The sequence below is a fragment of the Aeromonas sp. R2-2 genome (genome assembly GCF_040908355.1).
Classification (GTDB): Bacteria; Pseudomonadota; Gammaproteobacteria; order Enterobacterales; family Aeromonadaceae; genus Aeromonas; species Aeromonas veronii.
Window position 1 is genome coordinate 1 of sequence record NZ_JBFODQ010000023.1, and the last position, 57,399, is coordinate 57,399.

A 57,399-nucleotide genomic window follows, 5' to 3' on the forward strand; every position below is an offset into this window, starting at 1 on the left:
GATACACAGAGGGCCAGCCGGAGCAAACCGGCTGGCCCTTTTTTACGTGAGAGGCTGTCAGGCCGCCAGACGGGTCAGTACCTTCACCAGCAGCTCGATGCGCGGGGCAATGCTGGTCAGATCCAGATACTCCTCGTCACTGTGGAAACCGGCACCGATGGGGCCCAGACCATCCAGAGTAGGGATGCCGAGGGCAGCGGTCAGGTTGGCATCAGAGCCGCCCCCCACCTCTTGCCAGCTGATCGGCAGTCCCAGTTCGGCGCCACACTCTTCCACCAGCAGCATCAGTGCCTGAGTACCCTCGGACGGCACCATGGCCGGTTTGTGGGCCTCGCGGGTCAGCTGGATGGTGACACCGTCCAGATGGGGCCGCTCGGCCAGGGTCAGCAGATGATCGTCGATCTGGTGGTACTCCTGATTGTCCCAGAAGCGGACGTCTACCACGGCGCTGGCATGGGCCGGCACTATGTTGGCGCCGTTGCCCCCCTCGACAATGCCGATGTTGAGGGTGGTGCCGCTCTCGAAGTTGGTCAGGGCGTTGATGGCCAGGATCCAGTGGCCCAGCTCGGTGATGGCGCTGCGCCCCTTCTGCGGTTCGTTGCCCGCGTGAGCCGCCTTGCCAGTGAAATCGATGCGATAACGGGCCATCCCCTTGCGCGCCTTGACCAGCGAGCCATCGGCGCGGGCCGCTTCGGCCACCAGCACCTGTTTTGCCTGTTTGGCCACCGCTGCCAGCCAGTCACTGGAGTGGAGGGAGCCGATCTCCTCGTCCGGGTTCATGCAGACGCAGATGCTCAGGCGATCGCGCACCTCGCGGGGCAGTTCACGCAGGGCATAGACGATGTTGAGCAGGCCGGATTTCATGTCGGAGACACCGGGACCGTAAGCGCGCTCACCATCGATGCTCATCGGGCGGGCGGCGGCGGTGCCGAGGGGGAAGACGGTATCCATATGGCCGATCAGCATTACATCGATCTGTGCCGCATCAGGCTGGTTGCGGATCTCCAGTCCGACCCCGGCGATGCCGCAGTCGACCCGTTTGATCTGCCAGCCGCCCATCACCTCATATTTGGCGGCCATCAGGTCGGCCACTGCCGCAATGCCCGGCTGGTACAGGGATCCGCAATCCAGATTGATCAGCGGGGCCAGTTCGGTCAGGTATTGATCCAGAGAAAAAGTCATTGCTTACTCCACTATCAGGTTCGGGTCAGAGAAGGATGTTCATCACCAGCATGGCGCCGAAGGCGTTGAGTACCGAGATGGCGACCATGATGGGGATGTAACGCCCTTCGGTGCCGATGCAGCCGAGGATGCGGCCCATGTACTGCACCTGGGAGCCCATCAGGTAGATGGCTGGCGCCAGAATGGCGATGTGAGTGCCGTTGAGGATCCCCTGATCGAACAGGGTGATGACCACACCGACCGCACCGCCCATCGACATCCAGGCGCCGATCAGCACGGCTGCCGCCTCACCGGGCAACCCGAAGATGGCCATGACAGGGGAGAAGATGGCGCCCATGGCATCCAGCGCGCCGGTGATCTGCAGCGCCTTGATGATGACGAAGGCCATCAGTACGTTGGGTACGGTGGAGGTGGTGGCGATGACCCAGCCCTTCTTGGCCCCTTCGACGAAGATATCGGTGACGATGGGTTTCTTGATGTTGGCCTGGCTCATTTGGTTTGCTCCTGAGTGTTGAGGGTCTGCTGGGTGTTGTTATCGGTCTGCTTGCCTTCGCTCATATTGAGGTAGACCCGGAACAGGTTGGCCCCGACAAATTTGAAGGCGAACATCACGATGACAGCAAGACCGATGGAGGAGCTGACCGCCGGGCTGCCATCTGCCAGTGTCAGGGTGAACAGCACGGCGCCGGAGGAGAAGAAGTTGACGATGGTGGCACCAGCGGAGAACTGGAACATGGTGAACACGTCGGTTTCACGCTTGGTGATGAGCCCTTCATCCTTGAGCTGACGAGTCATGGCGGCACCGGCATCGGTACTCTGCAGGGAGGCGATCAGTGCCAGACCTGTATTGCCCGGGATCCCCATCAGCGGACGCAGCAGCGGGGTCAGCAACTTGCGGGCCGCTTCCAGCGCGCCGTAGTGCTCCAGCACATTGATCATGCCGAGGGCAAACATCACGGTGGGGATCAGGGTCAGGGCGAACAGAAAGCCGTCTCTCGCCCCGTTGCCCCCCTTGCCGCGCATGTCGGTCATGGCGGTCTTGATGCCGTCACCATTCTCGCTGACGCTCTGGACCATGGTTCCGAACGAACCGTTCAGCGTGGTGAAATCGAATACCCCGTACCACTCGCCGGATTGCAACAGTCCGGAGAAGAAGACCACGGCGAAGGCCAGTGCCAGGTAACTGCCTATGCTCACCGAGCGTGTTTTGTCTGTCATTAGCTAGCTCCATATGAATAATTATTTAATCTGAATAATTATAATTGATATGGATGTCACTAAATTGATGGTGGTCAAAATGGTTTGCTGCAAATGGAGAATGTATTGGGGTTATGTGACTGTGATCGCCATATGCTTGGACGATAATCTGGTTTTTATCGAATTGTTTGAGTGAATAAAAAGCAGAGGCGGGATAGCGGGGCAATAAAAAACCGGGCACGAGGCCCGGTTTGCTCAATCAATCAGTCAGTCAGATGTGATTACTGGAGTACCAGCACCATCAGCAAGCCGACGCTAATGGCAGATACCAGGAAGGCAAAGCCATAGAACACATAGTGGTGCAGCTTGGTGGTGTGGATCCCCAGATCGTGCAGACCGTGGTAGATACGGTGCATACCGTGCCAGACTGGCAGGGCGATGATCACCAGCAGGATGCAGGCACCCCACCAGGAGCTGGCGAACGCGTGCACGCGGTCATAGCTCATGGTTTCCACGTCCATGATGCCCATGGGCACCAGCAGACCGGTGATGAGGACAATGACCGGCAGCAGCATGGCAACGACCATGCCACCCGCACCAAACAGACCCCAGTAAATTGGTTCGTCAGAACGTCTCATTGTTTTCTCCTCAGGCCACGATGATCAGGACAAGCAGGGACACCACCGCCAGCGCCACATACTGGGCGAGAACGATCGGCTTCTCCGGTACCAGGTCTTCACCACGGAAGATACGCATGGCTTTCGGCGCCAGGGCGAACCAGGTTTTGGCATGGAACAGGCACGCCGCCAGAGCGACGACATGGAACAGGATGGCGATCGGGCTTTGCAGGGATTCCAGCCAGCCGTTGAACGCTTCCTGACCCTGAACCAGGCGCATCAGGCCCCACATCAGCACAACGGCGTAGATGGAGACGAAGATACTGGTGCCTTCACGGATCATGTAACCGGTGTAGAAGGCGTTCTTCAGCCACCAGTCTTTCTTCATTTCGCGGACGTAAGGTTTACGTTTGCTATCAGTGTTGTTCATGGTCTCAATCCTGCTCTCAATCTGGCTTGAACATGGCGATCATGTAGTCCTTGGCGCTTTCGACCTTGCCAAGCTGGATGGCCGCCGCCGGATCGACGCCTTTCGGGCACACTTCGGAGCAGTAGCCCACGAAGGTACAGCCCCAGACGCCTTCGTCCTGGCTGATGATGCGCATACGCTCTTTGGCACCAGCATCACGGTTGTCGACGTTGTAGCGATAGGCCAGAGCCAGTGCCGCCGGACCGGTGAACTTCTTGTTGATGCCGTACTGCGGGCAGGCCGCGTAGCAGAGACCACAGTTGATGCACTGGGAGAACTGCTTGTACTGCGCCATCTGGGCCGGAGTCTGGATGTACTCGCCATCACACAGGCTGCGCGGCTCGCTCGGGATGATGTACGGCTTGATGCTCTCCAGCTTCTCGATGAAGTCGGACATGTCGACCACCAGATCGCGCTCGATCGGGAAGTTGTTGAGCGGCTCGACGGTCATCTTGCCCGGCAGATAGTCGCGCAGGAACGCCTTGCAACCCAGCTTGGGCACACCGTTGACCATCATGCCGCAGGAGCCGCAGATCGCCATCCGGCAGGACCAGCGGAAGCTCAGGGTAGAGTCCAGGTGATCCTTGATGTACTGCAGGGCGTCCAGCAGAGACATCTCTCTCTGGTATGGCACCTGGAAGGTTTGCATCCAGGGCTCGTTATCCTGTTCCGGACGGTAGCGCAGGATCTCAATTTCAATCATCTCAGCCATTCTTCTTAGCCTCGTCTTGTTTCTCACCCTCGGAGCCGTACACGCGTTTTGCCGGCTGGGACTTAGTGATCTTCACATCGGAGTAATCGATGGAGGGCGTTTCGCCATTTTGGTAGAACGAGAGCGTGTGCTTGAGGAAGTTCACGTCATCGCGCTCTTCGTAACCATCCAGACGCTGGTGGGAACCGCGGGACTCTTTACGATTGATGGCGGAGTGCGCCATGGCTTCAGCCACGTCCAGCATGTAACCCAGTTCGATGGCGTACAGCAGATCGGTGTTGAAGACAGAGGACTTGTCGTTGATCTTGACCTTCTTGTAACGGGCTTTCAGCTCGTTGATCTTGTCGATGGTGCCCTGCATCAGCTCTTCGGTACGGTAGATACCGACACCGGCTTCCATGGACATGCCCAGTTCGTTGCGGATGTCTGCCGGGTTTTCAGTACCGTCTACGTCCATAAGGGAGAGGTGCTGCTTGATGAGCGCCTCGGCCTTGGCGGCCAGCGCTTCGGTGTTGCCATGCTTCTGAGTCTTGGCAAATTCACCTGCCTGCTCACCGGCCAGCTTGCCGAATACCACGATCTCGGACAGGGAGTTGGAACCCAGACGGTTGGCACCGTGCAGACCGACGGAGGCACATTCGCCCGCGGCGTAGAGGCCGGGCAGACGGGTGGCACACTTGTTGTCAGTCTCGATACCACCCATGGTGTAGTGGGCAGTCGGACGTACCGGGATAGGCTCTTTGGCCGGATCCACGTTGACGTAGGCTTTGGCCAGTTCGCAGATGAACGGCAGACGCTCTTTCAGGTACTTCTCGCCAAGGTGACGCAGGTCGAGGTGAACCACATCGCCCATCGGGCCCTGAATGACGCGGCCTTTCTGCTGCTCTTGCCAGAATGCCTGGGAAACGCGGTCGCGCGGACCCAGTTCCATGTATTTGCTCTTCGGCTGGCCGATCGGCGTTTCCGGGCCCAAGCCGTAGTCTTGCAGGTAGCGGTAGCCATCCTTGTTCAGCAGAACGCCACCCTCACCACGACAACCTTCGGTCATCAGGATGCCGGTACCCGGCAGACCAGTCGGGTGATACTGAACGAATTCCATGTCACGCAGCGGTACGCCGTGACGGTAGGCCAGTGCCATGCCGTCGCCGGTGACGATGCCACCGTTGGTGTTGTAGCGATAGACACGGCCAGCGCCGCCGGTTGCCACGATCACGGATTTGGCCTGGATGAAGCGGGTGATACCGTTCTGGATGTCGAAGGTCAGTACGCCCTGAACGCGGCCGTCGTCCACGATCAGATCAAGACAGAAATGCTCGTCGAAGCGCTTGATGCTCGGGTATTTGACGGAGGTCTGGAACAGGGTGTGCAGAATATGGAAACCGGACTTGTCTGCGGCGAACCAGGTACGCGGAACCTTCATGCCACCAAACGGACGCACGTTGGCTTTGCCATCCGGCTTGCGGCTCCAGGGGCAACCCCAGTGCTCCAGCTGGATCATCTCTTTGGTCGCGTTGTTGACGAAGTATTCCACAACGTCCTGCTCGCACAGCCAGTCACCACCGGAGACGGTGTCGTTGAAGTGGTTTTCGAGGGAGTCGTCATCACGGACGACACCGGCGGCGCCGCCTTCGGCAGCAACCGTGTGGCTGCGCATCGGGTAAACCTTGGAAATCAGGGCGATGTCCAGGTCTGGCTGTGATTCGGCTATAGCGATAGCGGCGCGTAAGCCGGTACCGCCAGCACCGATGATGGCCACATCGGTCTTGATAATATCCACATCTGCCTCCTTAGGGATAGATTTGCTGGGCACGATTTTGCTCTATGAAAAAAATTCAGGCTTGATGCAAGTCAAACTGCTAGGTTTTATTCCCTTTTTATTGGTTATTTTTCTATAAAACACCCAAATCCCTGGATGAAAATGTCGTTATTATCGTCATTTTTTGGTGTTACTGAGCAGTTGAACACCTAGCTACGAGCACTTTAACTTCTGGATTGTACGTAGTTTTCTTTCAATAAAATGCGAATCACCTCTCTTTTTAGGTACTCGCGAAAAAAATTTTAAGTTTTTTATTGTAATTTTTTAATGAGAATTATTGGCATTTATCTATTCGGATAGAAATATGTAATCCGAAATGCGGCGGTAACCACGGCGGTGATCTGATAATTCCAGACGAATTACAAGGATTTCAAGGCGGGGTATTTGGCGGGTAATGTGAGATTACTCACTGAAAATTAAGCGCTATTTAGAAAAATAAAAGGGGCCTGTACGGCCCCTTTTGCTCATGCTCAAATGCGGAACATGCCGACCTGATTGCTCAGTTCACCCGAAATATTTTTAAGTTGTTCAGAGAGATGGCGTGAGCTGTCTGCATCCACTGCCAGTTCGTCCGAGACATCTTTCACTGCCTGAATGTTGCGGCTTACCTCGTCGGTGACGGCCCGCTGCTCTTCAGCCGCGCTGGAGATCTGGGTCGCCATGTCGGAGATCTGGTTGATCGAGGTGGTGATCTGCTCCAGCGCGTGGGTGGCGTTGTTGGCGTCATCCACGCTGTTCTGGGCCAGCAGCTGGCCTTCGTGCATGGTGCTGACCGCCCCTTGGGTATTGCGTTGCAGGGTTTCGATCATATTGCGGATCTCGACGGTGGAGCTGTGGGTACGCTGTGACAGGACGCGCACCTCGTCGGCTACCACCGCAAAGCCGCGGCCCTGTTCACCGGCACGTGCCGCTTCGATGGCGGCGTTGAGTGCCAGCAGGTTGGTCTGCTCGGCGATGCCCTGAATGGTGGATAGGATGGTGTTGATCTCCTGGGCGTTTTTCTCCAGTTCCTGAATGATGTTGGAGGCCTGTTCCACCTGGGTGGCCAGATCGGTGATGGAGCGCTGGTTGCGGGCGATCACCTGCTTGCCATGCTCGCAGCTGCTGGAGGAGCTGCGGGCCGCTTCGGCGGTTTGCTCCGCGTTGCTGGCAACCTCGACCGCAGTGGCCGACATCTCGTGTACCGCAGTGGCGATCTGGGAGATCTCGTTTTGCTGGCGTGCCAGCCCCTGATTGGCCTTCTCCGCCATGCTGTGGGAGGACTTGGCCTGCTGGTTGAGTTGGCCGGAGGAGTTGGAGATATCCTGCACCATCACATGGATCCGCTCGATGAAGGTGTTGACGTGTTTGGCAACCGCGCCTACTTCATCCTCACGTTCAATCTTGATGCGGCGGGTCAGATCGCCGTTGCCACGGGAGAGATCGGCAATCGCTTCGCCCAGGGTTTTCAGAGGGGCCAGCGAGCCGTTGATGGCGACATAGGAGAAGCCTGCCACGATCAGTATGGTGATAAGCCCCTGAATGAGGGAGGAGGTAACCATGCGGCGTACCGACTGGTAGGCGATCTCTTCATCCACCATCATGCCGTAATACCAGTTGGTATTGGGAATGGCATTAAAGTCGTAGACCTCTTTCTTGCCGCTGATCACCAGCTCGTTGATCATGCCGTCATGGGCGACCTGATTGATGTAGGCGGCAGTCAGTTCCGGTGCCAGAGCGGTGGCGGATTTCAGGCTCAGGGAGGCATCGGGGTGCGCGATGATGGTGCCATTGCTGTCCACCAGCATGGCGTAGGTGCCCTCGGTGGTGACCGCCAAAATATCCGAGATCAGTGAGCTGATGGAGACGTCACCGGCGATGACCCCCTGGGTATTGCCACGCTGGAACGGCTCGGCAATGGTGACAATCAGCTGGCCGGTGGAGATATCGGCATAGGGGGCTGTGATGACCAGCTTGCCTGCGGCGGCCGCGTCCTTGTACCAGGGGCGTTGACGGGGGTCATAACCGGCGGGCAAATCAGTTGGTTTGCTCTGTATCATTTTGCCGTCTGCGGTACCGGCATAGACCAGGTCGAAGCCACCGGCATTCATGGACTGGGCCAGATGACTGATGGGCTCATCTTCTTTGGCGAATGCTTCCTTGGTGGTGCTGACCATGCTGATCCGGGCGTCGACCCAGCGGGAGATCCCCTTGACGTTGGCCATGGAGCTTTCGTCGATGATGTTCCAGACCAGTCGCTGGGTCTCGCTGCGCAGTTGCGAGGTGTTGTACCAGACCTGCAGGCCGGTGATCACCAGAATGATGACCCCGATAGCCAGAACAAGCTTGTTTTTAATGGATAAGTTCATAGTTACATCCTTGTGAGCGTCAGTCTGAAGTGTGTGTGGAATCTAGTTATTGTTATGAGCCTCTGTTTATCGGCTGAAGTTGAACTCTTTGTATCCCGGTCAGCTATTTAAAGTTAGTGCCTAAATCAGTGGTTATCCATGCGCGTATCGCCCCCTCACTGCGTCAGAAAACGATCTGGTCGATTGGTGAAGATTCCATCGACCCCCATGCTAGAGAGCGTTTCATAATCTTCTGGATAATCAACGGTATAAACCAGAACTTTGAGCCCCCGGCGATGTGCATCATCGACCAGCGCGGCGTCGATGAAATCAACATCGCAATTGATGGACCAGGCCCCCAGCTTGTCGGCAAACTGCGCCAGGTTGAGCGGCAGGTTGGCGGTCAGGGCACCGAGCCGGATATCGGGCCGCAAGGCGGCAAATCGGGCCAGCTCCGGGTGATGGAAGGAGGAGACCACCCACTGGCCGGGAGTAAAGCCCAGCTCGGCCTCTGCCCGTCGGGTCAGGGCTGCCACCGCATCGGCGCTATGGGCGCCTTTGAGCTCGATATGCAGCTCGCAGCGTCCGGCGATGATCTCCATCACCTGCCACAGGGTCGGGATCACCTCTCCCTCACCGGCATCGAGCTGCTCCAGATAGGAGCGGGATTGCTCGGTCAGCACCCCCTTGCCATTGGTGCAGCGCTCCAGCCGTCGGTCATGGAAGACCCACAACTCGCCATCGGCCGCCTGTACGTCGATCTCGATGGCTGATGCTCCCAGCTCCAGCGCTTTGGCCATCGCCTTGAGGGTGTTTTCGGGGGCCAGACCGCTGGCGCCACGGTGGGCAATAATCTGCATGTTCTGCTCCTTGTACCTCGCGGATCAGCCGCGGCTCAGGTGAATGTCGATCTGTTGATGGGGTAGGGTAAGTCCCTGCTGCTGCATCTTCTCCAGCACCAGCGAGTGAACCTCGTGAGTGATGGGCATCCGGTGATCCATGTTGTTGACGTAGAGGCGGATCTCGTAGATCAGTGCCGAGTCGGTGAATTCGATCAGGAAGACCTCTGGCGTCGGCGTCTCCAATACCAGGGTCGATGCCTGGATGGACTCTTCCAGAATGCGCTGCACCAGTTTCGGATCCCGGGTCAGGCCGATCCGGATCCGCAGTTTGACCCGGGTGATGGCATCGGAGAGCGACCAGTTGATGAACTGCTCGGTGATGAAAGCCTTGTTGGGCACGATGATCTCCTTGCGATCCCAATCCACGATAGTCGTCGCCCGGGTCTTGATCTTGGTGACGGTGCCGGTGAGATCGCGGATGGTGACGGTGTCACCGAGCCGGATCGGCTTCTCGAACAGGATGATGAGGCCGGAGACAAAGTTGGCGAAGATCTCCTGCAGACCGAAACCCAGCCCCACCGAGAGGGCGGCGACCAGCCACTGGGTCTTCGACCAGTCGATGCCCAGCATGGAGAAGCCGGTGAGGGCGCCGATCAGGATCACCAGATACTTGCTGGTGGTCGTGAGGGCAAAGCCGGTACCCGGGGAGAGGCTGAGGTGCTGCAGCAGGGTCAGCTCCATCAGCCCCGGCAGGTTGCGGGCAGTCACCACGGTCAGGATAAAGACGAAGGCGGTCAGCATCAGATCCTGCAAGGTGATGGCCGAGAGCTGCTCGATGCCGCCAATCTTGCTGCTCACCTGCCACACCTCGATATTGCTGAGGAAACTGAAGGCGGAGTTGAGATCCGACCATTGCACTACCACCAGCATGGTAAAGCCCAGCATCAGCAGGGTGCGCACCAGTCCCAGCGACTGGGCGCTGATGGTATCGAGATCCAGCTCAGTCTCTTCCACCACGTCCGGGGTCTCGGAGCTGAGCTCGTCATGCCCCTCTTCCCGGCCGCGCTGGGCCAGCATCTCGGCCCGCTTGCTCTTGGCACGCTCGAAGGCAAGGCGGCGGCGCTGGATCAGCATCCAGCGTCTGGCCAGATAGTAGATGAGCAGGCAGCCCAGCCCCATCAGCAGGCTCAGCTCCAGCTGGCGCAGCAGGGTGCGCGAGGTATAGAAGTAGCCAAACAGGGCGCCGATCACTGCCAGCAGCGGCGCCAGCATCAGGCTGTTCCAGATGAAGTGGTGCAGCAGATGGGGCTTGGTCATGTCGGTCTGGCCCCAGGTGAGCGGCAATCGCTCCCGGTTGAGACGGGCAAAGAAGAGCAGCAGCCAGAGTGCACCGATCATGAAGGCCATCCGGCCGAGGGAGTCGTAGAAGGCGTGCTCCTGATAGCTGTTGGCCATCCCTTGCACAAAGAAACTCGGGATCAGCACCAGCAGCAGGGTGCGAAACTGCCCCCACACCTTTTGCACCTGTTCCCGGGGCCAGCGGAAGTGGTGGATCAAAATCCCCCTCTCCAGTGTCAGATGGCGGGCCATCACCAACGCCAGCAGCAGAAACCAGATCTCGCCAAGGCCGCGCGCCACCGCCACCGCAAACGGGTATTGCCAGGCCCCTTCGAGCAGGCCGCGCACCATCAACACCATGGCGGGCAAGGGGAGGGCGGCAAGCAGGGAGCGCAGCAGCAAGCGGCTGGTGAGGCTGAATTTGTCCTGGGTTACCTTGCCGATCCGCGGCGCAATATGGTCGCAATAGAGGCTCAGATGACGGGCCAGTTTGAACCAGCTCCAGGCCAGCACCAGCAGACCAATACCGGCCAGCGTGAGGCTCAGCGGGCTGTTTTCGGCGATGGCGTAGGGCAGTTGCAACCAGTTGTCCGGGTTGAAGGCCAGGGTTAGCGCGGCAGGAATACCGAGCATCACCGGTGGGGTAAAGGGGCGCACATCCGGCATCCAGAACAGGTGGCTGGCACTGATCTCCCGGATCTCGTCGATCTTGCTGTTCTGGCGGCTGTAGAGCAGCTTGAGACGAGTCTGCTCCTGAATGAGGGTATCGGAGGCATCGTTGAGCCGGGTCAGCAGCTGGCGCCGGGCCTTGAGCAGGTTGTCGAGCACCGCTTGTTGCGGCCGATCGAGCGTCACCTCCTCTTCGGCCATCAGCTTGTCGCGCAGCTGACGGGTATCCTTGAGCCCATCTTGCTCGCTCTCGTACTGGTACTTGGCCATGCGGGCGCTGACGATGGCGGACTCCAGCTTGTCGAGGGGGAACTGGGGAGGCAGATCGGAGAGTTTGCTGCGCAGGTTCTCGCCGTAGGCATTACTGATCTGCAGCCACTCCAGCTGTTCGCGTACCGAGTTGACCAGCTCATTCAGTTCAAACAGATTCTTGTCGACGCTGCGCTGCTCGTCTTGCACCCGCTCAATTTGATCTTCCAGTGTACCGAGCTGGATAGAGAGCGCCTGATTCTGCTGTTGCTGCTCCAGCAGCAGCGGCATGTCGGTGGTGAGCTGCTTGCGCAGCCGCTCGCTCTCCTCCAGCGCCTGCTCGGTCTTCTCCCTACGCAGCTGGTTCTGCTGGGTCAGCAGGCTGGCTTGCCACTCATCCTCGTCGGCGATGGCCAGATTGAGCTCCTGCAGTTTCAGCTTGCCGAGATCGTTGCGCTGCTGGGCCGAGAGCTGCTCCAGCTCCAGCATCTGGATCCGGTCGGAGAGGCTCTGCTCCTTCATTCTGGTCAGCAGCAGCTGTGCCTCCTGTTGGCGATCCGATTCGCTGCTGAAGCTCAGTCGCTCCAGCTGGCTGCGGGTCAGTTGCAGCTGTTTGCGCAGATCGTCCACCCGCAGGTGATACTCCTGCCCGGTGCTCTCCAGCTGGTTGAGGCTGTCCATCACCCCCTGCCGCTCCTTGCGCAGGTTGAGCTGGCGGTTGCTGCTCAGGCCAATGGCCTGGCGCAGCGCCTCCTCCTTGAGGCTCGCCAGCGGCGGGCGAGCGGCGGGCTGATAGTTGTGCAGGCTCTCCTTGAGGCGCGCCGACTCCTTGGGGTAATCGATAAGGATCTGCTGATAGGCTTTACTCTGCTCCCGGTAACGCTCGGCCTCTCTGGCAAATTGCAGCGCCTGCTGGTAGCTCTCCCGCAGTTTCTGGTTTTCCGGGGTATCGCTCTTGGGCACGCTCTGCAACAGGGATTCGGCCTGGGCAATGGCATCGTCGGCGCGCACGGCTGGCGGCAACAAGAGAAGGGAGAGCAGCAAGAAGGTGAGCAGGCGTTGCAACATGAGGCTCGTTTCCGTTCAGAAGAGGTGGCCCTAGCCTAAAACAGGGCAGGGAGGCGGGTAAAGCAGTCTATATTAATGATTCATAACACAAATAACAGGAAGTTGTGCTGCCGTTTCGCTATGATCCCGGCCGCTTTCTCTCCACCGAGTCAAATATGTCAGCTGTTGATCTGGGCACAGCCCCGCTATCTCGCCTTTTCTGGCGTTACGTAACCCCGACCGTGGCGGCCATGCTGATCACCGGCATCTATGTCACCATCGATGGCATCTTCGTTGGCCATGTGCTGGGTCAAGATGGGATGGCCGGTCTGATGCTGGCTTATCCCATCTGCGCCGTGCTCTATGCGGTAGGCGCGCTGATCGGTATGGGGGCCTCGTCGCTGGTCTCCTTCTATCTGGGGCAGGGCAACCCGGCCAAAGCCCGCCATATCGTCGGCAATGCCCTGGTGATGGTGTTGCTGGCCTCGGCCCTGCTCAGTTTTATCGGGATCCGTTATGGCGAGCCCATGCTGGCCTGGATGGGGGCGGAGGGGGAGATCTTCACCGCCGGGCTCTCCTACCTGCAGGCCTACGCCTGGCTCGGCGTCTTTGCGGTGCTGTCGATGGCGTTCAGCTCGCTGCTGCGCAACGATGGCCGCCCCGGATTTGTCACCCTCATCATGGTGGTCGGGGGGCTGCTCAACGTGCTGCTCGACTATCTGCTGATGGTAGTGTTTCCGTTCGGACTGGCCGGGGTGGCGACCGCCACTATGCTCTCCCAGGCGGTGACGGGCCTTGCCTGCCTGTGGCACTTCTTCACGCCGCGTAGCCAACTGCGGATAAGCTGGGACACCTTGCGCCCCGATCTGCGGCTGATGGGCGAGACGGTGCGCCTCGGGATATCCAGTTTTCTGATGTACCTCTATCTCTCGGTAGTGCTGGCGCTGCACAACAAGGCGTTGCTGGCGGTGGGTACTTCGCTGCATGTGGCGGCCTACGGGGTGATCAGTTACACCGAGGCCTTCTTCTATCTGGTGTTCGAGGGGATCGCCATGGGTATCCAGCCCATTGCCAGCTTCAACGCGGGCGCCGGTCACTGGCGGCGGGTGTTGCGGATCCGCAATCTGGCACTCGGAGTGACGTTGGGGATCGCCCTATCCGCGATGATCCCGCTCTATCTGTGGCCGGAGGCGGCGGTCTATCTGTTTGCCGGTGACAACGCCACCCTGCGGCCGGTGGCGAGCCTCGGGATCTGGCTCTACTTCTGGGGGCTGCCGATGGAGGGCTTGCTGCTGGTGGGGGCTACCTATTTCCAGGCCATCAACCGGGCCCGCATCGCCTCCCTGCTCACCGGCGGCAAGCTGGTGCTGATCGGCGGTTTCTTGTGGGGATTCTCGACCCTGTGGGGCGTGCCCGGGGTCTGGCTGGCATTGCCAACGTGCAGCTCATTGCTGGTGTTGGTGATGTGGCGGGCGATGCGTCGGGAGTCCGGCGCCCACGCGCTGGCCGGATAGGTAATCAGGTTCGACGTGCAGATAGCAGACAGGCAGCCATGGGCTGCCTGTTTTGTTAGAGGATGTTTTGTTAACGGGCTCTGCCGATTCAGGGCTTGAAGGCGCCGATAAAGATGGCGGGATCGACCCGGGTGTCGTTGAGGCTGACGTTCCAGTGCATATGGGGGCCGGTAGCGCGGCCAGTCGAACCGACTCGCCCGACGATGCCGCCACGCGGCAGGCTCTGACCGAGCTTCACATCTACCTTCGACATGTGGCAGAACATGCTGATGAGGCCCTGACCGTGGTCGACAAAGACGGTATTGCCATTGAAGAAGTAGTTGCCGATCAGGATCACCTTGCCTGCGGCGGGGGACTTGATCGGGGTGCCGGCACCCACTGCGAAGTCGAGGCCGGAGTGGGGATTGCGCTCCTCGCCATTGAAGAAACGACGCAGGCCAAACGGGCTGGAGAGGGGGCCGTTGACCGGCTTGTCGAACATCAGGTTGCTCGGCTGGTTGGGGCTGAAGGTCTGGTAAGCCCGGGTCTGCTCCGCCAGCTCGCGGTTGATACGTGTCATATCCTCGGCGAGCGGATTGACCTGACGGCTGTTCTTGAGCTTGATGTGCTGCTCGCGGTAGTGCTTGGGGGTCACGGTGAAGCCGAGAGTGCGGCCATCACCTGTGGTCAGTTGCTGGGCGCCGGGCTTGCTTTTCAGAGAGATGCCGACGATGGCGATCCACTGGTTGTCTTCGCGCACTACCAGCACGGGTTTGTCGTGATAGCGGGCCGTGGGGGCAGTGGGTGACGCGCCAAGAGGGATCACCGCAACGCCACCCGGCACCGGATGGTTGAGCAGGCGACTGATAAAACCCTCGGCCAGGGCTGACTGGCTGGTCAGTAACAACAACAGACAACAAACAACTCTCATGACGATACCACTCGATGTTAAAACGCCCGGGATGGCGGGATGACAACCCCTTGTCCGGCATTCGTCGATCACTAAAGGGTGATCACGACACGTCGGCCACGACAGGCGCGGCTGGGGAAGGGGGCAGATTGTGCCTCGTTATGGTCGGGGCAGCCAGTGGCGGGGCGTGGCTGATGCCCCTTTTGTGCATAGTTGCGTCAGGTTTTATGTCGTGCTCGGGTTGCTTCGCCATTGAGTCGCCCCCGCCCTGGCTCTAGAATCGGCTTCCGGCACTTATGCCACCGACACTCCGAGGAGACGATATGAACGGATTACCCCCTTTGCGCACCACACCGGCCCGATACACGACAGGTCGTGGCTGGCTCTGGGTTCGCAGCGGGTTCGATATCTTCAACAAGGGGATGGGGATCAGCGTAGCCATGGTGCTGGTCTGGTTTATGGTGGGCATGCTGCTGGAGCAACTGCCGGCGGGGGGCCTTATCTCCCAGCTGCTCTACATGGTGTGGGGCGCGGGTTGGGTGGCGGTCGCCGCTCGGGGTTATCGGGGGGAGCCGCTGCAGTTTGCCGATCTCTTCGCCGGTTTTCGCCACAAGTTGACCCCGCTGATGCTCGGCGGTCTGCTGGTGTTGCTGCTGTTCAGCCTGGTTGGCCTCGTCTGTCTCGGTCTGCTCTCCATGTGGGGGCTGCTCCCGCTGCTGACGCAGGATCCCGAGAGCATGGTGGTCTCTGCCAGCCAGTTGCAACAACTGCTGCTGGTGTTGCTGGTGGGTATGCTGCTTATCATTCCCGTGCTGATGGGGGTCATCTTTGCTCCTGCGCTGATCTACCACCACGATATCGGCATCATTCAGGCGGTACGGCTGAGCTTCTTCGGCTGCTGGCGCAATATTTTTCCCTTCTTCTGGTGGGGGCTGCTCTCAGCCATTTTGTTGCTGTTTGGCGCTGTGCTGTTGCTGGTAGGTCTGCTGGTGGTGATCCCGGCGCTCAACTACTCCATCTATGTGGCTTATCGGGATATTTTCCTGGACGAGAGTGCGCAGCCGGAAGCGCCGCACTCAGAACCATTCGGATTTGAAGCCTGATCAAGGGATCAGAGTGAGAAGGGGCCCGCAGCGGCCCCTTCGTTATGTTTGGGTGTGCGGAGTGCTTACTCCTGCCAGATGGGATCCGCCGCCATGCGGGCCAGCAGAAAATCGAGGAAGCTGCGCAGCAGTGGCGACATCTGTTTGCGGGTGGCATACACCCCGTATACCCCGAGGCGCTTGGGCTGCCAGTCGGTCAGCAGGGGCACCAGTTCCCCGCGCTCCAGATAGGGTTGTGCCGAGTAGCGTGGCTGCAGGCTGATCCCTGCGCCTTCCAACGTTGCTTCCAGCAGCAGGTTGGAGATATTGGCGCTCAGGTTACCGCTGACCGGCACTGACTCGGGACCCTCCGGTCCATTGAACTCCCACAGGCTCTTGCCGAAGTAGGTGTAGGTGAGGCAGTTGTGCAGCGCCAAATCCTGCACCTTGTGTGGCATCGGATGATGGGCCAGATAGGCCGGGCTGGCACAGACTACCGAGTGGCAGGTGCCGAGACGGCGTGCCACCAGATTGGGGTCGAGGTCGTTGGTGATGCGCACCGCCAGATCGATCCGCTCCTCCACCAGATTGACGGTTCTGTCGAGCAGCAGAATGTCGATGGCCGTCCCCGGGTATTGCGCCAGATAGTCGTTGGCAGCCCCGACCAGCAGTGCTTCTGACAGGGAGTAGCTGCTGGTGATCCGCAGTTGCCCCTTGGGGGCGTCATCCCCCTTCACGGCGATCTGCTCCATCTCCTCGCCGAGTGCCAGCATTGCGCGGGCCCGGTTCAGCGCCTCCTCTCCCGGCCCTGTCAGGCTCAGACGACGGGTGGTGCGGTGCAGCAGGCGGGCGCCCATCCAGCTCTCCAGCTCGGCCAGATAGCGCGACACCATGGCGCGCGACATATCCAGTTTCTCTCCGGCGCCGCTCAGGCTCCCTTGTTCGACTACGCTGACAAAGACCCGCAAGGCGGTCAGTCGATCCATGTACGGCTCTCTATATGTTCGATATGTGCAACAGTGATGCGCTTTTTATGCTGTATTTGCACCTTAAGTGATCCAATACACTGTGTCCATCAAATGAACCCCCGAATACTTAATGAGGAATAGATGATGAACAACACCCTGATCCGCAACCTGACTCTGGCGACCACCCTGCTGAGTGGCGCCGCACTGGCCGCCCCCCTGAGCGTGACCGTCTACAACCCTGGCGAGAAGGCGATCTTCCCGGTCTCCTCCTCACTGGTGACCGGTGACAAAGAGGCCATCCTGATCGATGCCCAATTCGATGTGCAAAATGGTCAGGCGCTGGTCGACATGATCAAGAAGAGCGGCAAGAAGCTGACCACTGTCTATATCAGTGCCGGTGACCCCGACTTCTACTTCGGTCTGGAGCCGGTCATGGCGGCGTTCCCGGATGTCAAAGTGCTGGCCGACCAGCATGTGGTTGACCATATCAACCAGACCAAGGATGCCAAGCTGAGCTACTGGAGCCCGATCCTCGGCAAGGGCGCACCGAAGAGCTTGACCGTGCCGCAAGTGATGACCGCCAGCCACCTGACGCTGGATGGCGAGAAGATTGAAATCAAAGAGATGAATACCCCGAATGCCTACCTCTGGGCCCCTTCCATCAAGACTGCTTTTGGTGGTGTGCCGGTCTACCACGGGGTGCATGTCTGGATGGCGGACAGCCAGACCAAGGCGGCTCGCAGCAACTGGGTCAAGGCGCTGGATAACCTGCTGGCTCTGAAACCCGAGCGCGTGGTGCCGGGCCACTTCCTGGGCACGGCTCCCAAGGGCACTGCTGCTGTGAGCTTTACCCGTGACTATGTAGAGCGTTTCGAACAGGAGCTGGCCAAGGCGAAAAACTCTGGTGAGCTGATTGAGGCTCTGAAGAAGGCCTATCCGGCACTGCCGGTTGACGATGGTCTGGCCATCGGTGCCAAGGTCAATACCGGCGAGATGAAGTGGTAAGCCACTGAGCCTGCTCTCCCTGTGTTTTTTTACCGGGCCTAAGGGCCCGGTTTTTTATCCGAGATTGAAGTGAGAATGAAGATGAGCGAACAACAAACCACCCTCCATTATGTCTATGACCCGCTCTGTGGCTGGTGCTACGGTGCCGCCCCCCTGTTGCAGGCGGCAGCCACCATTGCTGGGCTCAAGATCGAGCTGCATGCGGGCGGCCTCTGGCTGGGTAGTCGCCGTCAGCCGATGGGCGAGGCATTGCGTGATTATGTGCGCCCCCATGATCAGCGGATCGAAGCGCTGACCGGCCAGCATTTTGGCGAACGCTACTTTAACGAACTGCTACTGCGGGAAGGCTGTCTGCTGGACTCCGAGCCGCCGATCCGTGCGGTTTTGGCCGTCACGGCCTTGGGGGGCGATGGGCTGACTATGTTGCACCGGATCCAGCAATCCCACTATCGGGACGGTATCTGGATTGGTGAACCTGCGTTTCTCGCCACGCTGGCGGCAGAGCAGGGGATTGCAGCCGAGGCATTCCAGCAATCATATCTGCAGGCCCCCTTGCTGCAACATCTGGCAGATAGCCAGGGCTGGATGAAACGGCTGGGCGGTCAGGGTTATCCTACTTTGGGTATAGAACGAGGGGGAAAACTCGAAAGGATAGAGGTCAACCAGTATCTGGGGGAGCCGGAGTTGCTGATCCCACGACTGTTGCGTGCAATAGAGTAAACCGTTAATAGTCTGCGGTAGTTAAAGTGGCCCTCTCTGCGTGTCGATAGCGATATATGGTGCTTATGCAAACTACAAAAGCACAGCTCTACGGCTATGCTCAATTACAAAAACATGAACACATAGCTCCTATCAAAACCGACATTAAACGATGACACGCAGTTAAGGATGAATCTATGCTCCAGAATATGTCCATAGGTCAGAAGTTGAGTACTGGCTTTGCGGTGCTGGCACTTTGCGTATGCCTGCTTGCCGGGTATGGCGTCTCACGACTGTCGTATCTCAATCAACAAAACACTGTATTGGCAGAGAACCTTATCCCTTCTGTTCGCTATGCAAGTCAGATGCATATCGCACTGCTTGATGCTCGGCGTTTCCAATTATCTATGGTGATCGCGATGGGCTACAACGACAGTGCGGATATTGAACGAACCCAACAAGGTGTGATGGATTCAAAGGCACGTTTTGAGCAGGCTGCGGCTAATTACGGCGGATTGGCTTTTAATGCTGCTGATGAAGAGCAAACCTTTAACGCGTTGAAGACTGCCGGAAATGCCTTTTTTACTGCGCATGACCCGCTATATCAGGCGGTGAAACAGAGTAGTGACAAGACAAGAGAGATTTTGCAAGGGAATCTCAGAACCACGCTGGAGCAGGCAACAAAATTAACGATGGATTTGCGTGAGATAAATGAGCGTATTGGCAAGGAGATGGATGCCCAAGGTGAAGAGGCATATACCAGCTCCAAATTCCTCAGTATCTTGACTGGCGCAGCGACTCTCATCTTCGTGGTGTTGATTGCATGGTATTTGAGTCAACAAATCAAACGACCCGTTAATCGCTTGCTGGAACTTGTTGGTAGCGTCGCGGCTGGTGATTTGACTCATCGTGTGCAGTTGAATGCGTTTAATCAGGATGAATTAGGACAACTGGCGAAAGGCTTTGCGCAGATGCAAGAAAACTTGCGCAAACTGGTTGGGGAGGTATCCGGTTCTGTTGTACAGATGAGCTCTGCGGTAGAGGAGATCAGTGCTGTAGCAAGGCAGTCAGCCAACAATATGAATGCTCAGCAACATGAGCTGAACCAGCTGGCGACGGCGATGAACGAGATGCAAGCCACGGTGCAGGAGGTCTCTCGCAATACCAGCGATGCGGCCAGTGCCGCCACCTCGGCCAGTGAGACGGCCGAACTTGGTGCGCAAACGGTGAATGACTCCATTCAACGTATTGAACGGGTCGCCGGTGCCATCGAGAGTACCGCGGTGGTGATCCGCCAACTGGGCGATGACAGTCGCAATATCGGCATGGTGCTGGAGGTGATCCGCGGCATTGCCGAGCAGACCAACCTGCTGGCATTGAACGCCGCCATTGAAGCGGCCCGTGCCGGTGAGCAGGGACGGGGGTTTGCGGTGGTGGCCGATGAGGTGCGTACTCTGGCCAAGCGCACTCAGGACTCTACCTCCCAGATCAATACCATCATTGCCGAGTTGCAGCAGCGTGCCGAACAGGCGGGTAGTACCATGCAACAGAGTCAGGAGCTGATGAATACCACGGTTGCTACCGCGCGGGAAGCGGGCGAGTCCATCTCCCAGATCAGTGGCTCGGTCAGCAGCATCTCCCACATGAACATCCAGATTGCGACAGCCACCGAAGAGCAGGGGGCGGTGAGCGAGGAGCTCAACCGTAACGTGGTCAATATCAGCCATGCTTCCGAAGAGGTGGCCGCCGGTGCTACCCAGATGGCTCAGGCGTGCAATGAGCTGAACCATCTGGCAACCCAGTTGCAGGATATGGTGCGCCGTTTCAGGGTGTAATCCCTCGGCGAGTCAAACAGCCCGATTACCGCAAGGTGATCGGGCTTTTCTATTTTGAAGGGGTAACCAGAGAGGTTCACTGCGAGCGGATGACTTGTCCAGCCGGACGATATTGTGCATGCTGATGGCCCATTTTCCAGGCAGGACTCTTGCTGTATGAATCTTCGCGATCTCGAATATCTGGTGGCGCTGGATGAGGAAAAACATTTTCGCAAAGCCGCTGAACGCTGCTTTGTCAGTCAACCCACCCTGAGCGGCCAGCTGCGCAAGCTGGAAGATGAACTCGGGGTCATTCTGATCGAACGTACCTCGCGCAAGGTGCTGTTTACTCCGGCTGGCGATGCCATGGCCCATCAGGCGCGTCGGGTGCTCAAGGAGGTGCGCGAGCTCAAGAGCATCGGTCAGCACTTCTCCGAGCCGATGTCCGGGGAGATCCATATCGGTTTTATTCCGACCGTGGGCCCCTACCTGTTGCCCCGCATTATCCAGACCCTGCGTGAGCGTTTTCCCCAGCTGGAGTTTTACCTCTATGAGGAGCAGACTCAAACCCTGCTCAAACGGCTGGAAGAGGGGGAGCTGGATTGCGTCATTCTGGCCGAGATGCCGGGGATGGAGGGGTTTGGTTCAATCCAGCTCTATCATGAGCCGATGTGGTTGGCTGTGCCTTGCCATCACCCCGAAGCACAGGCCAGGCAGGTGCCGCTTGGTAATCTCAAGGGCAAGAAATTGCTGATGCTGGCCGATGGCCACTGTTTGCGGGATCAGGCGATGGGATTCTGTTTCGCCGGCGGGATAGGTGAGGATCAACGCTTCAAGGGGACCAGTCTCGAGACGCTGCGCAACATGGTGGCCGCCGGTAGTGGTATGACTCTGGTGCCAAAGTTGGCCGTACCTGCCGATCATGATGAGGGCGGGGTGAGCTATCGTCCTGTGGTTGACCCTGTGCCGGGGCGTACCATCTCGCTGCTCTATCGCCACTACTCGGTGCGTCGCCCCTGCTTCAACGAGCTGGCGGCCTCGATCGCCACGCTGATGACCAAGCAGTTGGCCCAATAAAAAAACCGGCAGCCAAGGCTGCCGGTTTTGCTTCTGCCGCGAGAGCAGCTTAGAAGATATCGTCGGTTGAGACAGGCCCTTCCACATCGGGGTTGTCACCGCCGTAGACCTGATTGCCATCCGAGCTCGGTGCTGCGTAGCGGGTCGGCTCGGTCCCTTCCTTGAAGTATTCGTCGGTGCCGCCACTGGTTGCCAGCAGGCCGGTTTCGCTATCAATCTTCACTGTCATGATCCCTTCGGGAACCGGCATTTTGTGCTCCGGCAGCTTTTTGAGGGCGACTTTCATGAAGTCGATCCAGATAGGCTGCGCGGCGCCGCCACCAAACTCGGCACGGCCAAGGCCACGCTGGTGGTTGTCAAAACCGATCCAGGAGGTGGCAACGATGTCCGGGGTGTAGCCGGAGAACCAGGCATCCCGCGATTCGTTGGTGGTACCGGTTTTGCCTGAGATATCGTGACGTTTCAGGTCGCGGGCTGCACGCCAGCCGGTACCACGCCAGCCGTTGCCACCCCAGATGGCTGTGCTCAGGGTGTCGGTGATCAGGAACGCACTCTGGGCACTGATGGTATGCGGGGCGATGGTTGGCGCGAGAGGGGTCTGCGTGCCATCTTGTGCGGCTCCATCAACAGTTGGCTCCGGTAGTGTGCTCTGCTCGGGTGCGGCCTGCTGTTCGCAGGTGGTGCAAGCAATAGCAGGATTGGCCTGATAGAGGGTGTTCTCCAGACTGTCGGTCACTTTGTCAATGAAGTATGGGGTAACCAGGAAGCCACCGTTGGCCAGTACCGAGTAACCACGTACCACTTCGAGGGGGGTGAATTCGGCAGCGCCCAGCGCCAGCGACTCATGGGGAGAGATGAAGTCGCGGGGGAAGCCAAAGCGGGTCAGACCGTCGATATAGGTATCCAGACCGATGGCGCGCATCAGTCGAACCGACATCACGTTCTTGGACTTGGCCAGACCCAGACGCAGCGGGGTGGGGCCATCATAAACGGCCGGGGAGTTCTTGGGCTGCCACATGGGCCCTTTTGACGGATCCCACTGGTTGATCGGCGCATCGTTGATGAGCGACGCCAGGGTATAGCCATGCTCCAGCGCGGTCGCATAGAGGAAGGGCTTGATATTGGAACCGATCTGGCGACGCGCCTGATCGACCCGGTTGAATTTGGAGAGTTCGAAGCTGAAACCACCGACCAGTGCTTCCAGTGCCCCATTTTTCGGGTTCATGGCAACCAGCGCGGCGTTGACGTCCGGGATTTGGGCCAGCAGCAACTCTTCGCCCTCTTCCCGTACCCAGATCTGGGCGCCGACTTTCAGCACATCGCGCGCCGATTTCGGGGCATAGCTCTGACGGTCGTCGGTAATAAAGGAGCGGGCCCATTTAATGCCGTTCCAGCCGAGCTCTGCTTCCTTGCCATTCTTCAGTACCAGCGTGGCGCTGCGATCACCAAGCTGGGTCACGACCGCCGCCATCAGCGGATCATAAGTGGGCTGCTTGCCAAGGTGAGCGACAATCTGCTCGTAATCCCAGGCTGTCTCGCCAGCCTTCCATAACTGAGCCGTTGGGCCGCGATAGCCGTGGCGCATGTCATAGGCAAAAACGCCATCGAGCAGTGCCTGTCTTGCCGCCCGCTGACGTTCGGCAGAGACGGTAGTGTAGACGTGCAGGCCCATGGTATAGGCATCTTCACCGAACTGCTCGACCATCTTCTGGCGCACCATTTCCCCCAGATAGGGGGCGTGCAGGGTCACTTCGGCGCCGTGAAAACGGGCCTTGATCGGCATCTTGGACGCTTCGTCAAACTGGGCTTGGGTGATCTTGCCGGTTTCCAGCATCCGGCCCAGCACCACGTTGCGGCGAGCAAAGGCGCGCTCGGGGGAGCGGATGGGGTTGAGCATGGAGGGGGCTTTCGGCAGACCTGCAATGATGGCGATCTCGTCCAGTCCCAGATCCTTGACCTCTTTACCAAAGTAAACCTGTGCCGCAGCACCGATCCCGAAGGAGCGATAACCGAGGGGGATCTTGTTGAGGTAGAGTTCGAGGATCTCATCTTTTGAGAGATTCTGCTCGATCCGCCAGGCCAGGAAGACCTCCTTGATCTTGCGGATGATGGTCTTCTCATTGCTCAGGAAGAAGTTGCGGGCAACCTGCTGGGTGATGGTACTGGCACCCTGACGGGCATGGCCGGAAACAGCCCAGACAGATGCGGCTCGAATGATACCTATCGGGTCAATGCCCGGGTGCTCATAGAAACGTGCATCTTCGGTCGCCAGTACGGCATCGATCATGGGTTGCGGAATTTCGTCCAGACGCAGCGGAATGCGACGAATTTCGCCATATTGGGCGATCAACTCTCCATCCCGGCTGTAAACCCGCATCGGGGTTGCCAGCTTGACGTCACGCAGTGCGGTGACATCGGGCAGTTGGGGTTTGATATAGAAGTAGATACCGATGAGGCTGGCAACACCCAGCACTGCACCCAGCATCATGACAATAAACAGGCGAACGAGCCATTTCAGCATGGAAGAACTACCAATCGTCTTAAAATTAGCCAACGGGCGCAGAGTATAGCCCTTTTGCCATCGGGAATTCGAGGTTTTCCTGTGGCGAGCCACCCACCTCAAAAGGATGCGAGAGGTTAGCACTACGGGGAGCAATAACCAAGGAGGGCCACTTGCCATGAAGAAAGCGAGATGGGTCACTTTTCGGCATAAACTTTATGACATTGATAGTTAGAGCATTTAGGATGAGTGAAGCACTCCTCTGATCGGGTGTCCTACACTCTGTTCAGGAATAAAACCAAATAACGCATGGATGTGTATATGTTTGGGCTTTTTAACAAGGGATCCCTCCTCCCTCTGGTGGGCATTGATTTTGGCAGCCAGACCATCAAGGCCGTTACCCTCAGTGGCCGACCCGGCAAGCTTCATCTCGAATCTGTCGCCGATATTGCCACCCCGAAAGGGACGCTGGTTGACTATCAATTGCAGGATATCGAGCGCGTCAGCCAATCTCTCAAGACCCTCAAGCGTCTTATTCCAACTCACAGCGACTATGCCGCCACTGCGGTGACCGGTTCCAACGTGATTACCAAGGTGATCCAGATTGATGCCCGCCTCAGCGACAAGGAGCTGGAGAATCAGGTGCAGCTGGAGGCCGAGCAGATCATTCCCTTCCCCCTCGATGAAGTGAGCCTCGACTTTGAGGTGCTGAGCACCAACAACAGTGAAGATCGTCAGGATGTGCTGCTGAGTGCAGCCCGTACCGAGAGTGTCAACGGCCGGGTCAGCGCCCTTGCCGAAGCCGGTATTGCCGTCAAGGTGGTGGATGTGGGCGCCCATGCGCTGGGTCGTGCCGTGGTGGCCTGTCTGCCCGAATTGCAGGAGAGTGAACGGCCGATCGGGGTGATAGATATCGGTGCCAGTGCCATGACCTTTGCGGCGCTGGTCAAGGGAGAGGTGATCTACTCCCGCTTGCAAAACTTCGGCGGCGATCAGTACAGCCAGGCGCTCTCCTCCTTTTATGGCATGACGCTGGATGAGGCTGAGCAGGCTAAAACCAAAGGTACCTTGCCTGTTGACCATGAGCTGGATGTGCTGATGCCCCACATCAACTCGCTGCTGCAGCAAGTGCGGCGCAATATCCAGCTCTTTTGCAGTTCATCCGGTTATCGCGACATCGCAAAACTGGTGCTGACGGGGGGAGGCAGTCTGCTGCCCGGTTTGTTGGTGCAGGTAAAAGAAGAGGTCAATTGCGAGGTATTGCACCCGGATCTGTTCGCTCTGTTTGGCAAACCGAAAGGAGAGGCCGAGCTGGTACATGGTGCTAAATATATGACGGCATTCGGGTTGGCTCTGAGGAGTTTCACACCATGTCAAATATAAACCTTCTACCCTGGCGTGAAGCCCGGGCCCAGCGCCAAAAGAAACAGTTCGGGGCCTTGCTGGGGATTTTTGTGCTGGCCACGGTCGCGCTGGGATTTTTTGCCAACTGGCTGGTTGATCGCCAGATCGTCGCCCAGCAGCAGCGCAACCAGAGGCTGGTTCAGGAGATGACTATTCTGGATGCCCAACTGGGGGAGATCCGTCTGCTCAAAGAGCGTCGCAAGGAATTGATCGATCGGATGCAGCTCATCGAGCAGTTGCAGATGCGACGCAATGTGCCCGTCCGCCTCTTCAATCAGCTGCCTTCATTGGTACCCAATGGGGTTTACCTCAACACCCTCTCGATGCAGAACAATATTATTGATGTAAATGGCAAGACCGAAGCCTATGGTCGGGTGGCCAGCATGATGCGGCGGATTGATGGTTCCGGTTGGTTGGGTCAGGCAAAGATAAGCACTATTTTTGCGGCTGATGTTGCGCCAGTGTCATTGAGCCAGTTTTCCATGATGTTCCTGATCGCCAACAATGCTGCGGCTGCAGGGAATGTGGCCAAGGAGCAACAATGAACCTTCAGCAACTCAACGAGTTGGATATCAATGACATAGCAAGCTGGCCAAAATGGGCAAAAGGGGTCTTCATCTTTTTCTGCTGCGTGTTGACCGGCGGCGCCATCTACTACTACGTGATTGCCAACTCACTGACCAGTTTGACTCAGGAAGCGGGGAAAGAGACCGAACTGAAAGCCCAGTTTGAAAGCAAGGCGATGCTGGCTGCCAACCTGGGGGCATACAAGGCGCAAATGGTCCAGCTTGAGCAACTGGTCGATACCCAGCTCAAGCAGTTGCCCAATACCCATGAGGTCGCCGGTCTGCTGGACGATATCAGCTTTATTGCTACCGACAACGGCTTGAAATTGAACCGGATCAACTGGGAGCCAGAGGTAAAGCACGAGTTTTCAACCGAGCTACCAATGCGTATCGAGGTAGTGGGCACTTACCATGAAATTGGAAAGTTCACCGCTGACATGGCCGCCTTGCCCCGTATCGTCATCCTTGACTCCTTCACTCTGGGTCAGAGCAAGGATGAAGGGGAGCTGATTTCGATGTCGATGTTGGCCAAGACCTACAAGTACAACGGTAAAACAGTGGAGCCGAAACAATGAGACGCATCTGCTGGTTGTTGCCTGCCCTCTTGCTGGCGGCGTGTGGTGGTCAGGAGGACATGGATAGCTATGTCGCCCAGACCAAAGCAAGGCCGCCCATACCTATCGAGCCCTTGCCCGAGCTGAAGCCATTTGCCCCTATGCACTACCAGCAACGCGAGTTGCGCAGCCCCTTCATGGTTCCCCAGCCTGAGGCGACGGTCGGAAGTACAAGTACTGCCAAGGCCCAGCCGGATTGTGCACAGACCCTGATGGATCGTGAGAAAGAGGTGCTGGAAAATTATTCGCTGGCCAGTCTGTCGATGCATGGTTCTTTGGGTAAGGCGGGTCAGTTGTGGGCCTTGATCAGCACCCCGGATGGCAAATCGATGCGGGTCGGGCTCAACCAGTATATGGGGCTTGATCAGGGCCGGGTCATCAAGATCACTGACACTGCCGTGGATTTGCTGGAAACCATTCCGGACGGGAAGGGGTGCTGGGTAACAAGAGAAACCCAGTTGGCAATGGCCAATGTGCAAGAAAAACAATAATCAGGGACGAACAGCAATGAGAACAACAATAGAGAGTGTATCCAAAGTGGCTTTGCTGTTTTGCGCCAGCGCCCTCAGTCAGGCGTGGGCAGTGGCAACCCTGCAGGAGATCAAGGTCAATCCGCTGCTTGCCGATCAATTGCTGGTGGAGCTCAGTTTCAGTGAGCCGGTCACGGGCTTTACCGATCGTCTCTCTTACCAACCCAATCAGTTGTTGTTGCATGTTCCCGGTGCGGTAGGGGCGCTGAAAGTGAACCCGCTGCCGATCCAGCGCCTGGGGGTAGATAATATCAAGGTTGAGGGTAAGGGCGCAGGTCTGGATATCAAGATCGCACTCGATCAGCTGGCCCCCTATCAGGTTCAGCAACAGGGGACCAAATTACTGGTGTCATTGGGCGAGGGGGCCTCTTCCGGGCTCATCAATGGTGAGAGCGCGCTGATTGCACCCGCAACCTCGGCTACTCCTGTGCCAGTGCCCTCTGCGATGGTGGCCACACCCTCTCCTTCGGCGCTGCTCAATCCTCAGGTCGTCGCTCGGTCTATGCCTGTTGCGCCCGTGACAACGCCGGTAGCAACACAGCCTGCCAGCAAGCCGGTGCTCAACAACTATCAAAGCAGTGGGGGCGGCGCCTATTTCAACTCGGTTACCGGTGTGGATTTTCGTCGTGGTAAAGATGGCCAGGGGGAGTTTCTGGTCACGCTGGATAACAGCTCCGCCGCCGTTGATGTGAGCAGCCGCGGTCAGACCGTACTGGCCAAGTTTCATGGTACTCGGGTACCGGATGGTTTGCTAAATCTGATCAACGTGCAGGATTTTGCAACGCCGGTCTCTCAGGTTGAAGTCTCCCGGCAGGGCAGTGATACCCTGTTTGAACTGTCGATCAATGGTCAGTTTGATTACCGTTACGATCAGGCAGACAAGCTCTTCATTATCGAGGTGAAAAAGCGGACGACGGCCACGGCATCGAAGCAGTATCATGGCAAGCCCATCTCATTGAACTTCCAGGATATTCCAGTCCGTACCGTGTTGCAGCTGATCGCTGATTTCAACAATCTCAACCTGGTAACCACAGATTCGGTAGCAGGCAATATTACCCTGCGTCTGGATGGGGTGCCGTGGGAGCAGGCGCTCGACATTATTTTGAAGGTGCGGGGTCTGGATAAGCGGCTGGATAACAACATCTTGCTGGTAGCGCCTGCAGAAGAGATCGCAACACGCGAGAAGCAACAACTTGAGAGCCGCAATCAGGTTGCTGATTTGGCGCAGCTCTATACCGAGTATCTGCAGATAAACTATGCCAAGGCCTCGGAAGTGGCGGCCCTGCTCTCTTCCGAAAGTACCAAGTTGCTGTCACCCCGTGGTGCGGTGAGCGTGGACGAGCGAACCAACGTGCTGGTGGTCAAGGATACCGCCGATGTCATCAGCAGCATCAAACGGATGCTCGATATTCTCGATATTCCGGTCAAGCAGGTGGTTATCGAGGCGCGGATGGTGACTATTGACGATGGCTTTGATGAAGCGCTCGGGGTGCGGTGGGGTGTGACCAAAAACGATGGTCATGGCAACAGTACGTCCGGCTCAATCGAGGGGAATGATGGCTCTGGTAATAACAATGGAGGCTCGACAATTACCAGGCCGACAGCAGACGATCGGTTGAACGTCAACCTGCCGGTGACCAATGCGGCCGGTACTTTGGCCTTCCAGGTTGCCCGTTTGGCTGATGGCACCTTGCTGGATCTCGAGTTGTCGGCGCTGGAAAAAGAGAGCAAGGCCGAGATTATCGCCAGTCCGCGCGTGACCACTGCGAACCAGAAACCGGCGCTGATCGAGCAGGGTACCGAGATCCCCTATGTGGAGTCCTCTTCCAGTGGCGCTACCTCGGTTACCTTCAAGAAGGCGGTATTGAGCCTGAAGGTTACTCCGCAGATCACCCCTGACAATCGGGTGATTCTCGACCTGACCGTGACCCAGGATACCAAGGGTGAAACGGTACCGACCGGTACCGGTGATGCGGTTTCCATCAACGCCCAGTCCATCACCACTCAGGTGCTGGTGAACAATGGCGAGACCCTGGTGTTGGGCGGCATCTATCAGCAGACCATAAAGAGCGATGTGACCAAGGTGCCGTTGCTGGGTGACATTCCCGGATTGGGGGCCTTGTTCCGCAAGACCACCAGCGAGAACAAAAAGCGGGAGTTGCTGATTTTCGTGACGCCCAAGATAGTCACCGACGCCTTCTGAATGCTTTACATGTGAGGGTAAAACACATATAACCTTACGCCCCAATGAGGCTGGGGCGTAAGGGCTGCGGTTGCCAGTCCCGATATCTATTGAGATAATCCCCCTCCTGATCCATCGCAAGATAAGGTTCATAGGTACCCCGATCCAGTATTCATCGGGGTCGTACAGTTTGTAATTACTAACGAAAAGACATGGCTGAGAAACGCAATATTTTCCTGATAGGTCCCATGGGTGCGGGCAAGAGCACCATAGGTAGACATCTGGCAGAACAACTGCATATGGAGTTTTTCGACTCAGATCATGAGATTGAGCGCCGCAGTGGTGCTGATATCGGCTGGGTGTTCGATGTTGAAGGCGAAGAAGGTTTCCGGATTCGCGAAGAGAAGGTGATCGGCGAATTGTCAGAGCAGCAGGGTATCGTGCTGGCGACGGGTGGCGGTGCCATCAAGAGTCGCGAAACCCGCAACAAGTTGTCTGCTCGTGGCATTGTGGTCTACCTCGAAACCACTATCGAAAAGCAGCTGGCGCGCACACAGCGAGACAAACGCCGCCCTCTGCTACAGACCGAAGAACCGGCACGCGAAGTGCTGGAACGTCTGGCACAAGAGCGCAATGCCCTGTATGAAGAGGTTGCCGACTTTGTTGTGCACACCGATGACCAGAGCGCAAAAATCGTTGCCAATCAAATTGTAAAGCTGATCGGTATGTAATCTAGAGGACGTCCATGGAACGGTTGAAGGTCGAACTGGGTGAACGCAGCTATCCCATCGAGATAGCTGCCAGGTTGTTGCAGCGCCCCGAGGCGCTGGTATCGACCATCAAGGGCAAGCGGGTGATGATAGTGACCAACACGGTCGTTGCTCCGCTTTATCTTGAACAGGTAACCGCTCTGCTGTCGGGTTTTCAGGTTGAACACCTGATCCTGCCTGACGGCGAGGCGTGCAAGAACCTGGCGACTTTTGAGCAGATCATGTCTGCTCTGCTTGAAACCAACCATGGGCGCGATACGACACTGATCGCTCTGGGGGGCGGCGTGATCGGGGATGTGGTGGGCTTTGCGGCAGCAAGCTATCAACGTGGCATTCCTTTTATCCAGATCCCGACCACTCTGCTCTCCCAGGTTGACTCCTCTGTCGGCGGTAAAACTGCTGTCAACCACCCCCTCGGCAAGAACATGATTGGGGCTTTTTATCAGCCCAAACAAGTTGTTATCGATACCGAATGTCTGAGTACCTTGCCCGCCCGCGAATTTGCCGCAGGGATGGCCGAGGTGATCAAGTACGGCATCATTTGGGATGCTGATTTCTTCAGCTGGCTGGAGCAGAACATGGTGCGTCTGCAACAGCTGGAACCTGCCGCGCTGGCCTACGCCATCAAACGCTGCTGCGAGATCAAAGCCGATGTGGTCGGTCAGGATGAGACCGAGCACGGCGTCCGTGCGCTGCTCAATCTGGGCCACACCTTTGGTCATGCCATCGAGGCCGAGCAGGGGTATGGCAACTGGCTGCACGGTGAAGCAGTATCAGCCGGCACCATGCTGGCAGCCTGGACTGCGCAGGCCCGTGGCGATATGAGCGAAGCGGACGTTGCGCGTGTGCGCGCTCTGCTGCTGGCCGCCAATCTGCCCATTCATGCGCCTGCCGAGATGGATTTCGCTGCCTTTATTCGCCATATGCGCCGTGACAAGAAGGTGCTGGAAGGCAAGCTGCGTCTGGTGTTGCCGGTTGGCATCGGCCATGCGCAGGTGGTGGGGGATGTGTCCGATGCCGAGTTGCTGGCGGTGATCGAGTCTGGTCGTGACGAATAAACTGCTAAAACTTCCTTCCCAGCGGCAGCTGGTTGACCGGCTGCTGCATCTGATTGAATTCAATCACCCTTTCATTTTTCTCTCCGGTAAACCCGGTTGTGGTCGCGGTACGCTGTGCGAATCCCTGCTCGGCGTGTTGCCGGAAAAAGTGCGGGTGGTAAGCCTGATTGGTACGCCTGCCATGAAGATGGTGGATGTGCGCCAGCTGTTGCTGCCACAGGTGGTGGCGCGCCCGCTGTTCAATCCACAGGATGCGCTGGCGGAGAGCTTCTTTCGCATGCTGGAGGGGAGCAAGCCTGCCACCCTGTTGCTACTGATAGAGCGTGCCGACCAGTTGCCGGCCGACCTGCTGGGAGAGTTGTGGGCGATCATACGTCATAACGATACCCTGGCGGCGCCCCATCAGCTGGCCATTATCGTCTCGGGTAGTGACGTCTGGTGTCGTACCCAACGACCGCAGCTCAAAGGGCGTGCCATGCCAGCCCTTGAGCTGGAGGTGCCGCCCCTGAGCCCGCCCGAGCAGCGCATCTTCTTGTATGAGAAAGCCAAAGAGCTCAAGATCCCGGCGACCCTCTTGCCCAAGCCGCAAGTGGAGGAGATCCTGAAAACGGCGAACGGACATCCGTCCACCATCATGCAGTTACTGGAGGATATCATGACCGACAGAAGGCCCAAGAAGCGTCAGGCGGAGTTGCCCGTCAAGAAGATTGCCACCGCTATCGCGCTGGTCGCTGGCGGGCTACTGGCTTTGAGCTACCTGCTGCCTGCGCTGTTTGACAATGAAAGCAAACCGGCACTGCAGGATCCGGCGCAGAACACGGCATTGCCGATCCCGGTAGCGGGAGGCGATCCCCTCACCGCAGGCGGTTCGAATACCGATGCCGCTGCACAAGGCGCGCAAAACAGCGCTGCAGCCAGCAATCCCAACGGGGTTGTGAAGGATTGGCAGCCGGAGGCGAAAGTGCTGCCCAAGTCGGTAGAGAGCGAAACCGTGACCACCGAATCAACCAATTACGAAGGGCGTCGGGTGGTGATCTCTGACGAGGTCGTGCAAAAGCTGATGACCGAACCCAAGGTGAGCGGCGCACTGCCTACTGACGTGGTGGACGAGCTGACCGGCAAGAACCCGAGTGGCACAGCCCCCAGTGGTGCAATCGCAACCACGGCGCCGGCCAGTACCTCCAAAGCACTGAATCCGGCGACAACCGCAACGCCTGCTGCGACCACCAAAACCGCCAGCAACGAGCCGGTTGCCGCGCCAGCACCCAAAGTGGCCCTGACACCGGTCGCCACCTTGAACAAGAAGCCGCGCAACCACTACAGCGTTCAGCTGATGGGGGCGAGCAACACCAAGGCGGTGGATCAATTTGTCGCCGAGCATGGTCTGGCGGGTAAGGTATGGGTCTATCAAACCAAATTCCGTGGCAGCCCCTGGTACGTGGTGCTGCAAGGGGATTATGCCGGTCTGACCCAGGCCAAGAGTGCCATTCGCAAGCTTCCGCCAGCCTTGCTGAAAGGCCAGCCCTGGCCCAAGTCGTTTGCACAGGTACAAAAAGAGCTGAAGCAATAGCCTTGATACCGGATAAGGGGGTAGAATCGTCCCCCTTTTTGGGTCTTGCCTTCTTACACACCGGATTTCCATGAAAAAAACACGCGCTTTTTTAAAATGGGCCGGGGGAAAATACTCCCTGGTTGAAGAGATTGCCGAGCGCCTGCCGGCCGGGCGTGTGTTGCTGGAGCCCTTCGTCGGGGCCGGGTCAGTGTTTCTCAACACCGACTACGACGCGTATGTGCTCAACGACATCAATCCGGATCTGATCTGCCTGTATAACCACCTCAAGCTGACGCCGGACAGTTTCATTGCCGAGGCGCGCAAGCTGTTTGTGGCAGAGCACAACCACAAGGCGGCCTATTACCGGCTGCGTACCCAGTTCAATCAGACCGAGACCACCTTCGAGCGGGCACTCTTGTTCCTGTTCCTCAACCGTCACGGTTTCAACGGACTGTGCCGCTACAACAAGAAGGGCGGCTTCAATGTGCCGTTCGGCTCCTACAAGAAACCCTATTTCCCGGAAAAAGAGCTGTGGGCCTTTGCCGAAAAGGCGCAGAAGGCGACCTTTATCTGCGAGAGCTACGCCGATGCCATCAAGCGTGCCGAAGAGGATTGGGTTATCTATTGTGATCCACCCTATGCGCCGCTCTCCACTACGGCGAGCTTCACCACCTATGCCTCCGGCGGTTTTACCCTGGATGATCAGGCGATCCTGGCGCGACTGGCCCGCCACACAGCGGCTCACAAAGGGGTGCCGGTGCTGATCAGCAACCACGATATTGAGCTGACTCGTGAGCTTTATCGCGGTGCCCGCCTCGACGAGATTCTGGTCAAGCGCACCATCAGTCGCAACGGCGGCACCCGCAACAAGGTGGCCGAGTTGTTGGCGCTCTATCCCCCAGGAATCGAACCGGAGCAGGGCTACTATCCCAGCGACAGTGAACTGCTGCCACTGACGTAACAGACCATGCGGCGCCCAGGGGCGCCGTTTTTTATGGGCGAGTCCGCGCCCGTGCCGATGTCCTATAACCCGGGTTGCTGGGGGAGGGGAGGTGATTGCCCCATTTACCCCGCATTCGAGTCGTTTTCGCCCGCCTTTTACGTTAAAATTGCGCCGCTTTTTCTCCCTGGCTGCCAATGGATGATGCTGATGAAAGACTTTCTGATTGCCCCCTCGATCCTCTCTGCCGATTTTGCCCGTCTGGGTGACGATGTAGCCAAGGTACTGGCTGCCGGTGCCGACGTGGTTCACTTCGACGTGATGGACAACCACTATGTCCCCAACCTGACCATTGGCCCCATGGTCTGTCAGGCGCTGCGTGACTACGGTATCGAGGCCCCCATCGACGTGCACCTGATGGTCAAGCCGGTGGATCGCATCATTCCTGATTTTGCCAAGGCCGGTGCTTCCCTCATCACCTTCCATCCGGAAGCGTCCGATCACGTTGATCGCTCTTTGGGCCTCATCAAGGAGATGGGCTGCCAGGCCGGTCTGGTGCTGAATCCTGCTACCTCGCTCTCCTGCCTCGAGTATGTGATGGACAAGCTGGATGTGATCCTGCTGATGTCGGTCAACCCGGGCTTCGGTGGCCAGAGCTTTATCCCCGGTACCCTCGACAAGCTGCGTCAGGTGCGTCGTCTGATCGACGAGAGCGGCCGCGATATTCGCCTCGAGATCGATGGCGGGGTGAAGGTCGACAACATTCGCGAGATCGCCGAAGCGGGTGCCGACATGTTTGTCGCCGGCTCGGCCATTTTCAGCCAGCCTGACTACAAGGCGGTGATCGACAAGATGCGTGCGGAGCTGGCTCATGTCACACGCTGAGCGCGCATTTGATTTGGTGCTGTTCGATCTGGACGGCACCCTGATTGATAGCGCCGCCCAGCTGGCGCTGGCGGTCAATCTGACTCTGGCAGACCTCGGTCTGGCGCAGGCTGATGAAGCGGTGATCCGTACCTGGGTAGGCAACGGAGCCGACAAGCTGATCCAGCGGGCGCTCGCCTATCGCGAGGCCGATCCCGAGCTGTTTGCCAAGGCCAGGCCGATCTTTTTCCAGCACTACAACGCTTGCCTGCTGCAAGGGCTGGCGATGTATGACGGGGTGGCCCAGAGTCTGCGTCGCTTGCAAAGCCTGGGCTACAAGCAGGCGATCGTCACCAACAAGCCGAGCGATTTCGTGGCCCCCATCCTCGATGCCCTTGGCATCAGCGATTGCTTCGAACTCTGGCTTGGCGGCAACTGTGTGCCGGTCAAGAAGCCGAGCCCGGAGCCCTTGCTGCACGCCTGCCAGGAGTTGGGGGTGAGCCCCGCTCGCACCCTGATGGTGGGCGACTCCGAAAATGACGTGCTGGCGGCCAAGGCGGCTGGCATGAAGGTGGTGGGCCTTACATACGGCTACAACTATGGTCGTCCCATCGCCGACTCCCATCCAGACTGGGTATTCGAGCAGTTTGCCCAGCTCGATGCACTTTTGGTCTAATAGCGCAGCTGGGCTGGCTGAATAACAAGGATTAACACTCTCATGACTAAACCAATCGTATTGAGCGGAGCGCAACCCTCCGGTCAACTGACCATCGGCAACTACATGGGGGCCCTGCGTCAGTGGGTCAACATGCAGGATGAGTTCGACTGCCTCTACTGCATCGTCGACCTGCACGCCATCACCACTCGTCAGGACCCGGCTGCCCTGCGCAAGGCTTGTCTGGACGCGGCAGCCCTCTATCTGGCGGTCGGTATCGATCCCAAGAAGAGCACCGTCTTCATCCAGTCTCACGTGCCGCAGCACGCCGAGCTGGGCTGGATCCTCAACTGCTATACCCAGATGGGTGAGTTGTCGCGCATGACCCAGTTCAAGGACAAGTCCGCCCGTTTCGAGAACAACGTCAACGTCGGCCTGTTCGGTTATCCGGTGCTGATGGCGGCCGACATCCTGCTCTATCAGGCCAATCAGGTGCCGGTCGGCAACGACCAGAAGCAGCATCTGGAGCTGACCCGCGACATCTGCACCCGTTTCAACAACCTCTATGGTGAGGTGTTCACCATGCCGGAGCCCTTCATTCCGACCGAAGGGGCACGGGTGATGAGCCTGCAGGATCCGACCAAGAAGATGTCCAAGTCGGATGACAACGAAGCCAACTTCATCGGCCTGCTGGAAGATCCCAAGCAGATCGTCAAGAAGATCAAGCGTGCGGTGACCGACTCCGACGAGCCGGCGGTGGTGCGTTTCGACCCGGAAAACAAACCGGGTGTCTCCAACCTGCTGACCCTGATGTCCGGTGTGACCGGCCGCTCCATCCCCGAGCTGGAGCAGCACTTCGAAGGCAAGATGTACGGTCACCTCAAGACCGAAACCGCCGAAGCCGTGGTTGCGCTGCTGGAACCGATCCAGGCCCGTTTCCACGAGTTGCGTCAGGATGAGGCCCATCTGATCGCGATTCTGGCAGAAGGCGCACAAAAGGCGCGCGAAAGAGCTGAAAAAACCCTGACCAGCGTATATGATGTAGTCGGCTTCGTTCCTCGAGCCTGACATACTGGGAAGGTGTAGTAGAAGAGAGCTGGGTATTTGCCTGGCTTTCTTTATTTTCTGCCTAGCTATTTTGTTTAATTTCTTTATTTCAACCTGGGTAATATCCCCAAGAGAAAGCATGCCTGTTCAACCAACTATTTCTGCTGAAGAGCTGAGTGACAAAGGTCACTGGCTACGTAAATTTCGCAAGGCGAAAAACCTCAATACCCTGCAGTTGATGGTCTCCAATGCCATCGACAAGCACCATAAAACCCCTGCCGTTGCTGCCGCCATCTATCTGGCCGAGTGTCAGCGTGAACGGGAAATGGAACAGGGTCGTTATCTCGATCGTTAATTCTCCGCTGTTGGTTATCTCATGCTGTTGTTGATCGATAACTACGACTCTTTTACCTGGAACCTGGTGCAATATTTCGGCGCCCTGGGACAAGAGGTTGTGGTCAAGCGCAATGATGAACTGACGCTTGATGCCATAGCGCAGCTCTCTCCCCGTTTTCTGGTGATCTCTCCCGGTCCCTGTACGCCCAATGAGGCGGGGATCTCTCTCGATGCCATCAGCCACTTTGCTGGCAAGCTGCCCATTCTCGGCGTCTGTCTCGGTCATCAGTCGCTGGCGCAGGCCTTCGGTGCCCGCGTAGTGCGTGCCCGTCAGGTAATGCACGGCAAAACCTCGTTCATCCGCCATCGCCATGAGGGGGTGTTCAAGGGGCTCAACAACCCGCTGCGGGTGACCCGTTACCACTCGCTGGTGGTGGAGCGCGACACGCTGCCCGACTGCTTCGACATCACCGCCTGGAGCGAGCATGCCGATGGCTCGTTTGACGAGATCATGGGGCTGCGCCACAAGACGCTCCCCATCGAGGGTGTTCAGTTCCATCCGGAGAGCATTTTGAGCGAGCAGGGCCATCAGTTGCTGGCCAACTTTCTGGCGCGTTCATAAAAAGTTGTGATCGCCTTCTCAAGTTCGAGAGAAGGCAAAAAAAATTTCCCTGACACTTTATTCACCCCCTCTCCTGCCCAAATTATCTCTTGCCAAGCCCCCCTGAGTCGTTATGCAATGCGGTTGCCTAAAATCTCAAGAGCAATCGAACATTGTTCCTTATAGGCCGTCTTGTTACAGACTTTTTACTTTATTTCTGTGATAATCCCGTCACGTTTACACGGATTTAACTTTTGGGCGGTGGATTATTCTGTCGCCGAATCGAAGGAGAGCTATATGTCAGAGTTGTTGGCAGTGACACGTGAAGTGTTTGATGAAGTGATGGTTCCCAACTATGCGCCCGCCAAGATCATCCCGGTGCGTGGTGAAGGGTCACGTGTCTGGGATCAGGAAGGGCGCGAGTATGTCGACTTCGCCGGTGGCATCGCCGTCAATGGTTTGGGTCACTGTCATCCCAGGCTGGTCGAGGCCCTGAAAACCCAGGGCGAGAAGCTGTGGCACCTCTCCAACGTCATGACCAACGAGCCGGCCCTGCGTCTGGCCAGGAAGCTGGTCGCCGCCACCTTTGCCGACAAGGTCTACTTCTGCAACTCCGGCGCCGAAGCAAACGAGGCTGCTCTCAAGCTGGCTCGCCGCTACGCCATCGAGAAGTTTGGCGAGCAGAAGACCCAGATCATCGCCTTCAATCAGGGCTTCCACGGTCGTACCTTCTTTACCGTCAGCGTCGGTGGCCAGGCAGCCTACTCAGATGGCTTCGGTCCCAAGCCCGGTGACATTACCCATGTTCCCTACAACGATCTGGCGGCGCTGGCCGAGGTGATCTCCGACAACACCTGCGCCGTGGTGATGGAGCCGCTGCAGGGGGAGGGGGGCATCATTCGTCCTACCGACGAGTTTGCCAAAGGGGTGCGCGAGCTGTGCGACAAACACAATGCCCTGCTGGTGTATGACGAAGTGCAGTCAGGGGTCGGCCGGACCGGTGATCTCTATGCCTATATGGGTCTGGGCGTCACGCCGGACATCCTCACCAGCGCCAAGGCGCTGGGGGGCGGTTTCCCCATCGGCGCCATGCTGACCACCAACGAAATCGCCTCTTACTTGAAAGTGGGCACTCACGGCTCTACTTACGGCGGCAACCCGCTGGCCTGTGCGGTCGCCGAGGCGGTGATCGATGTGATCAATACCCCGGAGGTGCTGGCGGGCATCAAGCAGCGCGAGCAGCTGTTCCGTGATGGACTTGAGGCCATCAATGCCAAATACCACTGCTTCAGCGAGATCCGCGGCAAGGGTCTGCTGCTGGGCGCGGCCCTGAGCGATGCCTACAAGGGGCGCTCCCGCGACTTCCTGTTGGCCTCCATCGATCAGGGGCTGATGGCACTGGTGGCTGGTACCAACGTGGTTCGTTTTGCCCCTTCACTGGTGATCCCGGAAGCGGACATCAAGGAAGGGCTGGCCCGCTTTGAGAAGGCGGTTGCCCAGGTGGTTAACGCCTGATTCCAAATTGAGGTGGGGAGCTCTCCCGGCAGGAGCCGGGACCCCACCTGTCGTCAATGAAAGGGAGTTGTCATTTATGTTGGTTATCCGTCCCATCGAGCAAAAAGATTTTGCCGGGCTCAAGACCTGCGCCATCGAGTCCGGCACCGGCATGACCTCGTTGCCCGTCAACGATGAGCTGCTGCAGCGCAAGATTGACGCCTCGACCCAGACTTTTTCCGACAAGCCCGCCGGCAAGGGGGACTGCCTCTACTTCTTCGTGGCCGAGGATCTGGAGACCGGCGAGATGGTGGGCACCTGTGCCATCGATGCCGCGGTTGGCCTCTCCCAGCCGTTTTACAACTACCACATCGGCAAGGTGGTGCACTCTTCTCCCAAGCTCGGCATCTACAACGTCGTTGAAACCCTGACCCTCTCCAACGACTACACCGGCAACTCCGAGCTCTGCACCCTGTTTTTGCGCGAATGTGCCCGCGAGGGGCTCAACGGCCGCTTGCTCTCCAAGCACCGCTTTCTGTTTATGGCCGAGCACCCCGAGCTGTTTGACGAGACCGTCTTCGCCGAGATGCGCGGCGTCTCCGATGCCAACGGCCACAGTCCCTTCTACGAGTGGCTGCAAACCCACTTCTTCTCGATGGATTTTCCCACCGTCGACTATCTGACCGGCATCGGCAAGAAGCGCTTTATCGCCGAGTTGATGCCCAAGTACCCCATCTACGTCAATTTGCTGAGCAAAGAGGCGCGCGCCGTTATCGGCCAGACCCACGAGAAGACCCGTCCCGCCATCAAGATGCTGCAGGACGAGGGCTTCGTGAACCGTGGTTACGTCGATATTTTCGATGCGGGCCCCACCGTCGAGTGCGACGTGAAGAATATCCGCAGCGTGCGCCGCAGCAAGAAACTGCGAGTGCTGGTGGGCGAGCCCATCGGTGGCAAGACCCACCTTATCTGCAACAGCCGTTTCGAACATTACCGCGCCTGCTACGGCAATATCCGGGTCGATCTCGACAAGCACGAAGCCATCATTCCGCCCAAGATGGCGGCGGCACTCAAGGTGCAGGATGGCGACATGGTGCGGGTGGTTGACCTCGACTGAGGCAAACAGGACAAGCAAACCGATTATCAGACAGGCAGCCGAGGCTGCCTGCCAGCGACAGGGAGTGAATGGATGAGCCAGTTAGTGCAATTTATCGACGGTCAGTGGCTTGCCGGTGAAGGCAAGCCGTTCGAGTCAACCGATCCGGCCAAGAACGAGGTGATCTGGCTGGGGGCTGCCGCCAGTGCGGCGCAGGTGGATGCCGCCGTCAAGGCCGCCCGTGCAGCCTTCTACCACTGGGCAGACATTAGCCTTGAGGATCGCCTGGCCATAGTGCGCCGTTATGCCGACCTGCTTGGCGAGCAGAAAGAGGCGCTGGCCCTGACCATCGCCCGCGAAACAGGCAAACCGCTGTGGGAGACCCGCACCGAAGTAGCCGCCATGCAGGGCAAGATTGCCATCTCCATCCGTGCGCACGACGAGCGTACCGGCACCGTTGAAAATGCCATGCCGGGCGCCAAGGCGTTTGTTCGTCACAAGCCCCACGGTGTGGTGGCGGTGTTCGGCCCTTACAACTTCCCGGGTCATCTGCCCAACGGCCATATCGTACCTGCACTGATCGCGGGTAACGCCGTGGTGTTCAAACCCTCCGAGCTGACCCCCATGGTCGCGGAAGCCATGGTCAAGGTGTGGCAGGAGGCCGGATTGCCCAAGGGGGTGCTCAATCTGGTGCAAGGGGAGGTCGAGACTGGCAAGGCGCTGGCTGGCAACCCCGACATCGACGGCCTCTTCTTCACTGGTTCATCCCGCACCGGCCATTTCCTTCATCAGCAGTTTGCCGGTCAGCCGGGCAAAATTCTGGCTCTCGAGATGGGCGGCAACAACCCGCTGATCGTGAAAGATGTGAGCGACATCGACGGCGCCGTCCATGCCATCGTCCAGTCGGCATTTATCACCTCGGGTCAACGTTGCACCTGTTCCCGCCGTCTGTTTGTCGAGCGCGGCGAGCGGGGCGATGCGCTGGTCAAGCGACTGATCGAGGTGGTCAGCCAGATCAAGGTCGGCCTCTATGACGCCGCCGAGCAGCCGTTCATGGGCTCGATGATAAGCGAGAAGGCAGCACAGGGCATGGTCGAAGCACAAGCCAACCTGCAGCGCCTCGGTGGCGAGAGCCTGCTTCCCCTCAAGCACCTGGAAGCGGGTACCGGCTTTGTCTCCCCGGGCATTATCGACGTGACCTCAGTGAGCGCGCTGCCTGACGAAGAGTACTTCGGCCCGCTGCTGCAACTCATTCGTTACGATGATTTCGATGCTGCCATCGATCAGGGCAATGCTACCCGTTATGGTCTTTCGGCTGGTCTGCTGGGGGACAAGGAGGCGGACTGGCACCACTTCTTCAAGCGGATCCGCGCCGGTATCGTCAACTGGAACAAGCCCATCACCGGTGCCTCCAGTGCCGCGCCGTTTGGTGGCGTGGGTGCCTCCGGCAACCACAGAGCGAGCGCCTACTATGCCGCTGATTACTGTGCGTATCCGGTTGCCTCCGTCGAAGACAGCAAAGCCGCCATGCCGGAGCAGCTGTCGCCCGGCCTGCGCTTCTAATAACGACACGGGGCATCCAGCGGTGCCCCCATTTGTACCCGCAATCAAAGGAAAGAGAGATGCAAAAGGATATCGACACCCTGTTCAGCCATCTGTGGGACAACTACATCAAGGTGACCCCGAGCGCCCTCAAGGTGCACACCCTGCTGGGTGGCGGCGAGCCCATCGTCAATGATCACGTGGCGTTTCGTACCTACAACCTGCCCAAGCTGGGGCTGGAGAAGCTGGCCGCCCACTTCCTGGCGCTCGGTTACGAGCAGAAGGGCGAGTATGTCTTCAAGGCCAAGAAGCTCTACGCCAAGCACTTCGAGCATCAGGATCCGGACGCTCCCAAGGTGTTTATCAGCGAGCTGAAGGTGGAAGAACTCTCCCCAGCGGCGCAGGCCATCATCCACAAGCTGGCGGATCAGGTGCCCGATCATCTGACCGATACCCCGGCATTTCTCTACACCGGTGCCCCCTGGCAGGTCTCCTATGCCGATTATCAGACTCTGCTGGCGGAGAGCGAGTACGCGGCCTGGATGGCAGCCTGGGGCTATCGTGCCAACCACTTCACGGTCAATATCAACAAGTTGAAGGACTTCGATACCATCCATCAGGTCAATGCGGCGCTCAAGGCGGCGGGGTTCGTCCTCAACAGTGTGGGTGGCGAGGTGAAAGGGGACCCGCAGGTGATGCTGGAGCAATCCTCCACCATGGCCGACAAAGCAGAGGTGCCGTTCAGCGATGGGGTGCGTACCATCCCGAGCTGCTTCTACGAGTTTGCCCTGCGTTATCCGCAGGCCGATGGTGTGCTCTATCCGGGCTTCGTCGAGGCCTCGGCGGACAAGATCTTCGAATCGACGAATGCCATGTAACGGGAGCCACCCTGTTTCAGTCGCAACGCCTCCTTTGTGGAGGCGTTTTGTTTGGCGCAGAGTGACGGTATCGGGTGTTGTCTGAGGCTGCGTGTGGAGGGGATTTGGACGGCGCCCAATCGGTAAATGTTTGTTGATAAAAATGTGAACGAGATCACTTGAGACGACACAGATTGACGCTGGCGGTGGAGCAAAAAGGAGTAGAATGGCGCTTTATTTTTGCGGGGCCAATCGATGCCTAACTATCACTTTTTCAAGCAGGGTCAGGCGCTTACCTATCTAGATGCCAATGCGCCCAGCTATAGCGATGAGCGTCGTCAACTGGTCGAACAGGGATTTGCCGCCATCGCCGCCCCCACCTTTGCAGATACCCCGGCCGAAGCTCTTGAGCTGCTTCGCACTCATCAGGCACTACAGGATGAGGCGCAGGCCAACGCCCTTTGTCTGACGGTTGCCGCTATTCCGGCTGCGATCGCAACTCTGTCCGGGCACTGACGCTGCCGCTATGCTCACGTGAATAAAAAAATGGTGCCACTGTCATGACACCATTTTATCGGTCTGTCTGCTTGCCCTGAGTACTTTACCGCTGGTGCAGGTCACCTTCGATAACCAGCACGGTATCCATCCCCGCCGCCTTGCCAGCCTCAAGCCCGATCCGGGTATCTTCAAACACCAGACAGTTGGCCGGATTAGCGCCGAGCAGCTCGGCCACCCGTAAAAAGGTGTCGGGGTGCGGTTTGTGGTTGGTGACATCATCGGCGCTCACCACCACAGAGATGTAGGCATCGAGCCCGGTGCTTTTCAGGATGGAGTCCGCCTGATTGCGCGGTGAGCCGGTGCCAATCCCCATCTTCACCTTGCCGTGATAGTGCCTGACCAGCTCCCACATCTTGGGAAAGACGCTGACCTTGTCGATATGTTCCATATAGAGGGCAATCTTGCGACGGGTAAAAGCCTCGACATCCACCGTCAGCCCCTGCTGCTCGGCCAGCATGGCGATGATCTTGCGGGTGGGAATGCCGCCATACTGATAGAGCTGATCCCGCTCGAAGGGGATGCCGAATTCGGCGCAGGTAAGCTCCCAAGCATCCAGATGAAGGGGCATGGAATCTACCAACGTGCCATCCATATCGAAAATCAGGGCATCGTAGTGATCAAACCCGTACTGCTCACGCTCGCTCATGGGGGCTCCTCGAATCAAATAGAGCAGGCTAGCAGAAACGGTCGGTAGTTTGTGGGATCGGCCTCATGGTTGGGCAGATTGCGACCGCCGTTTTTTCTATCTCTTGCTGATTTGTGAGACAATAATCCGTTCATTGCCGGATACTTTGGCATATCAGATCTGCGAGTCCGCTTATGACCTCGAAAATATCCCCCAAAACCATCTTCTCCAGTGTGGCGCTGGTGATCGCGCTCGGTTCACTGGAAAAGAGCATAGTTACCACCCCGCTGCCCATGATTGGCGCCGAGCTGCACGCTGGGGCCGCCCTCACCTGGGTGGTCACCGCCTACCTGCTGGCCGCCACCGCCGTGCTGCCCCTCTATGGCAAGCTGAGCGATCTCTTTGGTCGGGTGCGGATGCTCAATATCGGCATCGGCCTGTTTCTGGCGGGCTCGGTGGCCTGCGCGCTCTCCCAGGATCTGCCGACTTTGCTGGCAGCGCGGGTGCTGCAAGGGCTGGGGGGCGGCGGCCTGATTGCCCTCGCGTTTACCGTGATTGCCGACACCATACCGCCGCGTGAGGTGGGCAAGTATCAGGGCTACATCTCGGCGGTCTATGCGGTCTCCAGCATCGCTGGCCCCTTGCTCGGCGGCTATTTCACCGAGCAGCTCAGCTGGCGCTGGATCTTCTGGATCAACCTGCCGCTCGGGGCGCTGGCGGTCTTTCTCATCAACCGCAATCTCAAACAGCTCAACGTGCGTCGTCACAGTCGCTTCGACTGGAAGGGGGCAGGTCTGCTGATTACCGTCACAACGCTCACCCTGTTGCTGCTCTCGCCGGAGGCGGCGCTGCCTGCAGTCTGGCTTTCGGTGGCGCTGGGCGTTGCGTTGCTGCTGCTCATTCTGATTGAGCGGCGCGCCCACGACCCCATATTGCCCGCCCATCTGGCCCGGCTGCCCGGCTATCTGGTGAGCGTGCTGCTGGTGATGCTCTCCCAGCTGCTGATGTTTGCCGTGCTGGTCTATCTGCCGTTGCAGATGCAGTGGCAGAAGGGGATGAGCGCCAGCGAGAGCGGCGCCATCATGGTCATCTTCATGATTTGCATCACCGCCGGCGCCTTTGTCGGCGGCAAGCTGATTGGCCGTACCGGTCACTACAAGAGCTTTGTCGCGGTGGGCTTTGGCCTCGCGGCAGTGGCGCTGTGGCAGATCCACTTCGATGCCTGGGTCAGGCTGGCGCTCGGGTTTGCCGGTATCGGTCTGGGTCTGGTGCTGCCCGCCCTCTCGGTAGTAGTGCAAAATGCCCTGCCACGGCAGGATCGCGGCATCGGCATGTCGCTGTTCAACTTCGGACGGGAGCTCGGCGGTGCCGTCGGCGTGGCCATTTGCTCCATGCTGTTCCACTTCCGCCTGCCAGCCGGCAGCGATGGCGATCTGAGCCGACTTGCCCCCGATCTGCTGGCCCCGGGCTTCAGCGCGACCTATATCGGCATGGCACTGATCGCCACGCTGGCGCTGCTCATCACCCTGCTGGCGTTGAAGCGCCATGAGCTGGCCTCCATCAGCGCCTGATTTGGCTTGCGCCGACATTGGCTCACCATAGATAGCATCAGGGCTCCCCACGGGGAGCCCTGATTGTTATTTGGCGAATAGAGTGGCTGCTGCCATCAAGCCATTCGCAGGTTACTCCTGCGCCGGACTCTCCTTGCCTGCCAGCTGGCTCAGCCAGGCGAAGCGGCGATTGGCCTCCTGCTCCGCCTCTTCATAGAGCTGGCTGGCCACCTCAGGCAGCTGGCGCTCCAGCCGCTGGAAGCGGGGCTCATGGCGCAAGGTCTCGGCCAGCGAGGCATTGGGGGCCCGCGAGTCGAGCGCCAGCGGCAATTTACCCTCGTCAGCACGGCGCGGATCGAAGCGGTAGAGGGGCCAGAAGCCGGTGGCGGTCAGCTGCTTCATCTGTTCGTGGCTCTCGGCCATGTCGTAGCCATGCTCCTCGCAGGGGCTGTAGGCAATGATGAGTGAGGGGCCCGGGTAGGCTTCCGCCTCCTGAATCGCCTTCACTGTCTGGTTCATCTGGGCACCGAGGGAGATCTGCGCCACATAGACGTGACCATACATCATCACGCTGGCCCCGAGATCCTTGCGCCCCTTGCGCTTGCCCTGCTCGCCAAACTTGGTAATGGCACCGAGTGGCGTCGCCTTCGACTGCTGGCCGCCGGTGTTGGAGTAGCACTGGGTATCGAGCACCAGCACATTGATGTTCTCCCCCAGACTCAGCACATGGTCGAGCCCGCCAAAGCCGATGTCGTAGGCCCAGCCATCGCCGCCGATGAGCCAGACCGATTTTTCCACCAAATAGTCCGCATCGCGGGCCAGCTCTTGGGCCTCCGGGGCCTTGTTCTCCTGCAGCAGCGCCCGCAACTGCTGGATATGGGCCCGCTGCTCGGAAACCGGCAGGGTGGTATCGCCGAGTGCCTCACGCAGCGTTGCCGGGATGGTGTCGCCCAGGCTCGCCAGCAGACGGCGCACCCGCTCCCTGTGCTGATCGACGGTGAGGCGGAAGCCCAGTCCGAACTCGGCGTTGTCTTCAAACAGCGAGTTGGCCCAGGCTGGGCCGCGCCCATCGGCGTTGGTGGTATAGGGGGTGGTGGGCAGGTTGCCGCCATAAATGGACGAGCAGCCGGTGGCGTTGGCAATCAGTAGCCGATCGCCATAGAGCTGGGTCAGCAGCTTGATGTAGGGGGTCTCGCCACAACCGGAGCACGCGCCCGAGTATTCAAACAGCGGCGAGATGAGCTGGGAGGTGCGGATGTCGATACGCTCCAGCTGCTCGGCGCTGCGTTCAGGCAGGTCGAGGAAGAAGTCGTAGTTGGCCTTCTGCTCGTCGAGGTGATCGAGGCGTGAAGCCATATTGATCGCCTTGCGATCCGGGTTGCTGCGATCCTTGGCCGGGCACACCTCGACGCAGAGATTGCAGCCGGTACAATCCTCCGGCGCCACCTGCAGCACGTACTGCTGGCCGCGCATGTCGCGGGATTTCACATCCAGCGCATCCAGGGTGGCGGGGGCAGCGGCCAGCGCATCCGGTTCCACCACCTTGGCGCGAATGGCCGAGTGGGGACAGGCGGCGACGCAGTAGTTGCACTGGGTACAGAGCTCCGCCTCCCAGATGGGGATCTCCTTGGCGATGTTGCGCTTCTCCCAGCGGGTGGTGCCGACCGGCCAGGTGCCATCCGGCGGGAAGGCGGAGACCGGCAGGCTGTCACCCAGCCCCGCCAGCATGGCGGCGGTGACGGTCTGGACAAAGTCGGGGGCCTTGGCCGAAACCACCGGCGGGCGGGGGCGGCTGGCAGGATCCAGCTCGCCAAGTTGCACCCTGGTCAGTGCGGCGCAGGTTGCCTCCAGTGCCTGCCAGTTGCGTTCGACCAGCGCTTGTCCCTTGCTGCCATAGCTGGTGGCGATGGCCTGCTTCAGCAGGTTGGTCGCCTCGGCGGGGGGAATGATGGCGCTGAGCTGGAAGAAGGCCATCTGCATGACGGTATTGATGCGGTTGCCGAGCTGGCAGTCGCGGGCAATTTTGGCGGCGTTGATGATGTAGAAGCGCGCCTCTTTCTCGCGCAGGGCGTGCTGTACCTCGCTGGGGAGACGTTGCCAGATCTCCGCTTCGCTGTAGGGGGTGTTAAGCAGGAAGATACCGCCTGTTTTCAAGCGCTCCGCCATCCGGTACTTGTCGACAAACTGCCACTGATGGCAGCCGATAAAGTCCGCCTCTTCCACCAGATAGGCCGATTGGAGCGGCCGCTCGCCTACCCGCAGGTGAGAGACGGTGAGGCCGCCCGCCTTCTTGGAGTCGTAGACGAAATAGCCCTGCGGATAGAGGTCGGTGTGGTTGCCGAGGATCTTGATGCTGTTCTTGGCCGCAGAGACGGTGCCATCGCTGCCAAGACCGTAGAAGAGCGCCTCCAGCTTGTGTTGCTGGCTGTGGATGGGGCTTTGCGAATCCAGCGCGTGCAGCGGTAGTGAGAGACCTGTGATGTCATCGAAGATGCCGACGGTAAAGCGCGGACGCGGGTTCTCTTGCGCCAGTTCGGCAAACACCGCCAGCGCGCAGGCGGGGCCGAACTCTTTGGAGGAGAGGCCATAGCGGCCGCCGACGACCCGCGGCAGGCTTGCCCGCTCGCCCCGGCTGACCGCTTCGGCCAGCGCCGTCATCACGTCGAGATAGAGGGGCTCGGCCTGTGCGCCCGGCTCCTTGGTGCGATCCAGCACGGCGATGGCGCGGGCACTCTCGGGAATCGCGGCCAGCAGGTGCTCGGCCGAGAAGGGACGGAACAGCCGCACCTTCACCAGCCCCACCTTCTCCCCTTGGGCCTGCAGGCGCTCGATCACCTCCTCACAGGTGCCGATGGCTGAGCCCATCAGCACCATAATCCGCTCCGCCTGCGGGTGCCCGACATATTCAAACGGCCGGTAGTGGCGGCCGGTCTGTTTGCCAAAAGCCTGCATCGCCTCGCTCACATGACCATAGGCAGCGTCATACCAGGGGTTGCTCGCCTCCCGGCACTGGAAATAGGTGTCCGGGTTGGCAGCTGTGCCACGAATGACCGGTTTGTCGGGGGTGAGCGCCCGGTCACGATGAGCACGGATGGCATCTGCGGGCAGCAGGGTGCGCAGGGTGTCGTCAGCGAGCGGCGCTATCTTGGCGATCTCGTGAGAGGTACGAAAGCCGTCGAAGAAGTGGATAAAGGGGAGGCGGCTGTTGAGGCTGGCCACTTGAGAAATCAGGGCAAAGTCCTGCGCCTCCTGCACATTGCTGGCACAGAGCATGGCGCAGCCGGTCTGGCGCACCGCCATCACGTCCGAGTGATCGCCAAAGATCGATAGCGCGTGGGTCGCCACGGTGCGCGCCGCCACATGCAGTACGAAGGGGATAAGCTGACCCGCCAGCTTGTAGAGGTTGGGGATCATCAGCAGCAACCCCTGCGACGAGGTAAACGAGGTCGCCAGCGCGCCGGTCTGCAGGGCGCCGTGGACGGCGGCAATGGCGCCCCCTTCCGACTGCATCTCGACAACCCGGGGGACATCCCCCCACAGGTTCTTGCCCCGCTCGCTCGACCAGGCCGACGACTGCTCAGCCATGGCCGAGCTGGGGGTGATGGGGTAGATGGCGATGACTTCGCTGGTGCGGTACGCCACCGAGGCGACTGCGTTATTCCCGTCTGTGGTGATCATCTGTTTTCCACTTTGCTATGCCAGTTTGAAGGCCGATAGTTGCATCGGCAATGGATAGGTCGCAGGCATAGTAAGAGGGGCAATGAGAGCGTATCAAACGGGATAAATAATCAATTAATAAGTCAGTAATAGTGGTTAATTTAATCCCGCCGTGTGGGGGCGTGATTTTCTGCTGACAGCCGACGGGAGGTGGCTGACGGGCCATTGGTATGGCCCGTCAGCACGGGGTTAATCCTGATCCACTTGCAGCCAGATGGCGCACTGATAAGGGGCGAAGAGTGGCAGCGGTTCGTTTGGGTAATTGGCCAGCAGCAACCGCATCTCGTCTGTCACCTTGTCGAAGTGGGGCATCGGCAAGGGGTTCGCCGTGAGATTGGCGAGCAGCAGCAGGGTGTGTTGCTCGCCGCTCGCCGGATCCTGCCAGTGGCGGCGATAGCTGATGCGCTCGGGATCATCCCCATCCAGCAGCTCGAAATTGCCGTGGCGAATGACCGGGTGAGCCTTGCGCAGGGCGATAAGCTGGCGATAGCAGTGAAACGGTGAGTCGGGGCGGGCCAACTGCTCGTCAGCATTTATCTCGACGTGATTGGCGTTGAGGGCAATCCAGGGAGTGGCCGTACTGAATCCGGCGTGGGGGTCGGCGTCCCACTGCATCGGGGTACGGGCGTTGTCGCGGCCGATGGCATCGAGCCGCCGACTCAGCTCGGCAGGATCCAGCCCTGACTGGCTGGCGCGGTAGTTGATGGCCTCCACATCGCGCAGCTCGCCCGGCTGCCAGTGGCGGTTGGTCATGGCGAGCTCCTCCCCCTGATAGATGAAGGGCGTGCCCTGCATCAGGTGCAGCACCATGGCCCACAGCCTGGCGCTGGTTTCCCGCCACTCGGGCCTGTCATCGCCAAAGCGGGAGACGGCGCGGGGCAGGTCGTGGTTGCCGAGAAACAGGCTGTTCCAGCCACGCCCGTGTAGCCCTTGCTGGTGGCGGGCCATGGCTCGCTTGAAGGTGAGGGGATCGAAGCGGGATGACCACTTGTCACTGCCCAGCCCCAGATGCTCGAAGTTGAACACCATGCTGAACTCGCTGCCATCGTGGTTCGAATAGTTCTGCATATGGGCAAGATCGGCTCCCCAGGTCTCGCCGACAGTGATGATCCCCTTGCCACCAAAGCTGTCCTCATTAAGTTCACGGATATAGTCGTGCAGGCGTGGGCCGTTGCTCATGGCAAGCCGGTCCCACTCCTTGCTCACCATGTCGATCACATCGAAGCGAAATCCTTTGATCCCTTTGCCCAGCCAGAAGTTGATCACCTCTGCCATCTCGGCGCGCACCGCCGGGTTATCCCAGTCCAGATCGGCCTGACTCGCATCGAAGTTGTGCAGGTAGTAGCGATCAAGCGCTGGCACATACTGCCAGCCGCTGCCGCCAAAAATCGAGGTAATGGGGTGAGCATCGACAAAGGCTTGATCCCGGAATACGTAATAACCCTGATAACGGGGATCTCCGGCCTGCGCCTTTATAAACCACTCATGCTCGGTGGAGGTGTGGTTGGCGACGATATCCATCATGATACCGATGCCGTGAGCGGCTGCTTCTGCTATCAGCAGTTCCATCTCGGCCAGGGTGCCGAAGGCGGGGTCGATGGCACGGTAGTCCGCCACGTCATAGCCGTTGTCCCGCTTGGGGGAGCGATAGATGGGGGTGAGCCAGAGCATATCGACCCCGAGGGTGGCCAGATAACCGAGGCGCTGACGAATACCGTTGATATCGCCCAGTCCGTCGCCATCGCTGTCCTGAAAGCTCATGGGGTAGACCTGGTAGATGACACAGCTATCGAGGTCGATATCGGGCGTATGGCGGGGTTGCGGGTTCATCAGCTTGGCCGGTTGGGGGAAGAGATTTTCTATCTTACGCAGATGAACGGGCAGTCAACAGGGCTGAGGAAACCTTGAAAAGGGTTCCATAGTTGGCTGGTTGCCAAAAGTGAGGGGAGGGTCACAAAGGTGCCATCCCGGGCCACGGCAATGGTCGGGATGACACGGCACTTAGCGCTGATACTCTGCAGGAATACAGGTTATTGAGCAGCCTTGGCCTGCTCGCTGCGCTGCTCCTGCTGGCGTTCTGCCTTCTCTTGTTGGCGCTCCGCTTGTGCTTCCAGCTCCTTGCCGAGGAAGTAGTTCAGGAAGGTGCGGATCACCGCGATGATGGCGAGGCGGATCAGCTCCTCCTTGCTCGGCGCGACCGTGGTGGCCAGGATATCGGCGGCGAGCTGGAACTCTAGCGCCAGAATGAGCCAGCTGCCAAAGCAGAGACGAATGCGCGGAAAGCCGGGCTGGTGATCCCGCACCCGCGCCGCCAGCCAGAGAGTTTTAAAGAGGCCAATGACCACACAGGCGATGGAGATGATCTCCAGCAGCAGCTGGAACAGCTCGACCCCGTGCATCATCCCCTCTTTCAGGCTCGCTATCTCAAACACTCGGGTCACCTCCCTGATTCAAAAGAGGACACTATTAACACATCGCTCGGCAAAGGCCAAATCAGAGTCTCCTGATAAGCAGTGAGAGCTGTTCAATGAGCTGACGCGCCGCGGGGCTCACTCCGGCCAGTTGGAAGAAGCCGTGTATAACGCCCAGTTGCCGCTGACAGGTAGCCGTGACACCGGCTTGCAGCAGTTTGCGATAGAGGGCTTCCCCCTCATCGCGCAGCGGATCATATTCCGCCGTTACGATATGGGTCGGCGGTAATCCCGACAGGGCTGGATGATGGAGCGGACTTGCTTCGGGATGAGTGACGGGCTGCTCCCCCAGATAGGCGTGAAAACCGCTTAACAGCATGTCGCGGGTGATGAGGTAGTCGACCCCTAGCTGCCGATAGCTGTCACTGTTGCCCGCAGCATCGAGCATCGGATAGATGAGCAGTTGGGCGGCAGGCAAGGGGGCCCCTCGCTCCTTGAGTCGCAAGGTGGTGATCAGGGCGAGGTGGCCGCCGGCACTGTCTCCCGCAAGGACAATCTTTGCCGGATCCCCATGCCATTTCTCCACATCGGCCATGATGGCGAGCGTAGCAGCCAGTGCGTCGTCGTGTGCTGCAGGATAGGTGTGTTCGGGTGCAAGGCGGGTATGTACCGCGAACACCAGTGCTTTGGCGCGATTGCACAGCATCCGCATCTGGCGGTCGTGAGTGTCGAACTCGCCGCTGACAAAACAGCCGCCATGAAAGTAGATCAGGGCCGGACGGCTTGCGCTTGAGGTTGGTGCTGGTTGATAGAGGCGAACGGAATAATGGCCATTTTGCCACTCTTCGACAGCGCCGACTTCCTCCCGTTCACCACCCAATACGGCTGAAGCAAGATAACCTTCACGCCGCTCCTGCCAGCTCAGGCTGCTCGCCTTGGGGCGGCCTGCTGCAATGAACTCTGCCACCATGGCCGCAATGGCCGGTTCAAGTTGTATATCCATAACGCACCAATAACTGTATATAAAAACAGTTATTTTGCGCCTTTAGCCAGAGAGCGCAACCGGCGTTAGCTGAGGCAGCTCACAAAATCAGGCTTCAAGCAGCTGGAATTCAATCACATAGAGCGGCGGCAGATCGGGGTAGATATCGCGGATCACCTGTTTGAGCTCGGGGAGGGTCATGTTCTCCTGGCGGGCGTGTTCGTCATTGAGCTCATCGAAGGCGACCGCCTTGACCGAGAGCACCTCTATGGTGCCGAAGGGCTGGTGTTCCGGGTTGGTGAACAGCGCCAGCCGCTGGCCGGGCCGCCAGTTGGCCTCGCTCTCGTCGCGGATGGTGATGGTCTTGCGGCCCGCCTGAATGTCGGCAACGAAGCGGCTGAAGAAGGTGAATTCGGGATAGGAATGAGCAGACATGTTAACTCCTGACAGGGTGAATCGAAATTAGGTGAATAGAACTCAAAGGTCGAGATAGGCGCGCAGCCTGGCCAGATCGGCGATGGCGGGGCCCTCGGCCCCTTCGCAGACAATCCCCTGTTCGATCAGCTCCCTGAGGGCGCGGCGGTAGACCCGCTCTGTGGTGCCGAAGCGGGCTGCCTCGTGGGCCCGCTTGCGCGATCCCAGCATCGGGGTGCGCTGGCGCTCGCGCCACAGCTCGTAGGCGATGTTGTAGGCGATGGGATGGAGCAGGCGGCTGGTGGTGATCTCCAGGGTATCGAGATAGTCGCTGGCAAGCGCGGCGGCAAAGAACAGGGTCAGCTCGGGTTCGGCCAGCAGCCGCTGGGCCAGCTTGTGGGCGCAGATGATCCGGGCATCCAGCTCGGTCTCGGCCACCACGTTCCACTGCACCGGGGTGGCGCTGAAGAACTCCATTTCGCCGAAGATCTGGCTGTGACACTCAATCTCGCCGAGTTGGAAGCGGCGGCCCGAGTGCACCGTGCTATTGAGGGAGACCCGACCATGTTCGACCAGATAGAGCTGCTCGCTCTGCTCCCCCTGCCGCATGATCAATTCGCCCGGCAGGTAGCGGCGCAGAAACAGGGTGCAGGTGTCGAGCGCCGCGGCAAAGCGGGGTTCAAGCTGCTGGAGTTCGGCGTGAAAACGGCCGAGGGGGTAGGGCTGTTGCTGCATGACTTGCCTGTCGCACCAGATGACGAGGGCCATGAGGCTAGCAAGAGTGCGGGCCGGATACCAGCCCGCACGGTAGCGGATGTGCCGCAGTTAACGGTTTGCGGTTTATTGCACCAGGGCGTGGAGGGCAGCCGCGATGGCGTGCTGCTCACCGGCCATCATCGCCTGTTCGGCGCTGGCGTAATCCGCTACCCCTTGCTGCACATCCTGCTCGAACAGCACTACGTTGCAGAGCACAGCTGCGACCCGTACCTTGCGCAGGCGACCCACGGTCAGCAGGGAGGCTGTCTCCATGTCAGCGCCGAGCACGCCACGGGCATGCCAGTAGCGGCACACCTCTTGCTCATCATCTCGATAGAAGCTGTCGTGGGAGCGTACTAGCCCGTGCCAATGAGGCTGGCTGCTGGCCGCCACCTGATTGAGCAGGGCCGCTTGCAGCCAGATATCGGCGCAGGCAGGGTACTCGGCGGGCAGATAGGCCTGCGAGGCGCCCTCATTGCGTACCGCCCCTTCCACCACGATAAGGTCGCCAAGGCCGATGTCGTGCTGCAGGGCACCGGCGGAGCCGACCCGAATGAGCGAGCGGGCACCGGCTTGCACCAGCTCCTCCAGCGCTATGACGGCCGAGGCGCCGCCGATGCCGGTGCTGCAGACCGTGATGGGCAGCCCCTGATAGCGGCCGTTGATGAGGCGAAACTCCCGGTTTTGCCCCAGCACTTCACACTGTTCGAGCTGGCTGGCGATGCGATCGACCCGGGCCGGGTCGCCGCAAAGGACCACCCGCTCGGCAATCTGGTCGGGGCGGCACTGGAGATGGGGTAACAGACTCATGGCTTACAGACCTTGTGACTGGCGCTTGGCGGCAATCACCCAGAGGCGAGTGCCGTTGGCGGCGATAAACAGCAGGATCAGATACTCCAGCGACATGGCGTAGACGCCCTGCGCGGCATAGACACCGATGCTGATGATGTTGATGACGACCCAGAGGATCCAGTTCTCCACGTATTTGCGGGTCATCAGGATCTGGGCGACCACCGAGAGCACCGTCATGCTGGCATCCCAGAACGGGAAGGCATCGGGGGAGGGCTCGGGGGTGGCAAGGTTGGCACCAAACAGGTTGAGCAGGGAGACCGAGGTGCGCGCCAGGGTGGCGAAGACCGGGTCGATATAGCGGGTCAGCAGGGCGATGGCCAGCACGCTCACGGCGGCGGTCATTATCAGCTTGGATTTGCTGAGCCAGCGGATCTGCAGGGTATCACCCTGATCGTTGGCCGGGCGGGTCCAGGCGTACCAGCCGTAGACGTTGGCGCAGAAGAAGAACAGCTGCAGCATCAACAGTCCGTAGAGCTGGATCTGGAAGAAGATGATGGCAAACAGGCTGACGTTGATCAGACCAAACAGGTAGTTGATGGTTTTCTCCTGACTGGCGAACCAGATACAGGCCAGCCCGAACAGGGTGCCGATGGCTTCAATCCATGACATGGCATAGCCGCCACCCAGCGGTATGGTCACTAGCGTGTTATTGATGCTGAACAGCTCGAATATGCTCATTTTCTGATCCTTGGGTATGAGGGTTAGTATGCGAGGGCGCCATTCTAAGGGGTGAGGGGGAGGAGGGGCAGGACTTTTGTCCGCCCCGGGCTTGGCCCATATCAAAGAAATCGCCGCTGCTGCCCGGTTATTCCAGCAGTGATGGGTTATGGGGCCCCGGCGGGCCGGACTTTATTGATATGTAGCAAGATGATAGCGCCATGGCTGTGGTCTGATAGAGTCCACTCTCCGGGAGGAGAATCACGTGATAAAAGGAGGTTGTATTGAATTCCGAGCTTGTCTGGGTGCTCTGTCTGCTGGCTGGCGCCATCTATCTCTTCATGACCAACAAGGTGCGCATGGACGTGGTCGCCCTGTTGATCATTATCCTCTTTGTGCTGAGCGGCACCCTCACCCTGCCGGAGGCGCTGGCGGGCTTTAGCGATCCCAACGTCATTCTGATTGCCGCCCTGTTTGTGGTGGGTGAGGGGCTGGTGCGCACCGGCATCGCCTATCAGGTGGGGGATGCATTGGTGAAGGTGGCGGGCAGCAGCGAGACCAAGCTGCTGGTGTTGCTGATGGTAGCGGTGGCGAGTCTAGGGGCTGTGATGAGCAGCACCGGGGTGGTGGCCATCTTTATCCCGGTGGTGCTGAGTGTGGCGAATCGAATGGGGATCCCGGCCGGTCGCCTGATGATGCCCCTCGGTTTTGCCGGGCTGATCAGCGGCATGATGACGCTGGTGGCTACGCCCCCCAACATGGTGGTCAACAGCGAGCTGATGCGCCACGGCATACATGGTTTCGGGTTCTTCGATTTCACCCCCATGGGCCTGCTGATCCTGGGGCTGGGCATCCTCTACATGCTGCTGGTGCGTGGCTCCTTGGTGGGTGAAGGGGAAGAGGGCAAGGGCAAGCAGACCGGGCGCCGTACCCTGCGCGATCTGATCCGAGACTACCGATTGGCCGGTCGGGCCCGTCGTCTGGCGCTGCGGCCGGACTCCCCGCTGATTGGCCACACCCTGGATGAGCTGCAACTACGCGCCCGTTATGGTGCCCACGTCATCGGGGTGGAGCGCTGGCGCAAGTTCCGCCGGGTGATGGTGCCGGTGTCGGGGATCAGTGAGTTCCAGGCGAAGGATGTGCTGCTGATCGACATGTCAGACCCCGAGGTGGATGTGCGGGCGTTTTGCACCGAGGCGCGGCTTGAACCCATGATCCTGCGCGGGGAGTATTTCTCCGATCAGGCGCGGGAGGTGGGGATGGCCGAGGTGTCGCTGATCCCTGAGTCCAAGCTGCTGGGTAAAAGCTTGCGTGAGGTGACCTTCCGCTCCAGCTATGGTCTGAGCGTGGTGGGGCTGCGCCGCGACGGTGAGGCACTGGCAGGCAAGCTGGTGGACGAGCCGCTGCAGATGGGGGATACCCTGCTGGTGGTAGGGAATTGGAGCCACATCAGACAGTTGCAGACCCATAGCCGCGACTTTCTGCTGATGGGGCTGCCCGCCGAAGTGGACGAGATGGCCCCCGCCCGCAGTCAGGCCATTCATGCCCTCTTCTGTCTTGGAGTGATGATCCTGCTGATGGTGACCGATCCGGTGCCCAACGTGATTGCCGCGCTGATCGCCTGTCTGCTGATGGGCAAGTTTCGCTGCATCGATATGGAAAGTGCCTACAAGTCGATCCACTGGCCGACCCTGATCCTCATCGTCGGCATGCTCCCCTTTGCGCTGGCGCTGCAAAAAACCGGCGGGGTGGATCTGATCGTCGGTGGCCTGATCAATGCGGTCGGGGAGATGGGGCCGCGGGTCATGCTGGCCAGCCTGTTTGCCCTCTGCGCGGTGATCGGGCTCTTTATCTCCAACACCGCCACCGCAGTGCTGATGGCGCCCATTGCGCTGGGCACAGCCCAGCAGATGGGGGTATCACCCTATCCGTTTGCCATGACCATTGCCATCGCCGCCTCGGCCGCTTTTATGACGCCGGTCTCGTCACCGGTGAATACCCTGGTGCTGGGGCCGGGCAACTACCAGTTTGCCGATTTTATCCGTATCGGGGTGCCATTCACCCTGTTGGTGATGGCGGTCAGCGTGGTAGCGATCCCCTGGTTCTTCCCGTTCTGATAACCGGGATGATGAATGTGTGCACCAGCGGCCTGCGGGCCGCTTTTTTATGGCCGGGAGACAAGAGTGGCAAGGCGTGCTCGGAATCAGTGAAGAGTGATATGGACGGGAATTAACGTGGAGATGGGTTAATAGAGGAGCGAGAGAAAAACTGGGGAGAGGCAAATTCCAGATACAAAAAAACCAGCATGAGCTGGTCTGTTTGGTACTGCTATTAATGGTGCGGAAGGAGAGACTCGAACTCTCACGCCTAGGGCGCCAGAACCTAAATCTGGTGCGTCTACCAATTTCGCCACTTCCGCAATATTAATGGTGGCTATGACGGGATTCGAACCTGTGACCCCCGCATTATGAGTGCGATGCTCTAACCAACTGAGCTACATAGCCGTTTGTTATCGACCACTGATGTGGAAGAAAACAGAAAAATGGCTGGGGTACTAGGATTCGAACCTAGGGATGGCGAGATCAAAACCCGCTGCCTTACCGCTTGGCGATACCCCAACAGAAATAATGGTGGCTATGACGGGATTCGAACCTGTGACCCCCGCATTATGAGTGCGATGCTCTAACCAACTGAGCTACATAGCCGTTTGTTATCAACCACTGATGTGGAAGAGAACAGAAATATGGCTGGGGTAC

General features: G+C 58.9%; 49 protein-coding genes and 5 tRNA genes (1 of these 54 only partly in view). 27 read left to right on the top strand and 27 right to left on the bottom strand.

The features are described from left to right. Window positions 1-57: 57 nt before the first annotated feature. The 10 genes from AB5Z09_RS04050 to mscM all read right to left on the bottom strand — a co-directional run bounded on the left by AB5Z09_RS04050 (window position 58) and on the right by mscM (window position 12,486). Window positions 58-1,182: a M20 family metallopeptidase gene (locus AB5Z09_RS04050; protein ID WP_368194693.1), complete on the bottom strand. Its 1,125-nt coding sequence runs from the start codon at window positions 1,180-1,182 to the stop codon at window positions 58-60. Between the two features lie 25 nt (window positions 1,183-1,207). After that, window positions 1,208-1,675 (bottom strand): YjiG family protein, encoded by a 468-nt coding sequence (locus AB5Z09_RS04055; protein WP_005335063.1) that lies wholly within the window; start codon window positions 1,673-1,675, stop codon window positions 1,208-1,210. Next, complete coding sequence (locus AB5Z09_RS04060) at window positions 1,672-2,400, bottom strand: nucleoside recognition domain-containing protein (RefSeq protein WP_005362292.1); 729 nt, start codon at window positions 2,398-2,400, stop codon at window positions 1,672-1,674. Before AB5Z09_RS04060 ends, AB5Z09_RS04055 begins: the two co-directional genes overlap by 4 nt. Before the next feature lie 260 nt (window positions 2,401-2,660). Continuing rightward, window positions 2,661-3,017, bottom strand: coding sequence for a fumarate reductase subunit FrdD (frdD, locus tag AB5Z09_RS04065; protein ID WP_005335059.1), 357 nt, complete (start codon window positions 3,015-3,017; stop codon window positions 2,661-2,663). Between the two features lie 10 nt (window positions 3,018-3,027). Then, window positions 3,028-3,426 carry a hypothetical protein gene (locus AB5Z09_RS04070; protein WP_005335058.1) on the bottom strand — a complete coding sequence of 133 codons (399 nt, stop codon included), beginning with the start codon at window positions 3,424-3,426 and terminating at the stop codon, window positions 3,028-3,030. A gap of 16 nt (window positions 3,427-3,442) precedes the next feature. Further along, complete coding sequence (locus tag AB5Z09_RS04075) at window positions 3,443-4,177, bottom strand: succinate dehydrogenase/fumarate reductase iron-sulfur subunit (RefSeq protein WP_005335057.1); 735 nt, start codon at window positions 4,175-4,177, stop codon at window positions 3,443-3,445. Then, window positions 4,170-5,954 (bottom strand): fumarate reductase (quinol) flavoprotein subunit, encoded by a 1,785-nt coding sequence (gene frdA, locus AB5Z09_RS04080; RefSeq protein WP_005362288.1) that lies wholly within the window; start codon window positions 5,952-5,954, stop codon window positions 4,170-4,172. Before frdA ends, AB5Z09_RS04075 begins: the two co-directional genes overlap by 8 nt. 509 nt (window positions 5,955-6,463) lie before the next feature. Continuing rightward, window positions 6,464-8,341 (bottom strand): methyl-accepting chemotaxis protein, encoded by a 1,878-nt coding sequence (locus tag AB5Z09_RS04085; RefSeq protein WP_058059222.1) that lies wholly within the window; start codon window positions 8,339-8,341, stop codon window positions 6,464-6,466. A gap of 155 nt (window positions 8,342-8,496) precedes the next feature. Next, window positions 8,497-9,180, bottom strand: a complete 684-nt coding sequence (locus tag AB5Z09_RS04090; RefSeq protein ID WP_368194694.1) for a glycerophosphodiester phosphodiesterase — start codon at window positions 9,178-9,180, stop codon at window positions 8,497-8,499. A 24-nt stretch (window positions 9,181-9,204) separates the two neighbouring features. Continuing rightward, complete coding sequence (gene mscM / locus AB5Z09_RS04095; protein WP_368194695.1) at window positions 9,205-12,486, bottom strand: miniconductance mechanosensitive channel MscM; 3,282 nt, start codon at window positions 12,484-12,486, stop codon at window positions 9,205-9,207. A gap of 155 nt (window positions 12,487-12,641) precedes the next feature. On the opposite strand from mscM, the gene AB5Z09_RS04100 reads away from it, so the two are divergent. Then, entirely contained in the window at window positions 12,642-13,979 is a 1,338-nt protein-coding gene (locus tag AB5Z09_RS04100) for an MATE family efflux transporter (RefSeq protein WP_368194696.1), read from the top strand. Between the two features lie 88 nt (window positions 13,980-14,067). Here AB5Z09_RS04100 and AB5Z09_RS04105 read toward each other — a convergent pair whose 3' ends face one another. Next, window positions 14,068-14,889: a peptidoglycan DD-metalloendopeptidase family protein gene (locus AB5Z09_RS04105; RefSeq protein WP_368194697.1), complete on the bottom strand. Its 822-nt coding sequence runs from the start codon at window positions 14,887-14,889 to the stop codon at window positions 14,068-14,070. Between the two features lie 302 nt (window positions 14,890-15,191). Here AB5Z09_RS04105 and AB5Z09_RS04110 point away from each other — a divergent pair, with 302 nt between their 5' ends. Beyond that, window positions 15,192-15,971, top strand: a complete 780-nt coding sequence (locus tag AB5Z09_RS04110) for a BPSS1780 family membrane protein (protein ID WP_042082651.1) — start codon at window positions 15,192-15,194, stop codon at window positions 15,969-15,971. A 65-nt stretch (window positions 15,972-16,036) separates the two neighbouring features. Here the strand turns inward: AB5Z09_RS04110 and AB5Z09_RS04115 are convergent, their stop codons facing one another. After that, the gene (locus AB5Z09_RS04115) at window positions 16,037-16,936 is read right to left on the bottom strand and encodes a LysR family transcriptional regulator (protein WP_368194698.1); all 900 of its coding nucleotides are present in this window, start codon (window positions 16,934-16,936) and stop codon (window positions 16,037-16,039) included. A gap of 126 nt (window positions 16,937-17,062) precedes the next feature. On the opposite strand from AB5Z09_RS04115, the gene AB5Z09_RS04120 reads away from it, so the two are divergent. From AB5Z09_RS04120 to oxyR, 4 genes are all read left to right on the top strand, one after another. After that, the gene (locus AB5Z09_RS04120; RefSeq protein WP_058055949.1) at window positions 17,063-17,923 is read left to right on the top strand and encodes a Vmh family MBL fold metallo-hydrolase; all 861 of its coding nucleotides are present in this window, start codon (window positions 17,063-17,065) and stop codon (window positions 17,921-17,923) included. A 75-nt stretch (window positions 17,924-17,998) separates the two neighbouring features. Then, on the top strand, window positions 17,999-18,643 hold the full coding sequence (locus AB5Z09_RS04125; protein WP_368194699.1) for a DsbA family protein: 645 nt from the start codon (window positions 17,999-18,001) through the stop codon (window positions 18,641-18,643). Window positions 18,644-18,819: 176 nt separating this feature from the next. Next, on the top strand, window positions 18,820-20,457 hold the full coding sequence (locus AB5Z09_RS04130; protein ID WP_144714481.1) for a methyl-accepting chemotaxis protein: 1,638 nt from the start codon (window positions 18,820-18,822) through the stop codon (window positions 20,455-20,457). Between the two features lie 156 nt (window positions 20,458-20,613). Beyond that, window positions 20,614-21,513, top strand: coding sequence for a DNA-binding transcriptional regulator OxyR (oxyR, locus tag AB5Z09_RS04135; RefSeq protein WP_021229787.1), 900 nt, complete (start codon window positions 20,614-20,616; stop codon window positions 21,511-21,513). A 49-nt stretch (window positions 21,514-21,562) separates the two neighbouring features. Here the strand turns inward: oxyR and AB5Z09_RS04140 are convergent, their stop codons facing one another. Continuing rightward, window positions 21,563-24,034 (bottom strand): penicillin-binding protein 1A, encoded by a 2,472-nt coding sequence (locus AB5Z09_RS04140; RefSeq protein ID WP_199427306.1) that lies wholly within the window; start codon window positions 24,032-24,034, stop codon window positions 21,563-21,565. Window positions 24,035-24,334: 300 nt separating this feature from the next. On the opposite strand from AB5Z09_RS04140, the gene tapM reads away from it, so the two are divergent. The 19 genes from tapM (at window position 24,335) to AB5Z09_RS04235 (ending at window position 42,637) form a co-directional block, all read left to right on the top strand. Next, window positions 24,335-25,396, top strand: a complete 1,062-nt coding sequence (gene tapM / locus AB5Z09_RS04145) for a PilM family type IVa pilus assembly protein TapM (RefSeq protein ID WP_005335023.1) — start codon at window positions 24,335-24,337, stop codon at window positions 25,394-25,396. Further along, window positions 25,384-25,962 (top strand): PilN family type IV pilus biogenesis protein TapN, encoded by a 579-nt coding sequence (gene tapN / locus AB5Z09_RS04150; protein WP_005353997.1) that lies wholly within the window; start codon window positions 25,384-25,386, stop codon window positions 25,960-25,962. Before tapM ends, tapN begins: the two co-directional genes overlap by 13 nt. Continuing rightward, entirely contained in the window at window positions 25,959-26,558 is a 600-nt protein-coding gene (gene tapO / locus AB5Z09_RS04155; protein ID WP_019446350.1) for a PilO family type IV pilus biogenesis protein TapO, read from the top strand. The genes tapN and tapO overlap by 4 nt, the downstream gene beginning before the upstream one ends. Then, window positions 26,555-27,088 carry a pilus assembly protein PilP gene (locus tag AB5Z09_RS04160; RefSeq protein WP_005335020.1) on the top strand — a complete coding sequence of 178 codons (534 nt, stop codon included), beginning with the start codon at window positions 26,555-26,557 and terminating at the stop codon, window positions 27,086-27,088. The genes tapO and AB5Z09_RS04160 overlap by 4 nt, the downstream gene beginning before the upstream one ends. Window positions 27,089-27,104: 16 nt before the next feature. Beyond that, on the top strand, window positions 27,105-29,330 hold the full coding sequence (gene pilQ / locus AB5Z09_RS04165) for a type IV pilus secretin PilQ (RefSeq protein ID WP_368194700.1): 2,226 nt from the start codon (window positions 27,105-27,107) through the stop codon (window positions 29,328-29,330). 191 nt (window positions 29,331-29,521) lie between these two features. Continuing rightward, a complete protein-coding gene (aroK, locus tag AB5Z09_RS04170; RefSeq protein WP_005335014.1) occupies window positions 29,522-30,040 on the top strand; it encodes a shikimate kinase AroK in 519 nt (172 codons plus the stop codon). A 14-nt stretch (window positions 30,041-30,054) separates the two neighbouring features. Further along, complete coding sequence (gene aroB / locus AB5Z09_RS04175) at window positions 30,055-31,137, top strand: 3-dehydroquinate synthase (RefSeq protein WP_368194701.1); 1,083 nt, start codon at window positions 30,055-30,057, stop codon at window positions 31,135-31,137. Beyond that, window positions 31,127-32,707, top strand: coding sequence for an SPOR domain-containing protein (locus tag AB5Z09_RS04180; protein ID WP_368194702.1), 1,581 nt, complete (start codon window positions 31,127-31,129; stop codon window positions 32,705-32,707). The genes aroB and AB5Z09_RS04180 overlap by 11 nt, the downstream gene beginning before the upstream one ends. A gap of 70 nt (window positions 32,708-32,777) precedes the next feature. Next, complete coding sequence (locus tag AB5Z09_RS04185) at window positions 32,778-33,650, top strand: Dam family site-specific DNA-(adenine-N6)-methyltransferase (protein ID WP_005335008.1); 873 nt, start codon at window positions 32,778-32,780, stop codon at window positions 33,648-33,650. Window positions 33,651-33,839: 189 nt separating this feature from the next. Continuing rightward, a complete protein-coding gene (gene rpe / locus AB5Z09_RS04190) occupies window positions 33,840-34,514 on the top strand; it encodes a ribulose-phosphate 3-epimerase (RefSeq protein WP_005335006.1) in 675 nt (224 codons plus the stop codon). Continuing rightward, window positions 34,501-35,169 (top strand): phosphoglycolate phosphatase, encoded by a 669-nt coding sequence (locus AB5Z09_RS04195; RefSeq protein WP_042082626.1) that lies wholly within the window; start codon window positions 34,501-34,503, stop codon window positions 35,167-35,169. The genes rpe and AB5Z09_RS04195 overlap by 14 nt, the downstream gene beginning before the upstream one ends. Before the next feature lie 42 nt (window positions 35,170-35,211). Next, window positions 35,212-36,216: a tryptophan--tRNA ligase gene (gene trpS, locus AB5Z09_RS04200; RefSeq protein ID WP_005362251.1), complete on the top strand. Its 1,005-nt coding sequence runs from the start codon at window positions 35,212-35,214 to the stop codon at window positions 36,214-36,216. A gap of 118 nt (window positions 36,217-36,334) precedes the next feature. Further along, on the top strand, window positions 36,335-36,550 hold the full coding sequence (locus tag AB5Z09_RS04205; protein WP_005334997.1) for a hypothetical protein: 216 nt from the start codon (window positions 36,335-36,337) through the stop codon (window positions 36,548-36,550). 21 nt (window positions 36,551-36,571) lie between these two features. Then, complete coding sequence (locus tag AB5Z09_RS04210; RefSeq protein WP_244774836.1) at window positions 36,572-37,153, top strand: aminodeoxychorismate synthase component II; 582 nt, start codon at window positions 36,572-36,574, stop codon at window positions 37,151-37,153. A gap of 276 nt (window positions 37,154-37,429) precedes the next feature. Then, entirely contained in the window at window positions 37,430-38,647 is a 1,218-nt protein-coding gene (locus AB5Z09_RS04215) for an aspartate aminotransferase family protein (protein WP_204380097.1), read from the top strand. A 76-nt stretch (window positions 38,648-38,723) separates the two neighbouring features. Then, window positions 38,724-39,743 (top strand): arginine N-succinyltransferase, encoded by a 1,020-nt coding sequence (astA, locus tag AB5Z09_RS04220; protein ID WP_005334994.1) that lies wholly within the window; start codon window positions 38,724-38,726, stop codon window positions 39,741-39,743. Between the two features lie 72 nt (window positions 39,744-39,815). Beyond that, window positions 39,816-41,285 (top strand): succinylglutamate-semialdehyde dehydrogenase, encoded by a 1,470-nt coding sequence (gene astD, locus AB5Z09_RS04225; RefSeq protein ID WP_368194703.1) that lies wholly within the window; start codon window positions 39,816-39,818, stop codon window positions 41,283-41,285. 59 nt (window positions 41,286-41,344) lie between these two features. Next, complete coding sequence (locus tag AB5Z09_RS04230; protein ID WP_021229798.1) at window positions 41,345-42,142, top strand: DUF1338 domain-containing protein; 798 nt, start codon at window positions 41,345-41,347, stop codon at window positions 42,140-42,142. 234 nt (window positions 42,143-42,376) lie between these two features. Beyond that, window positions 42,377-42,637, top strand: a complete 261-nt coding sequence (locus AB5Z09_RS04235) for a hypothetical protein (RefSeq protein ID WP_064335708.1) — start codon at window positions 42,377-42,379, stop codon at window positions 42,635-42,637. Window positions 42,638-42,722: 85 nt separating this feature from the next. On the opposite strand, the gene AB5Z09_RS04240 is transcribed toward AB5Z09_RS04235, so the two are convergent. Then, window positions 42,723-43,325 (bottom strand): HAD family phosphatase, encoded by a 603-nt coding sequence (locus AB5Z09_RS04240; protein ID WP_005334990.1) that lies wholly within the window; start codon window positions 43,323-43,325, stop codon window positions 42,723-42,725. A gap of 173 nt (window positions 43,326-43,498) precedes the next feature. Between AB5Z09_RS04240 and AB5Z09_RS04245 the strand changes: the two genes are divergently transcribed. Continuing rightward, a complete protein-coding gene (locus AB5Z09_RS04245; protein WP_368194704.1) occupies window positions 43,499-44,875 on the top strand; it encodes an MDR family MFS transporter in 1,377 nt (458 codons plus the stop codon). A 111-nt stretch (window positions 44,876-44,986) separates the two neighbouring features. Here AB5Z09_RS04245 and nifJ read toward each other — a convergent pair whose 3' ends face one another. From nifJ to pnuC, 8 genes are all read right to left on the bottom strand, one after another. Continuing rightward, window positions 44,987-48,532 carry a pyruvate:ferredoxin (flavodoxin) oxidoreductase gene (gene nifJ / locus AB5Z09_RS04250; protein ID WP_368194705.1) on the bottom strand — a complete coding sequence of 1,182 codons (3,546 nt, stop codon included), beginning with the start codon at window positions 48,530-48,532 and terminating at the stop codon, window positions 44,987-44,989. 228 nt (window positions 48,533-48,760) lie between these two features. Then, window positions 48,761-50,401 carry an alpha-glucosidase gene (locus AB5Z09_RS04255; RefSeq protein ID WP_368194706.1) on the bottom strand — a complete coding sequence of 547 codons (1,641 nt, stop codon included), beginning with the start codon at window positions 50,399-50,401 and terminating at the stop codon, window positions 48,761-48,763. Between the two features lie 200 nt (window positions 50,402-50,601). Further along, the gene (locus AB5Z09_RS04260; protein WP_172954903.1) at window positions 50,602-51,003 is read right to left on the bottom strand and encodes a DUF1622 domain-containing protein; all 402 of its coding nucleotides are present in this window, start codon (window positions 51,001-51,003) and stop codon (window positions 50,602-50,604) included. 61 nt (window positions 51,004-51,064) lie between these two features. Further along, complete coding sequence (locus AB5Z09_RS04265; protein ID WP_368194707.1) at window positions 51,065-51,985, bottom strand: alpha/beta hydrolase; 921 nt, start codon at window positions 51,983-51,985, stop codon at window positions 51,065-51,067. Window positions 51,986-52,072: 87 nt separating this feature from the next. After that, the gene (gene yqfB, locus AB5Z09_RS04270) at window positions 52,073-52,399 is read right to left on the bottom strand and encodes a N(4)-acetylcytidine aminohydrolase (protein ID WP_368194708.1); all 327 of its coding nucleotides are present in this window, start codon (window positions 52,397-52,399) and stop codon (window positions 52,073-52,075) included. 42 nt (window positions 52,400-52,441) lie between these two features. Then, window positions 52,442-53,113: a Crp/Fnr family transcriptional regulator gene (locus tag AB5Z09_RS04275; protein WP_368194709.1), complete on the bottom strand. Its 672-nt coding sequence runs from the start codon at window positions 53,111-53,113 to the stop codon at window positions 52,442-52,444. A gap of 105 nt (window positions 53,114-53,218) precedes the next feature. Further along, window positions 53,219-53,944 carry a nucleoside phosphorylase gene (locus AB5Z09_RS04280; protein WP_368194710.1) on the bottom strand — a complete coding sequence of 242 codons (726 nt, stop codon included), beginning with the start codon at window positions 53,942-53,944 and terminating at the stop codon, window positions 53,219-53,221. 3 nt (window positions 53,945-53,947) lie between these two features. Then, the gene (gene pnuC, locus AB5Z09_RS04285) at window positions 53,948-54,664 is read right to left on the bottom strand and encodes a nicotinamide riboside transporter PnuC (RefSeq protein WP_368194711.1); all 717 of its coding nucleotides are present in this window, start codon (window positions 54,662-54,664) and stop codon (window positions 53,948-53,950) included. Window positions 54,665-54,927: 263 nt separating this feature from the next. On the opposite strand from pnuC, the gene AB5Z09_RS04290 reads away from it, so the two are divergent. After that, window positions 54,928-56,760 (top strand): SLC13 family permease, encoded by a 1,833-nt coding sequence (locus AB5Z09_RS04290; protein ID WP_368194712.1) that lies wholly within the window; start codon window positions 54,928-54,930, stop codon window positions 56,758-56,760. 218 nt (window positions 56,761-56,978) lie between these two features. Here AB5Z09_RS04290 and AB5Z09_RS04295 read toward each other — a convergent pair. From AB5Z09_RS04295 to AB5Z09_RS04315, 5 genes are all read right to left on the bottom strand, one after another. Next, a tRNA-Leu gene (locus tag AB5Z09_RS04295) sits at window positions 56,979-57,062 on the bottom strand. A gap of 8 nt (window positions 57,063-57,070) precedes the next feature. Then, window positions 57,071-57,147 (bottom strand) — tRNA-Met (locus tag AB5Z09_RS04300). A 39-nt stretch (window positions 57,148-57,186) separates the two neighbouring features. Beyond that, a tRNA-Gln gene (locus AB5Z09_RS04305) sits at window positions 57,187-57,261 on the bottom strand. Between the two features lie 10 nt (window positions 57,262-57,271). Next, a tRNA-Met gene (locus tag AB5Z09_RS04310) sits at window positions 57,272-57,348 on the bottom strand. 39 nt (window positions 57,349-57,387) lie between these two features. After that, window positions 57,388-57,399: transfer RNA gene (locus AB5Z09_RS04315), tRNA-Gln, on the bottom strand; it runs 63 nt beyond the window's last position.

Excerpts from the sequence above, each read along its gene's own strand:
- AB5Z09_RS04050 (WP_368194693.1), bottom strand. The coding sequence starts at position 1,182 with ATGACTTTTTCTCTGGATCAATACCTGACCGAACTGGCCCCGCTGATC.
- AB5Z09_RS04210 (WP_244774836.1), top strand. The coding sequence starts at position 36,572 with ATGCTGTTGTTGATCGATAACTACGACTCTTTTACCTGGAACCTGGTG.
- AB5Z09_RS04090 (WP_368194694.1), bottom strand. The coding sequence starts at position 9,180 with ATGCAGATTATTGCCCACCGTGGCGCCAGCGGTCTGGCCCCCGAAAAC.
- pnuC (WP_368194711.1), bottom strand. The coding sequence starts at position 54,664 with ATGAGCATATTCGAGCTGTTCAGCATCAATAACACGCTAGTGACCATA.
- AB5Z09_RS04160 (WP_005335020.1), top strand. The coding sequence starts at position 26,555 with ATGAGACGCATCTGCTGGTTGTTGCCTGCCCTCTTGCTGGCGGCGTGT.
- AB5Z09_RS04125 (WP_368194699.1), top strand. The coding sequence starts at position 17,999 with ATGAAGATGAGCGAACAACAAACCACCCTCCATTATGTCTATGACCCG.
- AB5Z09_RS04275 (WP_368194709.1), bottom strand. The coding sequence starts at position 53,113 with ATGCAGCAACAGCCCTACCCCCTCGGCCGTTTTCACGCCGAACTCCAG.
- AB5Z09_RS04230 (WP_021229798.1), top strand. The coding sequence starts at position 41,345 with ATGCAAAAGGATATCGACACCCTGTTCAGCCATCTGTGGGACAACTAC.
- trpS (WP_005362251.1), top strand. The coding sequence starts at position 35,212 with ATGACTAAACCAATCGTATTGAGCGGAGCGCAACCCTCCGGTCAACTG.
- AB5Z09_RS04075 (WP_005335057.1), bottom strand. The coding sequence starts at position 4,177 with ATGGCTGAGATGATTGAAATTGAGATCCTGCGCTACCGTCCGGAACAG.
- AB5Z09_RS04110 (WP_042082651.1), top strand. The coding sequence starts at position 15,192 with ATGAACGGATTACCCCCTTTGCGCACCACACCGGCCCGATACACGACA.
- AB5Z09_RS04085 (WP_058059222.1), bottom strand. The coding sequence starts at position 8,341 with ATGAACTTATCCATTAAAAACAAGCTTGTTCTGGCTATCGGGGTCATC.
- tapN (WP_005353997.1), top strand. The coding sequence starts at position 25,384 with ATGTCAAATATAAACCTTCTACCCTGGCGTGAAGCCCGGGCCCAGCGC.
- AB5Z09_RS04240 (WP_005334990.1), bottom strand. The coding sequence starts at position 43,325 with ATGAGCGAGCGTGAGCAGTACGGGTTTGATCACTACGATGCCCTGATT.
- oxyR (WP_021229787.1), top strand. The coding sequence starts at position 20,614 with ATGAATCTTCGCGATCTCGAATATCTGGTGGCGCTGGATGAGGAAAAA.
- AB5Z09_RS04100 (WP_368194696.1), top strand. The coding sequence starts at position 12,642 with ATGTCAGCTGTTGATCTGGGCACAGCCCCGCTATCTCGCCTTTTCTGG.
- AB5Z09_RS04120 (WP_058055949.1), top strand. The coding sequence starts at position 17,063 with ATGAACAACACCCTGATCCGCAACCTGACTCTGGCGACCACCCTGCTG.
- AB5Z09_RS04070 (WP_005335058.1), bottom strand. The coding sequence starts at position 3,426 with ATGAACAACACTGATAGCAAACGTAAACCTTACGTCCGCGAAATGAAG.
- aroK (WP_005335014.1), top strand. The coding sequence starts at position 29,522 with ATGGCTGAGAAACGCAATATTTTCCTGATAGGTCCCATGGGTGCGGGC.
- AB5Z09_RS04130 (WP_144714481.1), top strand. The coding sequence starts at position 18,820 with ATGCTCCAGAATATGTCCATAGGTCAGAAGTTGAGTACTGGCTTTGCG.
- rpe (WP_005335006.1), top strand. The coding sequence starts at position 33,840 with ATGAAAGACTTTCTGATTGCCCCCTCGATCCTCTCTGCCGATTTTGCC.
- nifJ (WP_368194705.1), bottom strand. The coding sequence starts at position 48,532 with ATGATCACCACAGACGGGAATAACGCAGTCGCCTCGGTGGCGTACCGC.
- mscM (WP_368194695.1), bottom strand. The coding sequence starts at position 12,486 with ATGTTGCAACGCCTGCTCACCTTCTTGCTGCTCTCCCTTCTCTTGTTG.
- AB5Z09_RS04245 (WP_368194704.1), top strand. The coding sequence starts at position 43,499 with ATGACCTCGAAAATATCCCCCAAAACCATCTTCTCCAGTGTGGCGCTG.
- AB5Z09_RS04215 (WP_204380097.1), top strand. The coding sequence starts at position 37,430 with ATGTCAGAGTTGTTGGCAGTGACACGTGAAGTGTTTGATGAAGTGATG.
- yqfB (WP_368194708.1), bottom strand. The coding sequence starts at position 52,399 with ATGTCTGCTCATTCCTATCCCGAATTCACCTTCTTCAGCCGCTTCGTT.
- tapO (WP_019446350.1), top strand. The coding sequence starts at position 25,959 with ATGAACCTTCAGCAACTCAACGAGTTGGATATCAATGACATAGCAAGC.
- AB5Z09_RS04060 (WP_005362292.1), bottom strand. The coding sequence starts at position 2,400 with ATGACAGACAAAACACGCTCGGTGAGCATAGGCAGTTACCTGGCACTG.
- frdD (WP_005335059.1), bottom strand. The coding sequence starts at position 3,017 with ATGAGACGTTCTGACGAACCAATTTACTGGGGTCTGTTTGGTGCGGGT.
- tapM (WP_005335023.1), top strand. The coding sequence starts at position 24,335 with ATGTTTGGGCTTTTTAACAAGGGATCCCTCCTCCCTCTGGTGGGCATT.
- AB5Z09_RS04205 (WP_005334997.1), top strand. The coding sequence starts at position 36,335 with ATGCCTGTTCAACCAACTATTTCTGCTGAAGAGCTGAGTGACAAAGGT.
- AB5Z09_RS04115 (WP_368194698.1), bottom strand. The coding sequence starts at position 16,936 with ATGGATCGACTGACCGCCTTGCGGGTCTTTGTCAGCGTAGTCGAACAA.
- AB5Z09_RS04195 (WP_042082626.1), top strand. The coding sequence starts at position 34,501 with ATGTCACACGCTGAGCGCGCATTTGATTTGGTGCTGTTCGATCTGGAC.
- AB5Z09_RS04255 (WP_368194706.1), bottom strand. The coding sequence starts at position 50,401 with ATGAACCCGCAACCCCGCCATACGCCCGATATCGACCTCGATAGCTGT.
- AB5Z09_RS04140 (WP_199427306.1), bottom strand. The coding sequence starts at position 24,034 with ATGCTGAAATGGCTCGTTCGCCTGTTTATTGTCATGATGCTGGGTGCA.
- astA (WP_005334994.1), top strand. The coding sequence starts at position 38,724 with ATGTTGGTTATCCGTCCCATCGAGCAAAAAGATTTTGCCGGGCTCAAG.
- AB5Z09_RS04235 (WP_064335708.1), top strand. The coding sequence starts at position 42,377 with ATGCCTAACTATCACTTTTTCAAGCAGGGTCAGGCGCTTACCTATCTA.
- AB5Z09_RS04105 (WP_368194697.1), bottom strand. The coding sequence starts at position 14,889 with ATGAGAGTTGTTTGTTGTCTGTTGTTGTTACTGACCAGCCAGTCAGCC.
- pilQ (WP_368194700.1), top strand. The coding sequence starts at position 27,105 with ATGAGAACAACAATAGAGAGTGTATCCAAAGTGGCTTTGCTGTTTTGC.
- AB5Z09_RS04185 (WP_005335008.1), top strand. The coding sequence starts at position 32,778 with ATGAAAAAAACACGCGCTTTTTTAAAATGGGCCGGGGGAAAATACTCC.
- astD (WP_368194703.1), top strand. The coding sequence starts at position 39,816 with ATGAGCCAGTTAGTGCAATTTATCGACGGTCAGTGGCTTGCCGGTGAA.
- aroB (WP_368194701.1), top strand. The coding sequence starts at position 30,055 with ATGGAACGGTTGAAGGTCGAACTGGGTGAACGCAGCTATCCCATCGAG.
- AB5Z09_RS04055 (WP_005335063.1), bottom strand. The coding sequence starts at position 1,675 with ATGAGCCAGGCCAACATCAAGAAACCCATCGTCACCGATATCTTCGTC.
- AB5Z09_RS04280 (WP_368194710.1), bottom strand. The coding sequence starts at position 53,944 with ATGAGTCTGTTACCCCATCTCCAGTGCCGCCCCGACCAGATTGCCGAG.
- AB5Z09_RS04265 (WP_368194707.1), bottom strand. The coding sequence starts at position 51,985 with ATGGATATACAACTTGAACCGGCCATTGCGGCCATGGTGGCAGAGTTC.